Below are 56,263 nucleotides of genomic sequence, written 5' to 3'. Positions count from 1 at the left end.
GTGAGCCAGATGACCAGTGCCGATTTCCTCTACGACGACCACGCGGCCCTGTTCGATGTGATCCGTGAATGCTTGGATCGCGGCTTGCCGGTCGACGCGGTAACGGTCGGGGACGTGCAGCGAACTTTGCCGAGCGGGCAGGGCACCCTTGCATTCGCCGTGGACCTCTGCCGCAACGTGCCCTCGGTGGCCAACGCGATGGCCTACGCAAAGCAGGTCAAGCAGTGGGCGGTGATCCGTCAGGTGGTCGACCTTGGTCATTCTGCGAAGGCTGCTGTTGCAAGCGGCCTGGTGCCGGACGAGATCATCGCCCAGGCCCAGCAATCCATCGCTGACTTGCGTGACCTGCAGGGCTCCCAGAAGGCCGGGTACAGGCGCATGGCCGAGGTGCTGCCCAAGGTCTTCGACGGCATGCAGGAGGTGCTGGACGATCGAGCGCCGCCGAAGCTGTCCACCGGCCTGGCTGACCTGGACAAGCTGATCGGCTTCCTGCGCCCCAAGAGCATGGTGGTGATCGCCGGCCGCCCTGGCAGTGGCAAAACCATGCTCGGCCTGCAGATCGTCAACCACATCGCTATCCGTGGAGCTGGGGTTGGCCTGATCTTCAGTTTGGAGATGGACGAGAAGGAGCTGACCGTCCGCACCATCGCCTCTCAGGGTGGTATCGACCTGCGTCGCATGGAGGAGGTCAAGAGCCTGGACGAGGACGAGTGGCAGCGAATCGGGACGGCGGGTAGCAAGATCGAGGCCGCCCAGCTGTACCTGAACGACACCCCAGGTATGACCATGAGCGCCATCCGCTCGGAAGCCCGCAAGCTCCAGCGCGAGCAGGGCCTCGACATCCTGATGATCGACTACCTGGGGCTGGTGGGCACCGAAGGCAGGAGTCAGAACCGCGCCGATGCTGTGGCAAAAGTCTCCATCGCCCTGAAGAACCTGGCCAAGGAGCTGAGTGTTCCGGTGCTGGTGCTGGCGCAGCTCAACCGAAACCCGGCGAGCCGCCCCGGCAAGAAACCCCAGGCCAGCGACCTGCGCGACTCCGGCCAGATCGAGCAGGACGCCGACGCGGTGATCCTTGTGCACCACGACCCGGAGTCGGAGGCGGGTGAGCAGGGCGTCACTGAGCTGATCCTCGACAAGGGGCGCCAGGCCCCGCAGGGCTCGTGCCTAGTCCAGCGCCAAGGGCAGTACGCCCGCTTCGTCAACTTCGCCGGCAACCGCCTCCCGCCTGACGACGAGGTCGAGATGGGCCGCGTCGTGAATTTCTCCAAACACCGTAAGGGGAGCAAGCACCATGAAACTTTCTGATCTGTGGCCAGGCCACAAGCCGCCAGCCCGCAATCCTGCAAACCCGGTTGTCTCGGTGACTGTGACCAAGCGAGCCGGCGCCGACCAGCCTGTTGCCACTGGCAATGCCCCGAAACTCGCAGAAGCGCATCCACGGCTTGTGGGGCCCCGCGAGCTGCCGGAAACCCTTGAGGCCTGCGAAGCCCTGCACGAGCAGCTGGTGAGTGACGCAATTCGGCTGGAGCTGGCGCTGAGCCAGGCGCAAGAGGGCGCTGTTCAGGGGCGTCCATACGACCGCAGCTGGTACAACCGAGCAAAGGCTGCGCTCAAGCACATCAACCATGACCGCACCCGCCTGCTGTACCGATGCGGCCAGTTGCGCAAGGAGGCCAAGGCGCACGCCCAGCAGAACATGGACCGGGTCATCCTCGATGTGATCAAGGAGTCGCTGCCCGCCGACCAGTTCTTGGGCTATGTGCGAATTGCCGAGGCCCGTGTGGCCCAAGGAGTCGCTCGATGAGCAACGTAACTGCGGCGCTGCCGCGCAAAAGCCTGACCGCCGTTGAGCGCAAGTTCCTCTCAGTCGGAAACCGCATGCTGCTGGACCTACCCAACGGCCGCCTGGCCTCGGCAGCCTTGATGGATATCGTGACTGACTGGCACGCTGCCCGAGCCAACAAGGGGTTCGAAGAGTTCGCGAAGGACTGGATCATCGAGGGCAACGCCAAGAACAAACACGCCCACAAGCTCCTGTGCGAGCTGTTCGGCCTGGATACCGACCCAACGCCCCGGAGGGCTGCATGAAGAAACGAACCTACGCGGACAAGGCGCTGGGCGATACCGAGTACATGCTCGAGCAGTGGGGCTGGTGGCGAATGTGTGAGATGGGAGTGCCACGTTACGTGTCGCCTCTCTACGCACTCATGCGCGACAACGTTCCCAGTGAAGGTGGCATTCGCCAGCATGTGATCACTGACGACCTTGCGCTGATCATCGACGGCGCTGTGGCCAGGCTGACGAAGCGCAATCAGCAGATGGGGGATTTCGTGTGGGCTTACTACGGATCGAAGCACCCAGCCATGCGTGTTGGGAGGGAAGCGGGCATGTCTGAGCGCAAGGCGCGGGAGATCATCAAGGCCGGCGTTGCATGGATCGACTGCGCCCTCGAAGAAATTCGAGAGGCTGCATAAATAGCTCTATGCGGGCGGATAAACACCTGTTTTCATAGCAGCGTGTCCAGCTTGCAACGTTACGCGACACAGACAAACCCCGGCCATCGTGTCGGGGTTTTGTGTTTTTGAGGGGCTTCGATTCAGGTAGCCCTCCAGAAAAAGCATTTTTCTTGTATGAGGGAACGATTTGATAGCGCTATGATTCTGATAGGTTGCTACTCAATAATATGGAAGACCGTGAGTATGAAAAACGTTCTCGCCGTTGTGGCGCTTTCCCTTTTCGCTGCGTCCGCCGGAGCGGCTGAGCTATCCGGAGCGCTTGGCGCGACAGGCCAAGGTGGTCTTACAGCGCGCGTCGGCATTGGCTTTAACTGGGACAAAAGCTGGTTTGAATCCAGTACTGGCCGTCTCACCGGTTATTGGGATGCTGGCTACACCTACTGGGAAGCAGGCGATGCTTCAGGTGGGGCTCACTCGCTGTCCTTTGCGCCAGTTTTCGTTTACGAGTTCGGTAGCGGTAACGTGAAGCCATTCGTTGAGGCTGGCATCGGCCTGGCGGTCTTCTCTGGTACCTCCGCAGGTGACCAGGACTTTGGTTCGGCCTTCAACTTCGAAGACCGCATCGGTGCGGGCTTGAAGATCGGCGAGACGCAGAAGGTTGGCATCCGAGCGATTCACTACTCCAACGCTGGCATTAAGCAGCCCAACGACGGTATCGAGTCGTACTCGCTGTTCTACAGCCACCAGATTTAAAAAAGCACGATCCCTCTTTGCCCGCCCTGTGCGGGCTTTTTTGTGCGGATGACACGCTCAGGCAGCTGGACTAAGTCGGTAGTGGCGTCGATCAAAGCCGTGCGCTCCCTGATCGGCTACGCGATGAGAGTCTGGGGTACGTGACCCAGCGAGCCAGACCAACAAGCCGGGTAAGCACCGGCCCTCCGCACCCATTCCAAGCCTCGCACCAGCTGGGGCTTTTTCGTATCTGGAGGATGCATGGAAAAGCTACAGCTCGACGTTGAGGTTGAGGGCGCCGCTGACTTCCTGCGCCCTCTGGCTGAAACGCTCAGGTCACTTGAACATTTTCCCGAGCTGCCGCTGCAGGTCTTTCGTGACCTTGTCGCCCACAGCCTTCATGAGCTTCCCGTAAGTCTCGACAGCACCGCATTTGCCGCAGGTGACCTTCGAGTTGTCGTTCGGCCTAGCCGGAACCTCGAACTTGTCACTGCCGCACTTGGCGCACTTGAGGGTTACCTTCATCGTTTTTCGCTCCGTGGAACGTCTTGTGTGGAAGCTCGACGATAGCACGGGGCCACCTTGTCACGTATCCAAGGGCTCGCCATAACGGCGGGCCTTTTCTTTTTCTGCTTCCCGCAAGGGAGGAACCCGGATGTCCAACATGCCAGACAAACCAGACACCTGGGCGGTTGCCCTCGCATGGTTGAGCCAGCATTCGCCCCTGCTGTACGCGGCCGGTCTGTCCTGCGCCATGGCTGTACTGCGCATCACCTATGGTGGTGGCACTCGCCGGCAGATGCTGGTGGAGGGCGCCATCTGTGGCGGCCTGACCCTGACAATCATCAGCGGCTTCGAGTTCTTCGGCCTGCCACAGAGCATGGCTGCCTTTGTTGGTGGGTGGGTTGGCCTCCTTGGGGTGGAGAAGGTTCGTGCGATTGCTGATCGCGTTACCGACTTCAAGCTGCCCAGTCGCAAGCCAGAGTAATCCGCGCCACAAAATAAGAGTGCGCCGTTTCGTGGCGCGAGGAACCAGCATGGAAAAGAAACCCCTGATCCTTGGCCAAGAGCTTGGCCAGACCGTCTGCCAAGTGCTTGGGCTGGACCCATCGAAAGTCACATCCATCACCATTCGCATGGAACCCAACACCGCCGCTTGCGTGGAGGTGGTCAACACCATCAGTCAAGCCGAAGGCGAGAATATCGCAGGCGCCTTGGAGGTCTACGGGCTGACGCGGCGTGGCATGTGATGGCCTGTAGTGGATGCGCCGCCCGGCGCGAATGGATCAACAAATGGACAAAGGTAGCGTATGAGCGAGCAAGAAACCTTTTCACACCAGATCGAGCAGCTGAGCCCGAAGAAGGGCGACCTGCTGGTGGTCAGCGTTCCATTCCCGATCAAGACGGAGGTGCGCGAGCGACTGACTCGGCACCTGGCAGGGACAGCTGATCGACTCCAGTGTGAGCTGATCGTGCTTGAGGCGGGCATCACAGCCCAGCTGCAACCAAGCGTCAGCGACCTACTGGCCGAACAGCGGAAGCAGACCGCGCTTCTGGAGCAGATCGCAACCCAGAACCTGGCGCTGATCGAGGCGCTGGCGGACGGCGACGATGTTGATCCTGACGCTGAGCCAGGCACCTACCTGGATGGCACACCATGCCGCTGAGGCCACAGCGCCCATGCAGAGCCCAGGGTTGTCGGTCCCTGCACCGCAATGCCAATGGCTACTGCGACGGCCATGCAGAGGTGGCGGCAGAGCAGGCTAAGGCCTGGGCTACACGCAAGGGCTCAGGTCGTGGCGGCCGGCCATGGCGTCGGCTGCGTGACCGCATCCTCAAGCGTGATCAGTACCTGTGCCGGTGCGACGACTGCACCAGGCTGGGAAGGATTCGCGAGGCAGATGAAGTTGACCACATCGTCGCGCTGGCCCACGGCGGCACGGATGATGATCACAACCTGCGGGCGATCAATCGCGACTGCCACAAGGCCAAGACGCAGAAAGAATCCCGACAACATCGATAGATAGACCATGCGACCTATACCCAACCTCAGCGGCTACTACGCGACTGAGGATGGGGAAGTTGCGTCCGTCCGCTCTGGATTGGTCAGGGTTCTTAAGAGCCAGGTCAACCGTGGATATCACCGCGTCACATTGACCGTGCGAGTCAACGGCAAGAGGGAGCGTCACCGCTTCGAAGTGCATCGGCTTGTTCTTATGGCGTATGGCGGCTTGCCACAAGATGACGACCAGCAGGCCAGGCACCTCAATGGCATCAGCACTGATAACCGCCCTGGGAACCTGGTCTGGGGTACGCGAGAGGACAATGCCCAAGACGCTATTCGCCATGGAACTCTAGGGCCTGGCATGCGAGCCCGACATCGAAGACTGACAGAGGCGCAGGTCATCGAGATCAGGCGCCGCCGGGCGCGTGGTGAGTCACCCAAGGCCCTGGCAGAGGAGTTTGGTGTCTGTCGGGAGTACATCCCCGTGCTGGTGAATGGCAAGGCCTGGAGCTGCATCCCGATTTGATCGGAAAATGATCAAATCACAGCTCAAATGATAACGAATCTCGTCAGAGGGGAGGGGCATAGTGAAAGTTCAGGCCTTTTCGCTCGGACACCGCGCCCTCAGCCTTTTTTCCATTTCCGCAAAATTCAGGTTTTCAAAATGGCCCGACCGCGCAAGCCGACGAACGTGCTTGAGCTGACCGGTGCGTTCAAGAAAGACCCCCAGCGTCGCCGTGAGGATGCCGAACCGGTGGGTGAGCTGACCGCGCCGCCGGCTCACATCAATGGAGCAGTGCTCCACGCCTGGAAGGAGATCGCGAAGTACGCCCCGCGGGATGTGCTGACCAACTCCGACCGGCTCAGCCTGGAATTGGCCGCCAACCTGCTGGCCCAGTTTCGCAACGACCCCATCGATTTCCCTGCCGCCAAGCTGGTGCGCCTGGAAGCCATGCTCGGCAAGTTCGGCATGACGCCGGCTGATCGGTCCAAGGTGGGCGGGGGTAAAAAAGACGCGCCGAAGGGCAATGCATTCGCGGAGCTGTAATGGCCAAGGTGAAATTTCCGCTGATGAAGGCGGCCGAAAAGTACGCCAAGGATGTCCTCGCCGGTAAGATCCTCGTCTGCAAATGGATTCAGCTGCTGGCCCAGCGTCATCTCGACGACCTGGCTGCCTCCAAGCGCAAGGACTTTCCGTACAAATTCGATCCCGCCAAGGCGGAGAAAGTCGCCAAGTTCCTGCAGCTTCTGCCGCACACCAAGGGTAAATGGGGCGGAAAGAAGCAGCTGATCAAGCTGGAGCCCTGGCAACTTTTCTCGGTTTGCGTGCCGTTCGGCTGGGTCCGCAAGAAGGATGGTACCCGGCGTTACCGGACGATTCTGGTGTTCGTACCCAGAAAGAACGGCAAATCGATCATTGGCGGCGGCGTGGGTCTGTACATGTTCGTCGCCGACGGAGAGTTCGGCGCCGAGGTCTACTCTGGCGCGACTACGGAGAAGCAGGCCTGGGAGGTGTTCAGGCCGGCCAAGCTAATGGTCGAGCGTACCGACGACTTGCGAGAGCACTACGGCGTCGACGTGAACGCTTCCAACATGGTCGTTTTGGCCGATGGGTCGCGATTCGAGCCGGTCATCGGTAAGCCTGGCGACGGCTCTTCACCGTCCTGCTCGGTGGTCGACGAGTACCACGAACATCAGGATTCGACGCTCTACGACACCATGGAAACCGGCATGGGCGCTCGCGAGCAGCCCATTATGCTGGTTATCACCACTGCGGGCTCCAGCATCGGCGGGCCTTGCCACCAGCTGATCCGAGACTCCGAGCGGATGCTGGAAGGAGTCATTGAGCGTCCGGATCTCTGGCCAGCGCTCTACACCATTGACCATGGTGATGACTGGACCAGCGAGGTCGCGCTGCGCAAAGCGAATCCGAACTTCGGCATTTCGGTCGGCGAGGACTTCCTGCTGGCCCGCCAGCGTGACGCGATGCAGTCCGCAACCAAGCAGGCTACCTTCCGCACCAAGCACCTGAACGAGTGGGTGGGCGCCAAGAATGCCTGGCTCAACATGCTGCGCTGGAAAGAGGCCCCGGCCAGAAAGAGCCTTGCAGAACTGGAGGGCCGTCCCTGCTACGGCAGTCTCGACTTGGCGAGCAAGATCGACATTGCTGCGAACCTGCTGATCTTCCCGCCCAATGGCGACGATCCGTTCTGGCATATCCACGCCAGGTACTACCTGCCAGAAGCGCGGGTGCTGGAGGAGCTGGACAGCAACACCGCGCGGTACCGCGAGTTCGATGCTCTCGGCCTGCTGACCCTGACCGACGGAGAGGTCACCGACTTCGAAGTCATCAAAGAGGACATGCGCGAGTTTGCCGGTCGCTTCGACATCCGGGCCTACGCCTACGACCCGTGGCAGGCCACCCAGCTTGCTCAGGAGATGGACGCCGAAGGATTGCCGATGGTTGAGCTGCGTCAGACGGTGCAGAACCTGAGTGAGCCCATGAAAGAGGTTGAAGCCCTGGTGTTGCAGCGAAAGCTGGCCCACGGTGACTGCCCGGTGCTGACTTGGATGGCCTCGAACGTGGTGGCGAAGCTGGACGTGAAGGACAACATCTACCCCAACAAGGAGCGCCCGGAGAACAAGATCGACGGCATGGTGAGCCTGATCACCGGCTGCGCCGTGGCCATCAAGCTCGGTATCGATGACTCCGGCCACTTCGATGACTTTCTTGCCAGCCCGATCGTGGTTGGCTAACTGGACTACCTATGAAAACTGGCCTGATCATCTTTCTGGTGCTTGCCGCCGGCGGCTTGCTGCTGGGCGTCGCTGGTGTATACGTGCTGGCCGGCTTGGGTTACGCGCTGCTGGCCGCTGCCGGTTCGCTACTGATCGCCGCGGGCTTCATTCGCAAGGGGTTGATCGGTGGCTAAATCATTCACGCAGATCCTCGGCCAGGCCCTGGTGAAGTCGGCCGAGCCGGGAGTGGCATCGAGCCTGGCGGGATGGGCGGGCCGCAAGATCGGCCTAACCGACTCCGCCTTCTGGAACACCTTCTACGGTACCGACTCGGCCTCAGGGAAGGTGGTCAGCCAGCAGACGGCGCTCCAGCTCTCGACTGTTTGGGCATGCGTGCGCTTGATCGCTGAAACCATCGCCACGCTGCCGATCGCCTTGTACGAGGACAGAAACGGTGCGCCGGTGGTGGCCAGCTCTCACCCGGTCAACTTCGTCATCAGCCAGCAGCCCAACGCCGACCAAACCCCTGTGGAGTTCTGGGAGAACGTCATGGCCAGCCTGCTGCTGCAGGGGAATGCATTCTGTGAGCCCCACGAGAGCGGCCGCACCTTGACGAGTCTGGAGTTCCTTCTGCCGCAGAACATGTCGCCCCCGCGGCGCCTGGCGGACGGCTCCATTGAGTACCGCTACACCGACAACTTCGGCAAGCCTCACACGTTGACCGAGGATCAGATGGTTCACGTCCGAGCCTTCGGCGTTGATCCGCTTTGCGGCCTTTCGCCTCTGGCATACGGGCGACAGGTGCTGGGCTCGGCCATGGCGGCTGATGAGTCGGCGGCCAAGATGTTCGCCAACGGCATGAAGCTGGGCGGCGTCCTGTCCACGGACCAGATCCTCAAGCCGGAACAGCGGAAGGACATCCGCGAGGACATGATCAAGCAGTTCTCAGGCGCGACGAACCACGGCAAGACGATGGTTCTCGAGGCGGGCATGAAGTACCAGCAGGTATCCATGACGCCTGAGGATGCCCAGATGCTGCAGACCAGGGCGTTCAACGTCGAGGAGATTTGCCGCTGGTTCCGCGTGCCGCCCTGGATGGTCGGGCACACACAGAACTCCACCAGCTGGGGCACCGGCATGGAGCAGCAGATGATCGGCTTCCTGTCTTTCACGCTGCTGCCCTGGATCAAGCGCATCGAAATGTGCGCCAACCGCCGCCTGCTGCGTCCTGACGAACGTCGCCGCTTCTACGTGAAGTTCAACCCGGAAGGGCTGTTGCGCATGGACAGCGCGGCGCGGGCGGCCTTCTACAGCTCGATGACCCAGAACGGGATCTACACCCGGGACGACTGCCGGCGCAAAGAGAACTTGCCGCCGGAGGGCGGCAACGCGGCAAAGCTCACCGTGCAATCCAACATGCTGCCGATCGACAAGCTGGGCGAAGACCCCGGCGGCGCCAACCAGGCCAAGGCAGCGTTGCTCGACTGGCTCAACGACCAGCCAAGAGGTAAATCTGAATGAAAACCGCACCCACCAGCTGGTGGTCTGGGCCCGGCGTCAAGGCGGGACACAAGGATCGAGCAGCGGCAGTCAAGTACCGCTCTTTCGACTATGACGTGAAGGCTGTCGGCGACGACGGCCTTTTTTCTGGCTACGGCTCAGTGTTCGGCGTGGTCGACAGCTACAACGAGGTGGTCGCGCCTGGCGCCTTCCTGGAGTCGATCGAGGACGCCAAGGCCAAGTCGAGAACCTTCCCGGTGCTCTGGCAGCACCGCACCGGCGAGCCTATTGGCAGCTGGGACATCAGCAGCATGAAGGAAGACGACCGGGGTTTGTTCGGCGCCGGTGAGCTCTGGCTGCAGGACGCCCCGTATGCGCGCATCGCTTACCGCGGCATGCAGACGCGTTCGATCACCGGCCTGTCGATCGGCTACTACGTGCGCGAGTCTAGCTTCGATGAGAAGACCCGCATTCGCACGCTGACCAAGCTCGACCTGATCGAGATTTCCATCGTGACCGTGCCGGCCAATGACGAGGCCCGCACCGACACGATCAAGTCGAAGTTGGCCCACGGCGGCCTGCCTTCGATGCCCGAATTTGAGTTGCTCCTGCGCGAGGCAGGCTTCTCGAAGACTCAGTCTGCGGTGATTGCCAACCGTGGCCTGCAGCACCTGCTCCGGAGCGAGTCCGAGGGCGACCTGGCAGCAATTGAAATCGCTGAGGCGCTCAAGTCGCGCCCCGCTCTTTCCCTCCCTTCGTTTTGAGGAATCACCATGCATAACGCCATGAGCAACCAGGCTCGCTCCGAACATCGCCAGTTCCAGCGCAAGGAGCACGCCGACGACAAGATCCAGCTGAAAGCGGTCAACGACCTGCTCGATGAGCGCGATCAGGAAATCAAGGCCTTCGCCAGTAAGGCGGCGGCTGAAATCAAAGAGCACGGCACCATCCTCGAGGAAACCAAGACCGTTCTCGACGGCCTGGTGAAGGATGGCCTGGGCCTGCAGGATCGCCTGCAGGAGATCGAGCAGAAGATGGCCCGCCGCTTCGCGGCAAACGATCCGGTTGACGTGAAATCGGTTGGTGAAGAGCTTTCTGAAACCGAAGAATTCAAGGCCCTGCAAACCCGTGGTCGTGGTATCGCGCGCATCGGTCGCAAGGCTGTCACCAACATCACCAGTGCCACCACCGGGACCGGCGGCGTGGGCGTTGCCATCCAGCCGACCCGCCTGCCAGGCATCATCACTGAGCCTGAGCGACAGTTCACTATTCGTGACCTGATCATGCCGGGCCGCACCTCGTCCAACGCCATCGAGTATGTGCGCGAGAGCGGCTTCCAGAACATGGCCGCCGCTCAGGCTGGCGAGGGCGCATTGAAGGCCCAGTCGGACCTGTCCTTCGAGCTGAAGACCACCCCGGTGCGTACCATCGCTCACTGGTTCAAGGCCTCCAAGCAGGTACTGTCGGATATTCCGCTGCTGCAGAGCTACATCAACGGGCGCGCCATCTACGGCCTGAAGTACAAGGAAGAAGAGCAGATCCTGGCAGGCGACGGTACCGGTCAGAACCTGCTGGGCCTGATCCCGCAGGCGACCGCTTTCAACAACGCCCTGCGCAAAACCGGCGACACCAAGATCGACACCCTGCGCCGCGCCATTCTGCAGGTTCGCGTCGCGGAATACCGCGCCTCGGCCATCGCCCTGAATCCGGTCGATTGGGCCGACATCGAACTCACCAAGGACGCCAACGGCTCCTACATCTGGGTCAACGTGCAGGAAGGTGGCGTGCAGCGCTTGTGGAAACTGCCGGTGGTGGACAGCAACGCCGTACCGGAAGGCGAGTTCCTGGTCGGCGCGATGAACATCGCAGCCCAGGTGTTCGACCGCGAGGAAGCGGCTGTCGAGGTCTCCACTGAAGACGGCGACAACTTCCGCACCAACATGGTCACCATCCGCGCAGAAGAGCGCCTGGCGCTGGCGGTGTACCGCGAAGAGTCGTTCGTTCACGGCGAATTCGACGCCCCGTAACCATCACCGGAGCGCGCCTCGGCAACGGGGCGCGGCAGACCATGCCAGAAGTCAGCGTAAAAACCATCAAGGGTTTCAACAACGACGGCGTCTACGCAAAGCGCGGTTCGACCATTACGGTGGACGAGCAGCGCGCTCGTGACCTGTTGCGCAACGGCCTCATCGAGGAATACGACGTGAAGAAAGCCGAAGACCCAGACAACAAGAAGGCGCCGGAGCCGGCCAACAAGGGCGGCAAGGGAGCGGCCACCAAGCCCAAGGAGTGATCCATGTCCGTGATCGCCATCGACCTGGCCATGCACCATCTGCTGGCTGAACCTGAAGACCAGGTGCTGGTCCAGGCGCAGCTTGATGCGGCGGAGGAGGCGGCCATGCAGTTCCTCAACCGACGCTTCTACCTCGACCAGGTGACGCTCGACGAAGCCCGCGCCGGCGTGTCGGCCGCCCTGCAGCAAGCGAAGGACGTTAACGCAGCGGCGGTCACCGCAGCTGAGACCGAGCAGGACTACGCGCTGCGCTGCCGACTGCTCGACCATGCCCGCCAGGCTCTGGCCGATGCGTATGACCATGCAGACGCCATTGCCTACGGCATGGTGCTCAATTCTTCTATTCAGGCGGCTTGCCTGCTGAAGCTGGGCCATTTGTTTGCCAACCGCGAGGATGTCGTGACCGGGACCATCGCTACCGAGCTTCCGGTGGCATCGCAGCACCTGCTGATGCCATATCGCATCCGGATGGGAGTGTGATGCAGGCCGGCAAGCTCCGGCACCGCATTGACATTCAGGAGCTGAAAGCGGTGCGTGACCCGGTGACCCTCGAGTTCGGGGAGCCAGAATGGGTCACTCGCTGGGAGAAGTGCCCAGCCAGGGTCGAAGATCTGTCGGCCAGAGACTTCATTGCCGCCCAGGCCGGCCAGGCGCAGGCCACGAGTCGGATGGTTATCCGATACCGGCCTGGCGTCCTAGCCACCATGCGCATCCTGTACCGGGGGGAGGTGTATAGCATCGTTGGCCCGCCGCTGGCCGACGCTAAGTCTGGCCTCGACTACCTGACGATCTTGGTCGAGAAGGGGGTTAAGGATGGCTGATGGGGTCGAGTTCAGCATCACCGGCCTGGATACCCTGCTGGGGAAGCTGGAGTCGGTCAGCTATGACGTTCGGCGCAAGGGTGGCCGTGCCGCGCTACGCAAGGCGGCCCAGGTGGTGGTGCAAAAGGCCAAAGAGGGAGCCGAGCGGATTGACGACAAGGCGACCGGCCGGTCGATATCGGACAACATCGCGTTGCGCTGGAATGGCCGCCTCTTTAAGCAGACCGGTGACCTCGGCTTCCGGATAGGTGTGCTACACGGCGCCGTGCTCAAGGATGGCGGTGATCTCAGCCAGAACGCCCCGACGCCGCACTGGCGCCTGTTCGAGTTCGGTACCGAGAAGATGGCCGCTGCCCCGTTTATGCGCCCGGCCCTGGCCGACAGCATCAGCGAGGTGACCAATACCTTCGTCACTGAGTACGAGAAGGCAATCGACCGCGCCATCCGGCGAGCAGCGAAAAAGGCAGCACGCTCATGACACCACCAATTGTGCAGGCCTGCCTGCGGAGCCCTGACGTTACAGCGCTGCTCGGCGCAGGCACCGGCATGCGCCTCTACTCTTTTGGGGAGGCTGAGCAGGGCGTGGCCAAGCCATATGCGGTCTGGCAGGTCGTCAGCGGCAGTCCCGAGAACTACCTGGCGGGCCGTCCTGATGTCGACAACGTGACCTTGCAGGTCGATGTGTACGCCACCACTGGCGACTCGGCTCGGCAGGTCCGTGACGCCATCCGTGACGCGATCGAGCTGGACGCCTACGTCACCCGCTGGGGTGCTGAAGGCCGCGACCCCGAGACTAAGAATTATCGAGCCAGCTTCGACGTGGACTGGATGGTCCACCGGTAGAGCTGCAACAAACCCCAATAGCCCGCCCAGTGCGGGTTTTCTTTTGCCCGCAATTGGAGAAACCCATGGCGATTCTCGCTCAGGGTACCCAGGTCTATGCCCTGGTGCCCACAGCTGCAAACCGTACCGTATTCGAAGTCATGGAGGTTGAATGCGCCACCGCCTTCAGCCCAGGCGGCAACCCTGCTGACCAGGTTGAAGTGACCTGTCTCAGCGACACCGTGCGCAAGTACCTGCGTGGCCTGCGCACCCCTGGCCAGGCTTCGCTGACCCTCAACGTCGACCCACGCAACGCCTCGCACGTGCGCCTTCATCAGATCTCGGAAGACGACACGATCGAGAGCATTCGCTGGGTAGTCGGTTGGTCTGACGGCAAGGGCATTAAACCCACGGTCGGCGTCGCCGGCGCGCTGGCCGCCATCGAGCTGACCGATGGCGGTACCGGCTACACCTCGGCACCGACCGTTGCGTTCTCTGGTGGTGGCGGTACCGGCGCAGCTGCAACCGCGATCATTGAGGATGGCAAGGTGGTTGGCTTCAACATCACCAACGCCGGCTCCGGCTACACCAGTAAGCCGACCATCAGCTTCACCGGTGGGGCTGGCACTGGCGCCGCTGCTACTGCGGTCCTGGGTGATGCGGATGATTTCGTGCTCCCGCCCACCCGCACCTGGTTCCTGTTCGACGGCTATGTGGCTGACTTCCCGTTCGACCATGCCGCTAACGCAGCGGTAACCACTGCCGCCACCATCCAGCGCTCTGGCGGCTCCGCCTGGATCCCCAAGACCACCAACGCCTGAGGTAACCCATGAAGTTGACACTCGACGCGCTCAAGGGCGCTGGCTCGTTCACCGGGCGTCCGGTAGAAAAGGAAATCAAGTGGCGCCAGAACGGCACCGACTTCACCGCCATCGTCTACGTCCGCCCCTTGGGCTACCAGACGGCGGTGAGCGACGTTATGTCGGTGGCCAGCAAGCAAGACAGCATCGCCGGCCGGATTGCAGCGTCGATCTGCGACGAACACGGCAACCCGGTGTTCAGCAGCCCGCTGGACATTACCCATGGCCCGCTCGATCCGGCTGAGCTGGAGAAAGACCCCGAGAGCACCAAGCGTCTTGGCTCCCTCGATGGCGCCCTGTCCGTCGCGCTGCTGTTTGCCATTCAGGAGGTAAACGACCTGGGAAAGACGAAGAACTCACCGAGCTCGACGAACTCTGGCACGAGCTCGTCCTCTCCGGAATCGGCGGCTCGACGATCGCGCAAGCCAAGGAAAACCTGAGCCTTCGTGAGTTCAGGTCCTGGGAGAAGTACAGGCAGCGCCGCGGCTCGCTCCACATCGGAATGCGGGTGGAGCGCGCCACTGGCCTGCTGGCCATGATCCTGGCCAACCAGGCGCGAGACCCGAAGAAGCGGCCGGCACCCTACACCATTGCAGACTTCACACCGCACGATCAGGACGACAGGCCGATCTCCCTAGAGGATGCCAAGGCTACATGGGCGTAGTGGTGCAACCCTGCTGGCAATGATGGTAAATTGCCGTCCTCCAATGAAAGGGATTGCAGGGAGCCCAAGCCATGGCAGTAAACCCAGAACCATTTGATGCCGCGCCAATGCTGATAGGGATGACGGCTTTGTACCTTCTGCCATTCCTGATCTCAGTGGTACGAGGGCATCACAACAAGGCTTCGATTTTTTTCCTGAATCTGTTGCTTGGCTGGACATTTATAGGCTGGGTTGCATCGCTTATATGGTCGGTGTCTGCGATAAAGAGCAATTCTACGGTTAAGCACAAAGAGATACTGGTCACGCGGCCAGACAAGGAAGATCCTTACTTGAAGCTTGAGAAGTTGGCCGAACTGAGAGATCGCGGACATCTTACCGCTGAAGAATTTGAAGCAGAGAAGTCCAAGGTTCTTGGTCGATAGTTATAATCATGACAATTAGCCCGCCGAGTGCGGGTTTTTTTATGCTCGGAGAAAAAGATGGCCTCAAGATCGCTGGGCACTTTGACTCTGGACGTTATTGCACAGGTTGGCGGGTTTGTAGCCGGCATGGACAAGGCGGAGCGCAGTTCCGCCAAGTGGCGTAAAGAGGTTGAAAAGAGCGCCAAAGCGGTAGGTACTGCTGTGGGCGCAGGCGTTGCGACTGCTGTTACTGCGTTTACGACGATGATGGTCTCAGCTGTCAATTCAGCATCTGAGATATCCAACCTTGCCGCAGTAGCAAACGTCAGCGTAACTGATTTCCAAAAGATGGCCGTAGGGGCCAAAACAGTAGGGGTCGAGCAGGACAAGCTTTCCGACATTCTCAAGGACGTGAATGACAAAGTCGGTGATTTTCTGAACACCGGAGGCGGCGGGATGGCCGACTTCTTTGAGCAGATCGCGCCGAAGGTTGGCGTTACCGCTGAGCAGTTTCGCAACCTGAGTGGCAGCCAGGCTCTTGGCCTGTATGTGTCCAGCCTTGAAAAGGCGAAGGTTAGTCAGTCGGAAATGACTTTCTACCTTGAAGCGATTGCCAGTGACGCAACGGCTCTATTGCCGCTGTTGCGGAACAATTCCCAGGGTTTCAAGGAATATGGTGATGCAGCTGAAGCTGCTGGCGCCGTAATGGATGAAACAACCATTCTGGCTGCCAAGCAGTTCAGTAATGAGCTCACCGTACTTGGCACATATTTGGGGGCAGTGAAGACCACACTAGCCGCCGAATTCATGCCTGTGCTGGCGCAGCTTTCGAAGGACTTGGCAAGCAGTACCAAAGAAGCTGGGGGATTGAAGTCACAGATCAGCGCTCTAGCCGACTCAATGATTGAGACCGTAGCGGTTACAGCCAGCATCGGTGACGGCATTGCTCGGGCGTTCAATATCACTGCGCAGACCCTGGTCGGTAGCTTTGATACGGCCATGTATTACCTGAATTCTATAGGTGCTGCGGGTAACGACATTCTCGGGAAAATCACGTTCGGAGAGACTTCGCGCAATTTCAAAACTGCCGCTGAAAATATGCGTCAGGACGCGCTGGTGAATTTTGGCAATGCACGTGTGGCTATCGAGGAAATCAATAAGGAGCTTGCTAAGCCGCTGGCGGGCGACAAGATTCGTCAGTATGTAATTGATGCTAAAAAAGCTGCCGCAGAACTTGGTGGCGGTACGCCACAGCCAGGCACATTCACGCCGACTACCCCAGCCCAGCAAGAGGCCGCCAAAGCGGCCGAAGCCGCTGCCAAAAAACTCCAGGGTCAGTTCGACACCGCCGAGGAAGGCTACAAACGCCAGATTGCCCTTATCAACACCGAGACGGACAAGCGCAAAGAAGCCACGGAGGTGGCCAAGCTCCAGTTCGAGCTGGAGTCGGGGAATCTCACCGGCCTGAGCGCCAAGCAGCAAGAGCGTCTGAAGGGCCTGGCCGCTGAATTGGACCAGCTGAAGCAACTGAAGCAGGCCAAGGAGGACGACAAGGCGGTCGCCGGTTTTGATGCAAGCGTGAAGCGGCAGTTGAGCATCGATCAGCGCACGCTGGATGCGCCGCTGAAGAATGCCTACAGCAGTGATGAGATGAAGCAGCGGGCCTTGGACCTGCTGGCCATCGAGCAAAACTACCAGGACCAGCTTGAGGATTTGCGGCAGCGTCACGATGCAGGGGATGTGTCCGACTCGGTGTACGAGCGGGAGACGGAAATCCTCAACAAAGCGCTGAATGACCGCAAGGCCATGCAGGAGAAGTACTACCAGGATGTTGACGCGATGCAGCAGAACGGCACCGCTGGCTTCATCAGCGGTTTCGCGACCCAGGCACAAGCTGCCATGGATCTGTACAGCAACATGCAGAGCGTGGGTTCGGCGGCCTTCAGCTCGTTGACCGACATGCTGACTGAATGGGCCGAGACCGGGAAGCTCAACGCCAAGGACTTCGCTGCAACCTTCATCCAATCCATCGGGCACTCGCTGCTGGCATATGCGGCGGCGCAGGTGGCCATGGCCGGCCTGAACGCATTCACCGCGATGATCGGGGTTCCCTTTGTAGGCCCGGCAATCGCCCCGGGTGCGGCTATCGCCGCCGCCGCAGCTGCAGGGGTGCTGATGACCGGAGTAGGCTCGGCGCTGTCCGGCCAGGCCCACGCCGGTATCGACAATATTCCCAGCGAGGGCACCTGGTTGCTGGATGGTGGCGAGCGCGTCCTGAGCCCGGCGCAGAACCGGGACCTGACCGGCTACCTGCAGCGTGTCAACAGCGTGGACGCCACGTCCAAGCCCGGCGGCGGCGCCATGAACGTAGAGGTCCATAACTACGCCCCGGCGCAGGTCGATGTGCAGCAGGATGGCGACCGCATGAAGGTGTTCATCCGTGAGGCGAAGAAGCAGATCGCGGGCGACCTAGCCCGGGGTAACGGCGACGTTTCCAAGGCGCTGTCGCAGGGATGGGGCGTCAAGAGGGCTGCGCGATGAGCATTCTCAAAAGGCTGTACGCCAGCTCTGGGCCGGAGATCATTCATGAAGTGCTCGAGATCACCGATGGGATCACCACCTACTGGATGACCAAGGGGTGGGACGAGCTGACCATTACGCTGGAAACAGGTCAGGTGGTGGTGTGCACGCCATGCGGCATGGACCTGGCCCTGCCGGCGCGCAATGACGACGGCACCCAGGACCTGACCTTCGCGCTGAGCAATATCGACGGCATTGCCTCTGGCTTCATCCGCGCAGCGCTCAGGGATGGGCGCAGCATGTCGCTGGTCTACCGCGCGTACACCTCCGACGACCTCGGTGCACCAGCCCACGCCCCGCACCGCTTCAAGATAAAGGGCGGTTCAGTCACGGCGACCCAGGTCTCGGTGACCGCCGGCTACTTCGACCTGCTGGATACCCGCTGGCCTCGCAATACCTACAACCTCAACGCATTCCCAGGGCTGCGCTACCTATGAACATCGATAAATACACCCTCGGCGCCTACGTCGAGGGCGGCCGACTGTGGCCGCATGTCGACTGCTATGGGCTGGTGCTGGAGGTTCGGCGCGACCTGGGCTTGCCGGACTGGCCGGAGTGGGCAGAGATGCGCAAGGCGGATGGCGGCTTTGCGCGGGCCTGTGAAGAGATGATCCAGACCGCAGTGACCTGCTGCACGGCTGGGCACGGCGCGGTTGCCGCGGCCTACCGGGGGCAGGTGCAGGACCACGTTGCCATTGTCCTGGAAGTGGCCGGCGCCCTTGAGGTTCTGGAGATCAACCCCAAGCGAAACGTCAGCCTGACGCCCCTGCGCCGCTTTGAGCGCCGTTTTTCCCGAGTGGAGTACTACCGATGATCAGGCTTTACCCGAGTGGCCTTGAGGGCGAGCCGCTTGAAACGCACGTCATCGAAGCCCCGATTCTGCTGGTTGAATGGCTGAAGCAACAGGCGCCTGACTTCTCACTGGACCGCGAACACCCGATCTGCATCAAGGTCGGTGGCGCGGTGTTGCCGGTCGCGGCCTGGGCCGAGTTTGTCGTGCGGCCGGATGCGGATGTACGGATTTACCCCGAGCCGCGGGCCAGCGCCCTGGTGGTGGCGGCCTGGGCTGCTGTGGCCGTGGCCGCTGTCGCCTTGGTGATGGTCCTGTCGATGAAGACGCCCGGGGTGTCGCAGCCTGGCCAGGGCGACTCCATGGACCTCAACCCGGCGAAGGCCAACCGCGCCAAGGTCAACGAGCCGGTGCGGGAGATCCTTGGGCGGTACAAGGTTTACCCGGATTACGTGGTGCAGCCGGTTTCCCGCTTCGTCAACCAGCGCGAACTTCATACCAGCTTGTGCTTGTGCGTGGGAGCGGGCTCGCACTCGATCTTGCCCAGCAGCATCAAGATCGGGGATACCCCGCTGGCTGCCTTCGGCGCCGATGTGTCGTATGCGTTCTACGGACCGGGGGAGAGCCTTGCCGGCGATCTCCGGTCGGAAAACTGGTATTCGGTAGGGGAGGTGGGCGGCACCGATGCCGGCACCTCTGGCCTAGACACCGCTTCCACGGCCACTGGCGGCACCTCGGTAATTGCCGACGCGCTGGTATTGGGCGGGTTGAGCGTGAGCTTGGCAGGCGAGAACCCCGAGTTCCCCGAAGAGTGGGCGGCCGGCCTGACCATCACCATGCGTACCCCGAACAGCTACACGGTGAGCAGCGTTGGTGAGTACGACCGCATCTCTGGCCCGCTGGCGGATTTGGGGCCATTCCTCGGCATGAAGGTGACGCTATCGACCGACGTGGACTATGACCTGGTGGTCGCCAACTATTCGCCCTACGTGCCGCCGGTACCCGGGTCGGGCGGCAGCCCGTCAGCCGTGCAGGCGAGTGCGTCGCCGACCACCTACGACTTCTCGGCATCTCCAGCGGTTTGGACGATCACCTACCGCGGGAACACGCGGACGATTTCGCTGGCCTCCAACTTCTTGAACATGAGCGGCCTGGTCTCCGCCATCACCTCCCAGCTTGATGGGATGGGGCTGACGGCGCAGGACAACTATGGCCGGCTGTTGATCGCTGAGCCATCAAGCCCCTATCGGGGCGGCACGCTCTCGCAGTCCAACGCGCCCGTGGCCGTGTTTGGCGTGGCCCCGGTCTACACCGTGGGCTCGGCATCGGCCGGCGGTGTGCCCGAGCAGCCAGCATACATCGAGCTCAACTACGACAACGGCACGCCGTTCGCCGGGCTTGAAGACGGCTCCCAGCGCCTGTCCCTGGGATATCGCAGCCATCGCTTCACGATTACCGGTATCGACGGCTTGACGATGACCGTGCAGCGCCTCACCGACGCCGGCCTGGTTGACACCGGATGGGCCGGGTTCACCGTGCGCACGCTGCTGGACTTCTCGCTTGGTGCCGACGGGGCTTCCACCCTGGACTGGCTTGGGCCGTTCATGGCAGTGCCGGAGCAGGAGCTGACCGACACCATCGAGTACGATTTCTATCTGCCCGGTGGCTTGGCCTGGTACAAGAGCAACGGCCACCGCCGGGCAGGCTCGCTGAACGTGTTCGTCGAGTGGCGCGATGCGGCAATTGGCGGGGCCTGGACCCGAGAGGTGCACAATCTGCAGAGCAACACCGAAGACGCCATCGGCTTCACCTTCCGCAAGATTCTGCCGTACAAGATGCGCCCGCAGTACCGGGTCAGGCGAGAAAAGCCCGAGAGCGGCGGGAACACTCGCGACACCATCTATTGGTATGGGCTGCGTTCGAAGCTGGATGTACCCAATGTTTACCCAGGAGTGACCATCTTCACCGCCTCCATTAGGACCGGCGACCGCCTTGGCGCTCAGTCCGACCGGCGCGTCAGCCTGGTTGCTGAGCGGCTGTACGAGGGTTTTGCTGGCCGGTCCATTAGCGGTGCTGCGCTGCACGTGCTGGGCAGCCTGGGTATTCCGGCCGATGAGGTTGATACGCCGAAACTGCTCGGGCTGGAGTCGTCACACTGGACGCCCCGCGGCGAGACCTTTGACCTTGAGTACACCGAGGCCTCATCGGTCCGCGAGGTGCTGCAAACGATCTTCGCGGCCGGCATGAGCCACCTCACACTGACCGAGGGTCTGATCAGTGCGATTCGGGAAGGTGTGCAGCCCGTACGAGGCACCATCACCAATCATGAGCTGACCGACGAGCTGACTGCCTCGTTCACTGCTCCGGGCCAGGATGACTTCGACGGGGTGGACGTGAAGTACGTCGACCCCCGCACCTGGTCGGAAGAAACCGTGCCGTGCCGCTTGGGAGAAAGCCTTGGCCTGAAGGTCGATGCGATCACCCTAGATGGTGTCCTTGATCGCGACCGCGCTTGGCGGATCGGCATGCGCGTGCTGCGCAAGCACCAGTCACAGCGCTGGTCGTACTCGGGCACCACCGATCTGGAGGTGCTGTGCTATGAGCGGTTTGATCGCATGGCCCTTTCTGACGATATCCCTGGCACCAGCCAGTCGGCACTCATCGTCGGCGCCCAGGTGATCGGCGACCGTGTGTTGCTTGAGGTCACCGAGCCGCTGGACTGGAACGTGGACAACCCGCGCATCCTGATCCGCCGGCACGATGGGTCGGCCACCCCCCTGATCGTGCCAGCCAGGGTGGGTGAGTACGAGATGAGCATCGCTGCAACGGACTTGGACTTCGACCTGGTGACCGATCTTTCAATAGAGCCGGCCCGGCTGCTGTTCGCCGCATCCGCCCAGGTGGGGTACAGCGCAATGATGAGCGAGATCAACCCCGGCACCGACGGCAGCTGTGACTTCACCGCTCTGGAGTACCGAGACGACTACTACGCCGATGACGACGGCTTCGCCCCGACATAAGGACCGATCATGGTTGTATACCCGCAATCGCTGCCCATGCCGCTGCGCGAGGGTTACGGCTTCACGCCAGTCAGCCCGATACGCCGGTCCAACAAGGTCAGTGGCCGCTCAGTGCAGCGGCGGCTTTACAAAAGCGTACCGACTGTTGCCGCCGTACGATGGATCTTCAGCGACGCCCAGGCGCTTGCCTTCGAAGCTTGGTTTGAGGAGCAGCTGGTGTCCGGTAGCCAGTGGTTCGAGTGCCCGCTGAAGGTGCCCGGTGGGATCCGGGCCTACAAATCCCGGTTCATGGATATCTACGAAGGTCCGACGCTGGTTGGGAAAAGCAGCTGGTCCTTCTCGGCCAACCTTGAGCTGTGGGAGCGGCCGATCATTAAAGGCCCGTGGGGCAACTACCCGGACTTTATTGCTGGTTCCCCAATTATTGACCTGGCTATCAACCAGCAGTGGCCAGAAGCCGAGTAGTACCTACACGTTCAATCTTCCGGCGCCGCCGGACCCCGACGAGCATGCCCGCCCCGCGCGGGCTTTTTTGTGCCCGGAGCAAATATGGCCAACAACACGCTCAACCCGATGCCGTCCAGCAACCCGTTGGACTTCTTCGATAACTCCGAAAACCTCGACCTGGGTATGAACAGCACCGCCGAAACGTTTCTGGACCGTTTTGGCAGGCCGCGTAATACCTACCAGGCTTTCCACAACCTGGTTATTAACGCCAAGAACGAAGTAGGCCCGACCGTCAACGCTGCAAAGGCTGCGGTCAATGCCGCGCGCGACGAAGGCGTTCAGGATATTGGTCAGTCGGTTGCCGCTGTCGACGCTGCTGAGACCTCTGCCATCGCCCACATGGAAGAAACCGCCGCCAACCTTGGCGACGACCTCAATAACAAGCGGTATGACACGTACGCCGAGATGTTGGCGGACCCACAAACCCGCGATGCGGTCATGGCGGTGGTTGATGGAGACGAAGACCCGAACCTGGACGGTTGGTATTCGTGGAGTGCTAGCTCTGGCGCTTGGCGTCGGTTTGCCGGCCAGCCTGCCATCAAATCTCTGGTGGATGATCAATTCTATCGCGAGGCAGACAAGCTTTCAGGAGATGGTGACTTGGTAATGGATGCGCAGAGCGGGCAGATGTTGGTTTCACTGCCGTTGAAGCTGGCCGATGCTGCAGTCTTCATCGCGGGTGACAAAGAGCCATTCAGGGTTGATACCGAGCAGGACCACCTGGTGGTGAATTCGGCCCTGCGTCGATCGGTAGACATCATGGACGGTAGCGAAGGCCACAGCGATCGCCGCGAATATCCAGAGATCTATACGCTTCCACTCAGCGACAGCGCGCTAGTGTTTGGCCTGCAGGATGGCTCGATTGCTCTGCAGATCGACACGAAGAACCGGAAGATTAAAACTGACTTCTCTTTCGATTGGAACATCGAGCAGCGACCGCCAAGCGTTTACGTAGACGCGCCTCCACGCCTTGAACGGAACATCAACGACCCTGACTATCGGTTGTCTGGGAGGCTGTACCAGGCGACAGCAACCATTGAGCGCACCGGCAGCGAGCGCTACTGGCTGGCATGGCGGGCCGACAACCAATTGGCAGGAGAGGGGGCTGGCAACTTCGCGGTTCTTGCTTACTCCGATGACGGCGGTCAGACCGTCGAAGAGTACGGCTACTTTACCTTTACCGCAGCAGATGACCCGTTGAACCCTTTGCCAATCGCTCAGCGCGCCGGCCGAGACAAACACATCGTTGACCCCATGCTGTGGAAAGACCCTGATGGTCGCCTGTGGCTGTTCTTCGGGGTCTTCGGAAACAACAAACTCATGGATGGCGTGGGTGGGTGCTGGGCTGTTATCTGTCACAACCCTAACGCGGAATTCCCTGTATGGGGTGTGCCCTTCCGTTTATCGTATTTCGGCGACCCTCGCCATCCGGTACAGGTCAATGGTGATTGGTATCTGGCAGTAGATGGCTGGAGATCCAATGCACTCTATCCGCCCCGAGAGATGGAGTATGTTGGGCCGCATATCTACAAGTTCGACTGGCGAAATAAAAAGCTCGAGCATATTTCCCAACTTCCGCCCAACAACGGAAATCAGCACAGCGGTTTCTTCGAAACTGAGTTTGTTCAGCGGGCCGATGGTTCTGTGCTGGCGACGTGCCGCTGGAACCCAGGAGATTCGGGGGTTCTGATGTCGGTCAGTACCGACATGATGAGAACCTGGACGCCCTGGGTGAACTACCTGGCGCTGGCTCCTTCCTCGTCCTCTCGGATCTGGCTGGGCCGCTCTCCGAGCGGTCGGTTGTTGATCTGCTGGAACAACGATATCGAGAGGAAAACCCTCACGCTTGCTCTGTCGGATGATGAGGGGGTCACCTGGCCTCACAAAGTGGTGCTGGAGCCCAATTCCGTTGGCCAAGTCACGTACCCGATTGTCACCTTCGGGGGCGACGGGGTGATCCTCATTGCGTACGACAACGAACGGACCGCGAAGCGGCAGATTCGCATTGCCAGGGTCATTGAGCAGGAGGTCGTGGCCGGCACCAGTGTGCCGGTAATCAAAACCGTCAGCGACCCTTTTAATCCATAAGGAACTCAAGCATGCGTGTATCGAGCTACAGCCATAAGGTGGCGCCGTTTTTCCCCCATCAGTACAAGCTGAAGAAGGCTATTGAGGCTTTTTCCGGAACGAAGACGAACACCTATGTAGCCGGGCCGTCCGTTGCAGTGGCGAACGACAAGTTCGCCGGCTGCATCGTATTGCCCAATGGGCTGATTATGTTCGTGCCCTACAGCCGGAACCTGATCGGGCTCTATGATCCGGTGACCAACACCTTCAAGGACGGCCCCGCAGTTCCTACTGGAAGCGCCCGCTATCGCGGCGGATGCCTTCATGCCGAAACCGGCATCGTAGTGATGTCTCCGCTGCTTTCGCCCACGATCGGCCTCTATGACACCATTCGGAACGAATTCCGCACCGGTCCGGATCTCGGTTCGTCACCCGGGTACCACGGGGCTATCGTCTCCAGCGTGACTGGCAAGGTCATTCTGGTGCCTGGTACCAGTCCGTACATCGGCATCTATGACGTGGTGAAGAACACCTTCACCCAGGGGCCTGCCCATGGAGGGACGGTCACCACATACTTCAGCGGTGCCGAGGAACTGCCAGACGGCAGGATCTTGCTGATTCCGTATGGGGCGCAGGCGTTCGTTATTTACGATCCAATCTTGAACACCTGTACCAAGGTAGTGACGGGGATTACATCGGCTGCTTATTACGGTTCTGCAAAGCTACCCAATGGTGACGTAGTGTGTGCCCCGTATACCGCCGCAACAATTACGATCTTCCGCTGGCGCTCGAACACCATGTACACCGTGCCCTGCCCTGTTGGGGGCGCCAAGTTCCGAAATGCCGTACTTGCCCCGGATGGCAGGGTGTTCTTCGGCCCTTCGACCTACGACCGTCTGGGCTGGTACGACCCCGCGACGGATTCCTATGGTGAGGGTGATCCTCTTGGCCTGGGGAGCGCGGTGAAGTTCGCGGGGATTGCTCAGGCCGCCAATGGTGAACTGATCCTGGCCCCGCATGTGAATGAGACGGTTGGCCGCATCAAGGCAGTCTCCGCAGGAGCGCTACCTTCTGCGGCAATGACCAGCATCCAGTGGAACAAAAACTGACCAACGTCTACATCCACCAAGCCCGCCAAGCGCGGGCTTTTTTTCGCCTGGAGAAACCATGGCCAGACTCACCGAATCCCAGGCCGGAGGCGCGAACGTGCTCCGGTTTCTGGACCTGATCGCCTTCGCCGAGGGCACCCAAGCCGTGAAGGGTAGCGACGACGGCTACAACGTCCTGTTCGGGCGCGGCCTGTTCACCGGCTACCTCGATCACCCCCGCCAGAAGCTGACCTTCCCCATCAATGGAAACCCCATCACCAGTACGGCGGCAGGCCGGTACCAGCTGCTCGCACGCTACTGGGATGCCTACCGGGTGAGCCTGCGCCTGACTGGCGGGTTCACCCCGGAGAACCAGGATCGGGTCGCCATTCAGCAAATCCGCGAGCGCCGCGCCCTGGACGATATCCGCGCCGGCCGCATCGAGTCCGCCATCGCGCGCTGCTCGAACATCTGGGCCAGCTTCCCGGGCAACAACTATGGGCAGAACCCGCACAAGCTCGACAAGCTAATAGCTCAGTACCAGCGCCTCGGTGGTGGCCCGGCATGATCTGGCCATTGCGACTTGGCCTGCTGGCGCTGGTGCTGATGTCCTACTGGGGCACCTACCAGCACGGCCGATCGGTGGAGCGGGGCCAGGCCTTGGCTGCATCTGCCCAGCGCGACAGCGGCGAACGACTGGCCGAAGCGCTGGGCCAGCGCGATGCACGGCAGGAGGAACAACGACGCGCCCAGGCGCAGGAGGAGGCGAGAGCCCATGCATACGAACAACACCAGGTGGCTGACGCTGGCGCTGCTGGCGCCGATGCTGCTGGCCAGCGGCTGCAGCACGACGCCGCCCAGCTCGCCGCCACTGTCAGTTGCCCCGGCACGGATACCGCCGCTGTCGCCCGAGGCCAGGCAGCCACCCGCGCCGCCATGGTGCTCTCCGACCTGCTCAGCCGGTCTGTCGCAACGAATCGAGAGCTGGCGCAGGCTTATGACCGCGCCCGAATAGCTGGGAAGCAGTGCGAGCAAGAGTACGAGGCCTTGCTCAGCAGCAAATAGAGGAGGAGTGGTGCGGATTGCTCGTACCACTTTTTGTACCAAAAGAGGTTTTTTATGGGGGAATCAGGGGGATTTATAGCCCCTGAAAGCCTTTAAAACCCCCTTTTCCAATACTCCTGCTAATCCGCACATAAGTCCTTACCGGTTTTTCCGTTGGGGAGGTGATGCCCCGGATTAGGGCACCTTAAGGAACTGACCTATGTGCTTTTCGAGAGTTTTAGAATGTTTGGTTATATGTGGCCAGGCAGGCAACCCGATGCAATCATTTCCCCCGGATCAACCGGCGCAATCCAAACCGGTTTGGATGGCAAGCCTGCGCCACTGCCCGCGGCAATGGCAGCGGTTCCCCACATACCCAGGCCGCCACCAGCTCGCCACTCAACGGTGCCGTGATCAACCCGCGTGAGCCATGCCCGCTGTTCACATACAACCCGCCCAGCCAAGGGCAGGGCACATCCGGTACTTGCCGCGCATCCCGGCCCAGTACTGCATAGGCTTCGGCAAACGCCTGCGCGTCGGCGATAGGGCCGACGATCGGCAGGTAATCCGGGCTGGTGCAACGGAACGCAGCACGTCCCTGCAATTGCTCGGGGTCCAGTTCAGCCACAGCCAGCCGTTGCGCCAGATCGACGGAAATTTCGTCCAGCAGCGCCAGGTTGCCCTGGTGCTCGGCCACTGTCGGCGCAAGGTCTTCGCTATGGAAGTCAAAACTGGCGCCCAGTGTATGTTCACCCTCGCGCGGCGGTGCCACATAGCCTTCCGCGCACACCACGGTGCGCAGTGCCTGGCTGCTGACGGTGGCCGGCAAGCGGGTGATCTGCCCGCGGATGCGCTTGAGTGGTAACTGCGCGCAAGGTTCGAAGCGCAGCACATCCGCCGCGCCGGCCAGGACCACCACTGGAGCGCGGGCTAACAGCTGGTCGCCAGCCCAGGCTTGCCACTGTTCATCCACTTTGCGCAGTTCGAGCACTTCCTGGTGCGTCACCAAATGAATACCAGGGTGCTGCAACTGCTGCTGGCACAGCGCTGGCGGGTGCACCCAGCCACCTTCGGGGTAGAACAACCCGCCGCCAGGCAACGCCACGCCGGCGATAGCTTCGGCCTCGGCGCGCGCCAGGCAGTGCAGCAAGCCGGGGTCGAAGGCGGCAGCCAGCTTGCCCTGGCGCTCGGCCTCCTTGCTGTCGAAAGCCAGTTGCAGCACCCCGCAGGCATCCCAGTCACGGCCACGCTGCAAGCGCTGCAGCTGGCGCCGTGTGTAGCCGAACCCGGACAGGATCATCTGCGACAGCGCGGTGCCATGGGCAGACAGCTTGAGGTACAGCACCCCTTGTGGGTTGCCCGAAGCCTCCTGGGCGGGGGCTTCGTGGCGCTCCAGCACGGTTACCTGCCAGCCGCGCCGGGCCAGGCTGGCGGCGCTGCTGCTGCCGGCAAGTCCGGCACCGATCACCAGCGCCTCGCGCGGCCCCTGTGTCACCGCGGGGCGCGCGTACCAAGGCGCGCATGGGCCGGGCAGGGGGCCGACGTAGGCGCCGCTCATCACCTCCCACTTCTTGCCGATGCCTGGCACCTTCTTCATGGCGAAGCCGGCTTCGACCAGGCTGCGACGTACCCAGCCGGTGGTGGTGAAGGTACCCAGCACCGTGCCCGGATGCGATAGCCGCGCCAGTTGTGCAAACAGCTCCGGAGTCCACATGTCGGGGTTCTTGGCGGGGGCGAAGCCGTCGAGGAACCACACATCGATCTGCGCATCGAGTTGCGGCAACTGTTCCAGCACATCGCCTATCAACAGGGTCAGGGTGACCCTGCCACCGGTGAAGGTGAACTGCTGAAAGCCCGGGTGCACCGCCACGTATTGCTCCAGCAGCGGCTCGGTATAGGCGGCCAGTTCAGGCCACAAGCGCACTGCGCGGGCCATGTCGGCGTGGTCGAGGGGGTACTTCTCGACGCTGACGAAGTGCAGGCGCGCGTCGCTGTGTGCGTGCTGGTCGAACAGCTGCCAGGCGCAGAAAAAATTCATGCCGGTGCCAAAACCGGTTTCGCCGATCACCGTGCAGGCGTGCGGCGCCAGGTTGGCAAAACGCTCGGCCAGGCGGGTCTGGCCGAGGAACACGTGCTTGGTTTCTTCGATGCCTTCGTTGACTGCGAAATAGACGTCGTCATAGTGCCGCGAATGGGGGCGGCCCTGGTCGTCCCAGTCGATCTGGGCGTGCTGGAGGAGGGTGGGCATGGTGGGCTCGGTTGCAGCGGATGGCGGGATTTTATGCCATCCGGCTGAGCTGTGGGAGCGCGTTCATTGGTGAAGAGGTCAATACAGGCCGAAATGAAATCCGCTAGTCTTGCTTATCCATTGAAGGAGCCAGTGCATGTTCGAATCTGCCGAAATCGGCCACAGCATCGACAAGGAGGCTTACGACGCCGAGGTACCCGCTTTACGCGAGGCCCTGCTCGAAGCCCAGTACGAACTCAAGCAGCAGGCGCGTTTTCCGGTGATCGTGCTGATCAACGGCATTGAAGGCGCCGGCAAGGGTGAGACGGTAAAACTGCTCAACGAGTGGATGGACCCGCGCATGATCGATGTGCTCACCTTCGACCAGCAGACCGACGAAGAGCTGGCCCGCCCGCCCGCCTGGCGCTATTGGCGGGCCTTGCCGCCCAAGGGGCGAATGGGCGTTTTCTTTGGCAACTGGTACAGCCAGATGCTGCAGGGGCGGGTGCACGGGGTGTTCAAGGATGCCGTGCTCGATCAGGCCATTACCGGTGCCGAACGCCTGGAGGAGATGCTGTGCGATGAAGGTGCGCTGATCATCAAGTTCTGGTTCCACCTGTCCAAGAAGCAGATGAAGGCACGGCTGAAATCGCTCAAGGACGACCCGCTGCACAGCTGGAAGATCAGCCCGCTGGATTGGCAGCAGTCGCAAACCTACGACCGTTTCGTGCGCTTTGGCGAGCGCGTGCTGCGCCGCACCAGCCGTGACTATGCGCCATGGCACATCATCGAAGGGGTAGACCCGAATTACCGCAGCCTGGCGGTGGGGCGCATTCTGCTGGAAAGCCTGCAAGCCGCGCTGGCCCACAATCCCAAGGGCAAGCACCAGGGCAACGTGGCTCCATTGGGCCGCAGCATCGACGACCGCAGCCTGCTTGGCGCCCTGGACATGACCTTGCGCCTGGACAAGGCCGACTATCAGGAACAGTTGATCACCGAACAGGCGCGTCTGGCCGGCCTGCTGCGTGACAAGCGCATGCGCCGGCACGCCCTGGTGGCGGTGTTCGAAGGCAACGACGCCGCCGGCAAGGGGGGCGCCATCCGCCGCGTGGCGGCGGCGCTGGACCCGCGTCAGTACCGTATCGTACCGATTGCCGCGCCGACCGAAGAAGAGCGCGCCCAGCCGTACCTGTGGCGGTTCTGGCGGCACATCCCGGCACGCGGCAAGTTCACCATCTTCGACCGTTCCTGGTATGGCCGGGTGCTGGTGGAGCGGGTGGAAGGCTTCTGCAGCCCCGCTGACTGGATGCGTGCCTATAGCGAGATCAACGACTTTGAAGAGCAGTTGGTGGATGCCGGCGTGGTGGTGGTCAAGTTCTGGCTGGCGATCGACCAGCAGACCCAACTGGAGCGCTTCGAAGAGCGTGAGCAGATTCCGTTCAAACGCTACAAGATCACCGAGGATGACTGGCGCAACCGCGACAAGTGGGACGAATACTCCCAGGCGGTGGGCGACATGGTCGACCGCACCAGCAGCGAGATTGCCCCTTGGACGCTGGTGGAGGCCAATGACAAGCGCTGGGCGCGGGTGAAGGTGGTGCGCACAATCAACCAGGCGCTTGAGGCGGCGTTTGCCAAGCACAAGAAATAGCCGAAGGTGAGGTTGCCTGTTCTGGCCGCTTCGCGGGTTTACCCGCGAAAGGGTCAGCACAGGCAACACCTCCACCCAGCCATGCCCCAAAAGAATGACCTGATGAATTCTTTTCTCGGCACTCTCCACCGTCTCTGTCCTCCAACCCCGTAGAATTCAACAACCCCCACCACGGGCTTGATCGAGGATTTTATGCACACCACTTCTGGCCGCTGGGGCTATGGGCTGTTCCTGGCACTTCTGACAGCGCTGCTCTGGGGCATCCTGCCGATCAAGCTCAAGCAGGTACTGCAAGTGGTCGACCCGATCACTGTCACCTGGTACCGCCTGCTGGTCTCCGGCGGCCTGCTGTTCGCCTGGCTGGCGGCTCAGCGGCGTTTGCCGTCCATGCGCAAGCTGGCGCCCAGGGGCAAGGGCCTGGTGCTGGTTGCGGTGCTCGGCCTGATGGGCAACTACGTGCTCTACCTGATCGGTCTCAAACTGCTTAGCCCGGGCACTGCACAACTGGTGGTACAGATCGGCCCGGTGCTGTTGCTGGTGGCCAGCGTGTTCGTGTTCCGCGAGCGCTTCAGTGTGGGGCAGGGCATGGGCCTGTTGGTGCTGCTGGCAGGGTTTGGCCTGTTCTTCAACCAGCGCCTGGAAGAGCTGCTGACTTCATTGGGTACCTACACCACCGGCGTGTTGACCATCTTGCTGGCGACCAGCATCTGGGTGTTCTACGCCCTGAGCCAGAAGCAGTTGCTGACCGTGTGGCACTCGCAGCAGGTAATGATGGTGATCTACCTCAGCTGCGCTGCGCTGCTGACACCTTGGGTGCACCCGCTGGAGGCCTTGCAACTGACCCCGGTGCAAGGCTGGCTGCTGCTGGCCTGTTGTCTGAACACCCTGGTGGCTTACGGCGCGTTCGCCGAAGCGCTGGCGCACTGGGAGGCGTCGCGGGTAAGTGCCACGCTGGCGCTGACCCCGCTGGTGACCTTTGTTGCGGTAGCGCTGGCAGCATGGGTGTGGCCTGAGTATGTGCATGCCGAGGACATCAACGCCCTGGGCTATGTGGGGGCGGTCACGGTGGTGTTCGGTTCGGCGCTGGTAGCGCTGGGGCCCTCGCTGGTGACCAGCTGGCGGGCGCGTCGAGAACGAGGTCAGCGCGCATACTCATCAGAGGGATGACCTAGCATTTTTGCTAGTTGCGAGTTTTTTGCTATTTGAATCAAATGGGCATAAAAGTTCGCGGAGTAAGGGTGATGAAGGCTCATGCGTTTGTGCATCCGGGTATAAAGGTAAATGTGAATTACCTTGAGAGGTTCGTGCGTCATAATTTGCATCGTGAACCTTGGAAGAGTGCCAGTGAAAAAGTACTGAATGACTATTTGAAAAGAGCAGATAAAGACTGGGTTCCGAAGCCGCGCGCTGTAGTGGATTGCGGAGCTTATAGCCAGCCGGATTGTGGGTGTACTGATCAAACCCGAGATGGCCAGGCTGCCTATGCGCAGGCATTGCTCTGGGTGATCACGGGTGACGAGGAATATGCAGCTACTGCCATCAAAATCCTAGACGCATGGTCCCGAGAATTTACCGGAGGACATATCGGCGAAAATGCACGCCTTCAGGCATCGTGGGCAGCGTGCTTATTCATCAGTGCTGCGGAAATCCTTGCTCATACTGCGTCTGGCTGGACGACTGAAGGTAAGGCGCGATTCAGAGGGATGTTGGAAACGCAGTTTCAACCGATCATAGAGGACCTCTTCTATGGAGACGGGTGGAAGTGGGATACTGTGCCTGGCAATTGGCGCTCCACAGGTATCGAGGCACTTTTATATATAGCGATTTTTACCGACAATCACGAAATCTTCGCCAGGAGTATCCAGTTATGGAAAGACCATATCGTGGCGTCCATTTATCTGGAAAGTGATGGGGCGCGTCCCAGACTACTGCCCAATTGGACCCGGGTGCCGACCGACGAAGAGGTCAATCAACAGTGGGGTAGTCCATACCGATACATCGAGGGGATGAACGTTGAGAGCTGTCGGGACTTCGCCCACACCGCTTATGGTCTGGCGGCTACTATCAATGTGGCTGAAACGGCGTTATTGCAGGGGATCGATCTGTACAGGGATGAAGAAACGCAAGCCATGGCGCGAATGATGCAGACGATGGAGTTTCATTCTCGGTATGAAAACATTGCATTGATGCCAGACATCTGTAAGCGATACCACGGCATCCAGTTGAGTGCTCAATGGACATTTGAAATTGGTTATACCCACTATGCGGTCCGTTTGGGGCACTCTTTGCCGGAAACTCGCGCATTTGTGCAAAGACATCGGCCGACGCAAGGCGATTTTCATTACATGTGGGAAAGTCTGACCCATGCTTATCCTCGTACCGGGGATGACCCGATTTCTTGAGTGCCAGAGCGATAGGCACCTCTACCCGATAAACTGTGAGCCGCCCGTGGTGCGGTGCCGAGGTGATGAGGCAACCTGGGCGGCTCATGGGGGAATCTAGCCTTTGCCCCCAGGCGCCAGCATGTTCTCCGGCCGCACCCACTGGTCGAACTGTTCATTGGTCAGGTACTTCAACGCCAATGCCGCCTCGCGCAAGGTCGTGCCCTCGCTGTAAGCCTTCTTGGCAATTTCTGCCGCCTTGTCATAGCCAATATGCGGGTTCAGCGCCGTCACCAGCATCAACCCACGCTCCAGGTGCGCGGCCATCTGCTCGGCATCCGGCTCGATACCCGCCACGCAATGCTGCTGGAAGTTGCGGCAACCATCGGCCAGCAACTCGATGGATTGCAGCAGGTTATGAATGATCACCGGCTTGAACACATTCAACTGCAAATGCCCCTGGCTGGCGGCAAAGCCGATGGCCGCGTCGTTGCCCAGTACCTGGCAGGCCAGCATCGACAGCGCCTCGCACTGGGTGGGGTTGACCTTGCCCGGCATGATCGAGCTGCCCGGCTCGTTGGCTGGCAGGCGCACCTCGGCAAGCCCGGCGCGAGGGCCGGACCCCAGCAGGCGCAGGTCGTTGGCGATTTTCATCAGGGCCACGGCCAGGGTCTTCAGGGCTCCCGCCAGGCTGGTCAGCGGTTCGTGGCCGGCGAGGGCGGCGAACTTGTTGGGTGCAGTGATGAACGGCAGGCCGGACAGCGCCGCCAGCTCGGCCGCGATGGCCTCGGCAAAACCCTGCGGAGCGTTCAGCCCGGTACCCACGGCAGTGCCGCCCTGGGCCAGTTCGCACACCGCCGGCAGGGTGGCGCGGATAGCGCGCTGGGCGTAATCGAGCTGGGCGACGAAAGCCGACACTTCCTGGCCGAAGGTAATCGGCGTGGCGTCCATCATGTGCGTGCGGCCGGTTTTTACCAGCTTGTGGTGGCGCATCGACAGCTCGGCCAGCCCCGAAGACAGTTCAGTGACGGCCGGCAGCAGCTTTTCATGCACCGCCTGGGCTGCGGCAATGTGCATGGCGGTGGGGAAGCAGTCGTTGGAGCTCTGCGAGCGGTTGACGTGGTCATTGGGGTGTACTGGCGCCTTGCCGCCACGGCCTTTGCCGGCCAGTTCGTTGGCGCGTCCGGCGATCACCTCGTTGACGTTCATGTTGCTTTGGGTGCCACTGCCCGTCTGCCAGACGACGAGCGGGAACTGATCGTCGTGCTGGCCATCCAGCACTTCATCGGCGGCCTGTTCGATCAACCGGGCGATGTCGGCCGGCAGGTCGCCATTGCGGTCGTTGACGCGCGCCGCGGCCTTCTTGATCAGTGCCAGGGCGTGCAATACCGCGAGGGGCATGCGTTCCTTGCCAATGGCGAAGTTGATCAGCGAACGCTGGGTCTGCGCACCCCAGTAGGCGTCCTCCGGAACTTCGACCGGGCCCAGGCTGTCTGTCTCGATACGGCTCATTCTGTACTCACTCCTGTGTAGTTCGAAATCGCAGTTTAGGCCCTGATTCGACCGAGCGGTTCCGTCGCTCGTCGTGCCACTTGAGCACATCGCCACCACGGCGCAGAATGCTCTACTCTGAGGTGCCCGCCTCCCCCTCTTTGAAGGAAATGCAATGACCCGTCTCCGTGTCCTTTGTGCCGCCGTTGCCCTGGTTTGCGCCAGCGGCCAGGTACTCGCTGCCACCGCCAGCCACAACGCTGCTGCCGAGAAATTCCTGACCCTGGCCAACGCCGACAAGCTGGGCACCCCGGTGTACATGCAAGTGCAGCAGATGTTCGCCCAGCGTTTCGCCCAGACCAAGGCCCCGGCCGCCAAGCAGCCCGTGCTGGAAAGCTACCAGGCCAAGGCCAATGCCGCGCTGGACAACGCCATCGGCTGGAACAAGCTCAAGCCGAAGATGGTCGACCTGTACACCCGGACCTTCACCGAGCAGGAGCTGAAGGACCTGGTCAAGTTCTACGAATCGCCGCTGGGCAAGAAAGTGCTGCGTGAAATGCCCAAGGTCACCCAGCAGTCGGCACAGCTGACCCAGCAGAGCCTGGAGCCAGCAGTGCCGGTGGTGAACAAGCTGCTGGAAGACATGACCAAAGAGCTGGACCCGAACGCAGGCAAGGCCGCCGCCCCAGCGAAGAAGTGAGTACGCCGCAATGACCATGCAACAACGTATCGAACAGCAACTGGCCGCGCTGGCGCCGCAACACCTGGAAGTGCTCAACGAAAGTCACATGCACAGTCGTGGTCAGGAGACCCACTACAAGGCGGTGATCGTCAGCGAGCAGTTCGCCGGGTTGAACAGCGTCAAGCGCCACCAGAAGGTGTACGCCACCATGGGTGAGCTGATGGGCGAGATCCATGCCCTGGCCATCCACACCTACACCGCCGAAGAGTGGGCCAAGGTCGGCGTTGCACCGGCCTCGCCCGTGTGTGCGGGCGGCGGGCACTGAAACCGTTCTTTTGTTCTGGTAGAATCCGCATCACCCAAAGGGGGCCGCTTAGCGGCCCCTTGCTTTTTATGCAAACGTCAAACCCGGTCCGCCCCTTACGAGGGCAACCACCTGGAGATTCCGTTACATGTCTCAAGCCATCGTCGTCGCGGCGCTGTACAAGTTCGTCACCCTGGAAGACTACGTCGAGCTGCGCGAGCCGCTGCTCAAGACCATGCTCGACAACAACGTCAAAGGCACCCTGCTGCTGGCCCAGGAGGGCATCAACGGCACCGTGTCGGGCACCCGTGAAGGCATTGATGGCCTGCTGGCCTGGTTGCGCAGCGACCCGCGTCTGGTCGATATCGACCACAAAGAATCGTACTGCGACGAACAGCCGTTCTACCGCACCAAGGTCAAGCTCAAGAAAGAGATCGTCACCCTCGGCGTGCCGGGCGTGGACCCCAACAAGGCCGTTGGCACCTATGTCGAGCCCAAGGACTGGAACGCCCTGATCAGCGACCCGGAAGTGCTGTTGATCGACACCCGCAACGACTACGAAGTGGCCATCGGTACGTTCAAGGGCGCCATCGACCCGAAGACCGAAACCTTCCGTGAGTTCCCGGAGTACATCAAGGCCAACTTCGACCCGAGCAAGCACAAGAAGGTCGCCATGTTCTGCACCGGCGGCATCCGTTGCGAAAAAGCCTCCAGCTACATGCTCGGTGAAGGCTTCGAGTCGGTCTATCATCTTAAGGGCGGCATCCTGAAATACTTCGAGGAAGTGCCTCAGGAAGAAAGCCTGTGGGACGGCGACTGCTTCGTCTTCGACAACCGGGTCACGGTGCGTCATGACCTGAGCGAAGGCGAGTACGACCAGTGCCACGCCTGCCGCCATCCGATCAATGCACAGGAGCGCGCGTCCGAGCACTATTCGCCAGGTGTCAGCTGCCCGCATTGCTGGGACAGCCTGAGCGAGAAGACCCGGCGCAGTGCCATCGACCGGCAGAAGCAGATCGAGCTGGCCAAGGCCCGCAACCTGCCGCACCCGATCGGTTACTACTACAAAGCCGAGGCTTGAAGCATGTCTGCACGCCTGATCTATGTGATGGACCCGATGTGCTCCTGGTGCTGGGGTTTTGCGCCAGTGGCTGCGGCCCTGATCGCCCAGGCGCGTGAGGCAGGCGTGCCTGCCCGCTTGGTAACGGGCGGGCTGCGTACCGGCGGCAGCGCCCTGGACAGCTCCACTCGCAAGTACATCCTGGAACACTGGCAGGCGGTGGCTGATGCTACCGGCCAGCCGTTCCGCTTCGAGGGGGCCATGCCGGACGGCTTCGTCTACGACACCGAGCCGGCCTGCCGCGCGCTGGTCACGGCCCGCGAGCTGGATGCCGAGCGCGTCTGGCCGCTGCTGGCGTTGATCCAGCGTTCGTTCTACGAACAGGGCATCGATGTGACCACCGCGCCGCAGCTGGTCGAGCTGGCCTCGCAGTGTGGCTTCGACCGTGCCGCGTTCGCCGAAGCCTTCGCCCGTGCCGATACCCGCGCCGCCACCGCGGCCGACTTCGCCTGGGCCCAGGACCTGGGTATTGCCGGGTTCCCGACCCTGCTGGCCGAGCGCAATGGCCAACTGGCCTTGCTGACCAACGGCTACCAGCCGCTGGAGCGCCTGCAACCCTTGCTCGGCCGCTGGCTGCAGCAGGCCGCCTGTGCTTGATGTACCAGGGTCACCCGACCCGGTACCGGGCAAGCCATACACTGCGGGCGATCGACTGAGCTGGGCGGAAATCCGCCGCCTGGCCTTGCATCACAAGAAAAACCTCTGGTCCGCCAACCTCATTGCGTTACTGGCGGCGTGTTGCAGTGTGCCCATTCCGCTGCTGCTGCCGCTGTTGGTGGACGAAGTTCTGCTCGGCCATGGCGATGCTGCGCTGAAGTGGATGAACCATCTGCTGCCGTCCAGCTGGCAGGTGGCAGCCGGCTACATCGGCCTGATGCTGGCGCTCACCCTGTGCCTGCGCCTGGCTGCACTGGCGTTCAACGTTATCCAGTCCAAGCTGTTCGCCGGGCTGGCCAAGGACATCGTCTACCGCCTGCGCATCCGCCTGATCGAGCGCCTCAAGCGTATTTCGCTGAAAGAGTACGAAAGCCTGGGCAGCGGCACGGTGACCACCCACCTGGTCACCGACCTGGACACCCTCGACAAGTTCGTTGGCGAAACCCTCAGCCGCTTCCTGGTGGCCATGCTGACACTGACCGGCACGGCGGCCATCCTGATCTGGATGCACTGGCAGCTGGCCTTGCTGATCTTGCTGTTCAACCCGCTGGTGATCTACTTCACCGTGCAGTTGGGCAAGCGCGTCAAGCACCTGAAAAAGCTCGAAAACGACAGCACCGCGCGCTTTACCCAGGCGCTAGCGGAAACCCTCGATGCCATCCAGGAAATCCGCGCCGGCAACCGCCAGGGCTACTTCCTTGGCCGCCTGGGCTTGCGTGCCCGCGAGGTGCGCGATTACGCCGTGGACTCGCAATGGAAAAGCGATGCCAGTGGCCGTGCCAGTGGCCTGCTGTTCCAGTTCGGCATCGACATCTTCCGCGCGGCGGCCATGCTGACCGTGCTGTTTTCCGACCTGTCGATCGGCCAGATGCTGGCGGTGTTCAGCTACCTGTGGTTCATGATCGGTCCGGTGGAGCAACTGCTTAATCTGCAATATGCCTACTACGCCGCAGGCGGTGCGCTGAGCCGCCTCAACGAGCTGCTGGCGCGTGCCGACGAGCCGCAATACCCGGCCGCCAGCGACCCGTTCGCCGGGCGCGAAACGGTGGGCATTGAAGTGCGCGACCTGCGCTTTGCCTATGCCGACGAGCCGGTGCTCGAGCACCTCGACCTGTCCATCGCTGCGGGTGAGAAGGTGGCGATTGTCGGTGCCAGCGGCGGCGGCAAGAGCACGCTGGTGCAGCTACTGCTGGGCCTTTACAGCGCCCAGGCCGGGACCATCCGCTTTGGCGGGGCCAGCCTGCAGGAAATCGGCCTGGAAACCCTGCGCGAGAACGTCGCGGTGGTGTTGCAGCACCCGTCGCTGTTCAACGACAGCGTGCGGGCCAACCTGACCATGGGCCGCGACTGCAGCGATGATGCGTGCTGGCAGGCGCTGCGCATCGCCCAGCTGGATGCCACCATCGCCGCCTTGCCGCAGGGCCTGGACAGCGTGGTAGGGCGTTCAGGCGTGCGCTTGTCCGGTGGCCAGCGCCAGCGCCTGGCCATTGCCCGCATGGTACTGGCTGAGCCCAAGGTGGTGATCCTCGACGAGGCCACCTCAGCCCTGGATGCCGCCACCGAGTACAACCTGCATCAGGCCTTGGCGTGCTTCCTCAGCGGCCGCACCACGCTGATCATCGCCCACCGCTTGTCGGCGGTGAAACAGGCCGACCGGGTGCTGGTGTTCGATGGCGGGCACGTGGCCGAAGACGGCGACCATCAGCAGCTGATTGCCGAGGGTGGGTTATACGCCAAGCTGTATGGGCATCTGCAGCAGAGCTGATTATCTGGCTGCCTTCACCGGGCTTTTGGGAGCAACTGTCTTGCTCAATTTCTAAAAGCTGGTGCGACCCTGTGGGAGCGGGCTTGCCCGCGAACACGGGCGAAGCCCGTGCCATCCACCGCGGTGTCTTCTTCGCGGGTAAACCCGCTCCTACAATAGCCAGCGCATACGCTGTACAAATTCCCCGATTCCTTGTCATAAAAATCCCCTCCACAGCGATGGCAAATGGCCTACGCTGTGCTTGTCTGGGTCGATTTACGCCTTATCTGCTCTGTGACAGGGACTCCATGAAGGGACATCGCACACTCGAAGCGCCAAAGTTGCTCGGCATCACCTGGCCTTTCATCGCCGTCGTGGTCCTTCAGGTGGCGCTGGGCAGCCTCAGCCTTTATACGCTCTCGGCCGTGCGTGCCTATGTCGCGGGCGAAAGCCTGTGGTCCAAGGCGCAGAAAGATGCCATCTACTACCTCAGTCTGTACGGCGAGACGCAGGACGACAGCACCTACCAGCGCTATCGCCAGGCCATTACCGTGCCCCAGGGTGACCATCGTCTGCGCGAGGTGCTCGACCACCCCAGCCCTGATCTGAACGCCGCGCGACAGGCGGTTCTGCAAGGTGGCAACCACCCTGACGATGTCGATCGGATCATCTGGTTCTACCGCAACTTTCGCCATGTCAGCTACATGCAGACAGCCATCGATTACTGGGACATCGGTGACGACTATCTGGCCAAGCTGGATGTACTGGCCGGTGAAATGCGCCAGCGTTTTGCCAATGGCCCGGCGGATCCAGACACTGTCAGCGATTGGAAGGCCCGCATTGTCGCCATCAACGAAGGCGTGACCCCGGCGGCCAAGGCCTTCAGTGATGCCTTGGGTGAAGGCTCGCGCATGTTGCTGCGGGTGCTGCTGATCACCAACCTGCTGACCGCAATGTTCCTGATCGCCATTGCCTGGCGCCGCTCCAGCAAGCTGTTGGCCCAGCGCCAGGCCTTTGCCAGCGCCCTGCAGGAAGAAAAAGAGCGTGCGCAGATTACCCTGCAGGCCATCGGGGATGCGGTGATTACAACCGATGTCGAGGGCAATATCGGCTACATGAACCCGGCCGCCGAGCAGTTGACCCACTGGCAATCCGGCCAGGCCCAGGGCCTGCCGCTGTCGGCACTGTTCAGCCTGGTGGATGAGCACGCCGAGGAGGATGGTCGCAGCTTGGTCGAGCAGGTGCTCAGCGGCAGCCTCAAGGGCGGCTCCGAGCATGCCCGGCTGATCCAGCGCCTGGACGGCAGTACCGTGTCGATCAACCTGGTAGGCTCGCCGATCCTCAATGATGGCCAGGTCAGTGGCATCGTACTGGTGCTGCACGACATGACCCAGGAACGCCAGTACATCGCCAACCTGTCCTGGCAAGCAACCCACGATGCGCTGACCGGGCTGGCCAACCGCCGCGAGTTCGAATACCGCCTGGAGCAGGCGCTCAACGACCTGGCGCGCCAGGCCGGGCGGCATTCGCTGATGTTCCTCGACCTCGACCAGTTCAAGCTGGTCAACGACACCTGTGGCCACGCTGCCGGCGATGAGTTGCTGCGGCACATCTGCGCGGTGCTGCAATCCGGCCTGCGTGAGGGCGATACGCTGGCGCGGCTGGGCGGCGATGAATTTGGCGTGCTGCTGGAAAACTGCCCGCCCGACCAGGCCGAGCGCATTGGCGAACAATTGCGCCAGATGGTGCAGAGCCTGCACTTTGTATGGAAAGGGCGGCCTTTCGTGACCACGGTCAGCATTGGCCTAGTGCACATGGCCCAGGCCCCCGGTACCCTGGAGGCTTCGCTGCGCGCCGCCGACATGGCCTGCTACATGGCCAAGGAAAAGGGCCGAAACCGTGTGCAGGTGTACCACGCCGACGACAGCGAGCTGTCCATGCGTTTTGGCGAAATGGCCTGGATCCAGCGCTTGCATGTGGCCCTGGAAGAAAACCGCTTTTGCCTCTACGCCCAGGAAATCGCCCCGCTCAAAACCTTCGAGGGCCCGGGCCATATCGAAATTCTGTTGCGCCTGCACGACGAAAGCGGTCGCACCATCCTGCCCAGCAGCTTCATCCCGGCGGCCGAGCGCTACGGCCTGATGACCGCGCTGGACCGCTGGGTGGTGCGCAATGTGTTCATGGTCATACGCAAGTGCCTGGAAGAAGGGCGTGAAGGGCCGTTGTCGACCTGTGCCATCAACCTGTCGGGGTCCAGCATTGGCGACGACAAGTTCCTTGAATACCTCCAGCGGTTGTTCGTCGAATACGCCATTCCGCCGCGAATGATCTGCTTTGAAATTACCGAAACCAGCGCCATTGCCAACCTGGGCAGCGCCATTCGCTTCATCAACGAGCTGAAAGGGCTGGGTTGCCGTTTCTCGCTCGATGATTTTTGCGCCGGCATGTCCTCGTTCGCCTATCTCAAGCATTTGCCCGTGGACTACCTGAAGATTGACGGCAGTTTCGTCAAGGACATGCTCGACGACCCGGTCAACCGGGCCATGGTCGAGGTCATCAACCATATCGGCCATGTGATGGGTAAGCGCACGATTGCCGAGTTCGTCGAAACACCCTTGATCGAGCAGGCCTTGCAGGAAATAGGCGTGGATTACGCCCAGGGCTACCTGATCGAACGCCCCCAGGTGTTCACCTGTGACAGTCTGCAGCGCCAACGGATCGCCGCCCGGCCTCTGTTGCAGCGAGCACCTGGCACATTTCGCTAGTTGGAAATCACAAGGATCAAGGAGCTGAAAGTGATTGACGCATTTGTTCGTATCGGGCCTTTGATGGACCCCGCCAGTTACCCCCAATGGGCCCAGCAACTGATTGAAGACTGCCGCGAGAGCAAGCGCCGGGTGGTTGAGCATGAGTTTTATGCACGACTACGCGATGGCCAGCTGAAGCAATCGACCATCCGTCAGTACCTGATCGGGGGCTGGCCGGTGGTGGAGCAGTTTTCATTGTACATGGCGCATAACCTGACCAAGACCCGCTATGGCCGGCACCAGGGCGAGGACATGGCGCGGCGCTGGCTGATGCGCAACATCCGCGTCGAGCTCAACCATGCCGACTACTGGGTGAACTGGTGCCAGGCGCACGGTGTGCACCTGCACGAGTTGCAGGCGCAAGAAGTGCCGCCCGAGCTGAACGGCCTGAACGACTGGTGCTGGCGGGTGTGCGCTACCGAGAACCTGGCCATTTCCATGGCGGCGACCAACTACGCCATCGAAGGCGCGACCGGTGAATGGTCAGCGGTGGTGTGCTCGACCGACACCTATGCGCAGGGGTTCCCTGAAGAAGGGCGCAAGCGGGCGATGAAGTGGCTGAAGATGCATGCCCAGTATGACGATGCGCACCCGTGGGAGGCGCTGGAAATCATCTGTACCCTGGCCGGCGAGAACCCCACCCTGGGGTTGCGGACCGAGTTGCGCAGGGCGATCTGCAAGAGTTACGACTGCATGTTCCTGTTCCTGGAGCGCTGCATGCAGCTGGAAGGGCGCCAGCAAGGCCGTATGCGGCCGGCGTTGGCTGCGGGCTGATCGCTTTCCTGTACCGGCCTCTTCGCGGGCTTGCCCGCTCCCACAGGATCACCGCAACCCTCAAGGATTGCGCCCTGCCTGTGGGAGCGGGCAAGCCCGCGAAGAGGCCGATGCAGGTTTATTGGGCGTTGAACGCCTGCCCGTTCACCCCTGTGCTGTCCGGCCCCATCAGGTACAGGTACACCGGCATGATCTCTTCGGGCAGCGGGTTGTTCTGCGGGTTCTCGCCGGGGTAGGCCTGGGCCCGCATCGCCGTGCGCGTGGCGCCTGGGTTGATGCTGTTGGCGCGCACCGGCGCCACGCCTTCCAGTTCATCAGCCAGGGTCTGCATCAGGCCTTCGGTGGCGAACTTCGACACGCCATAGGCGCCCCAGTAAGCCCGGCCCTTGCGCCCCACGCTGCTGCTGGTGAACACCACCGAAGCGTCTTCCGACAGCTTCAGCAGCGGCAGCAGGGTGCTGGTGAGCATGAAGGTGGCATTGACGTTGATGTGCATCACGCGCATGAAGTTGTCGCCCGACAACTGCTCCAGCGGCGTGCGCGGGCCGATGATCGACGCATTGTTGAGCAGGCCATCTAGGCGGCCGAACTGGCCTTCGATCATGGCCGCCAGCTCGTCGTACTGGTGTGGCAGGGCGGTTTCCAGGTTGAACGGGATGACCACCGGCTGCGGGTGGCCGGCGGCTTCGATCTGGTCGTAGACCTCGTTCAGGTTGGCCTCGGTCTTGCCCAGCAGCAGCACGGTGGCACCCAGCGCGGCATAGGCCTTGGCAGCCGCGGCACCAATGCCACGGCCGGCACCGGTAACCAGGATGACCCGGCCTTGCAGCAGGTCGGGGCGGGCGGTGTAGTCGAACATGGTTCTGTCCTTCGAGTTCGTGTGGGCGGCCTGGGCCTATCGTAGGAGCGGGTTTACCCGCGAATGCGTCCGATCAGGCGCCAGGGTTGTCCGGGCTGGCGCATTCGCGGGTGAACCCGCTCCTACAAAAGGGCGGTGCCCGGTCATCGGTCTGGGTTCAGCACCCGCACAGCGCGCTGTCGATCACTTTGCGCAGTTCCAGCGGGTGGTCCACCACCACGTCGGCACCCCAGTTGTTGGGGTTGTCCTCTGGATGAATATAGCCGTAGCGCACTGCTGCCGTGCGGGTACCCGCGTCGCGACCAGACTCGATGTCGCGCAGGTCGTCGCCAACGAACAGCACACTGGCCGGGTCCAGGTTCAGGGTCTTGCAGGCCAGGATCAGCGGCTCGGGGTCGGGTTTGCTGTTTTTCACGTGGTCCGGGCAGATCAGCAACGCCGAACGCTCGGCCAGGCCCAGTTGCTGCATGATCGGCTCGGCGAAGCGCACCGGCTTGTTGGTGACGACGCCCCACAGCAGGTTGCCTTTCTCGATGTCGGCCAGCAGCTCGGCCATGCCCTCGAACAGCTTGCTGTGCACCGCGCAGTCGCGCTGGTAACGCTCGAGGAACTCCAGGCGCAGGGCCTCGAAGCCGTCAGCCTCCGGGTCCATGGCGAACGCAGTGGCAACCATGGCGCGGGCGCCACCCGAGATCACGCCACGGATCAGGTTGTCGTCAACGGCCGGCAGCCCGCGTTCGGCGAGCATGGCCTGGCAAATGGCGATGAAGTCCGGCGCCGTGTCCAGCAAGGTGCCGTCCATGTCGAAGAGTACTGCTCGCAAACGCATGCTTATTCCTCGCGCAGGGTCTGGATCATGTAGTTGACGTCGACGTCACTGTTGAGCTTGTAGTGCTTGGTCAGCGGGTTGTAGGTGAGGCCGATGATGTCTTTCACCTGCAGGCCGGCATCGCGGCTCCAGGCGCCCAGCTCGGACGGGCGGATGAACTTCTTGAAGTCATGGGTGCCGCGCGGCAGCATCTTCAGGATGTACTCGGCGCCGACGATGGCCAGCAGGTAGGCCTTGGGGTTGCGGTTGATGGTGGAGAAGAACACCTGGCCGCCCGGCTTGACCATGCGGTAGCAGGCGCGAATCACCGAAGACGGGTCGGGCACGTGCTCGAGCATTTCCAGGCAGGTGACCACGTCGAACTGTTCAGGCATTTCCTCGGCCAGGGCTTCGGCGGTGATCTGCCGGTATTCCACCTGCACGCCGGACTCCAGCTGGTGCAACTGAGCCACCGCCAGTGGCGCCTCGCCCATGTCGATACCGGTGACCGTGGCGCCGCGCAGGGCCATGGCTTCGCTGAGGATGCCGCCACCGCAACCCACGTCCAGCACTTTCTTGCCGGCCAGGCTGACGCGCTCGTCGATCCAGTTGACGCGCAGCGGGTTGATTTCGTGCAGCGGCTTGAACTCGCTTTCGCGGTCCCACCAGCGGTGGGCCAGCGCTTCGAACTTGGCGATTTCGGCGCGGTCGACGTTGCTCATTGAACAGTCCTCTGAAACTTCGCAAAATTGCGCCGGAGTATACCCGAGCGCTTGGCCGCGAGGGTCGCTATAATCGCCGGTTTTTGATATCCGAATGACGGGGAGAGGCGATGCGCGAGCGACTTTTGGCGGCGGAGAAGGTGACCGCGATCCGCTGGCAGGGGGGCGCCTTGCACCTGCTCGACCAGCGCCTGCTGCCGTCGGAGGAGCGTTGGCTGGCCTGCGACAATGTTGCGCAGGTGGCCGCAGCCATCCGTGACATGGCAGTGCGCGGTGCCTCGGCGATCGGTATTGCCGCAGCTTACGGCCTGGTTCTGGCCCTTGAAGAGCGGCTGGCCGAAGGCGGCGATTGGGAAATGGACCTTGAAGACGACTTTCTCACCCTCGCCGAGGCGCGCCCTACCGCCGCCAACTTGTTCTGGGCGCTGAACCGCATGCGCGAGCGTCTGCTGCGCCTGCGTCCGGAAGAAGACGTTCTGGCGGCGCTGGAGGCTGAAGCGGTGGCCATTCACGACAGCGACCGAGAGGCCAACCTGACCATGGCCCAGCAGGGTATCGAGCTGATCCGTCGCCATCAGGGCAATGCCCAGGCCCTGCTCACCTTCGGCAACGCCGGCGCCCTTGCCAGTGGTGGCTTTGGCACCGCACTGGGGGTGATCCGTGCCGGCTACCTGGAAGGCATGGTCGAGCGGGTTTATGCCGGTGAGACTCGCCCTTGGCTGCAGGGCTCGCGCCTGACCGGCTGGGAGCTGGCCAACGAGGGCATCCCGGTGACCCTTTGTGCCGACTCGGCGCTGGCCCACCTCATGAAGACCAAGGGCATCACCTGGGTGGTGGTGGGGGCGGACTGCATCGCTGCCAATGGCGACATGGCCGGCAAGATCGGCACCTATCAGCTGGCCGTCAGTGCCATGCACCATGGCGTGCGCTTCATGGTCGTGGCGCCGAGCACCAGCATCGACCTGAACCTGGCCACGGGTGAGGATATCCCGCTGGAGGAGCGTGACGCCGACGAGTGGCTGGACTTCGGCGGTACCCCGGTGTCGCCGGGTGTCGAGGTGTTCAACCCGGTGTTCGATGTAACGCCGGCCGACCTGATCGATGTGATCGTGACCGAACGCGGCATCGTCGAGCGCCCGGATGCTGCCAAGCTGGCTCAGCTGGTTTGCCGCAAGCGCCTGCACTGATTTTGTATCGCCTCACCGGCCTCTTCGCGGGCTTGCCCGCTCCCACTGGGATATCGCATGGCCTTAGGGCCGTGGTGAACCTGTGGGGGCGGGCGAGCCCGCGAAGAGGCCGGTGCAGGCAATACAAAAACCAGGTTTCAAGCGCGGCTGAGACCAACTGCCACCTCTCCCCACCGCCCCCGCGTTTGTGATAACATCCGGCAGTTTCCAAGACCGCCCATCACGGCGGCCTTCATTGCGCAGATCCATGGCACAACTCATTGATTTGTCGTAAGTCGTCGCACCCTTATGCGCTGCGGCGGCGAGCTTCGTTCGGCCCTTGATGGAGCTGCGAAGTTTCACCAGAAAAAGGAATCAGGCTTCTCATGGGCGAACTGGCCAAAGAAATCCTCCCGGTCAATATCGAAGACGAACTGAGACAGTCTTACCTCGACTACGCGATGAGCGTGATTGTCGGGCGAGCGCTGCCCGATGCGCGTGACGGCTTGAAGCCTGTGCATCGCCGCGTTCTCTATGCGATGAGCGAACTGGGCAACGACTGGAACAAGCCGTACAAGAAATCCGCCCGTGTGGTCGGTGACGTGATCGGTAAGTACCACCCGCACGGCGACATTGCGGTCTACGACACCATCGTGCGTATGGCCCAGCCGTTCTCGTTGCGCTACCTGCTGGTCGACGGCCAGGGCAACTTCGGTTCGGTGGACGGCGACAACGCTGCTGCCATGCGATACACCGAAGTGCGCATGACCAAACTGGCCCACGAACTGCTGGCCGACCTGCACAAGGAAACCGTCGACTGGGTGCCCAACTACGACGGCACCGAGCAGATCCCGGCGGTCATGCCGACGCGTATTCCCAACCTGCTGGTCAACGGTTCCAGCGGTATTGCCGTGGGCATGGCGACCAACATTCCGCCGCATAACCTAGGCGAGGTCATCGATGGCTGCCTGGCGCTCATCGACAACCCGGAAGTCACCATCGATGAGCTGATGCAGCACATCCCTGGCCCGGACTTCCCGACTGCCGGCATCATCAACGGTCGCCAGGGCATCATCGAGGCCTATCGCACCGGCCGTGGCCGCATCTACATGCGCGCCCGCTCCGAGATCGAGGACATCGACAAGGTTGGCGGCCGCCAGCAGATCGTGATCACCGAGCTGCCGTACCAGCTGAACAAGGCGCGCCTGATCGAAAAGATCGCCGAGCTGGTCAAAGAGAAGAAGATCGAAGGCATCACCGAGCTGCGCGACGAGTCCGACAAGGACGGCATGCGCATCGTCATCGAGCTGCGTCGCGGCGAGGTGCCGGAGGTGGTGCTGAACAACCTCTACCAGCAAACCCAGCTGCAGAGCGTATTCGGCATCAACGTGGTGGCCCTGGTCGACGGCCGTCCGCGCCTGCTCAACCTCAAGGACCTGCTCGAAGCGTTCGTCCGCCACCGCCGTGAAGTGGTGACCCGTCGTACCGTATTCGAGCTGCGCAAGGCCCGTGAACGTGGCCATATCCTTGAAGGCCAGGCGGTTGCGCTGTCCAACATCGACCCGGTCATTGCCCTGATCAAGGCCTCGCCGACGCCGTCCGAAGCCAAGGAAGCCCTGGTCTCCACGCCGTGGGAATCCAGTGCCGTGCAGGTCATGGTCGAGCGCGCCGGCGCCGATTCCTGCCGCCCTGAGGACCTGCCGGAGCAGTACGGCCTGCACGACGGCAAGTACTTCCTGTCGCCGGAACAGGCCCAGGCCATTCTCGACCTGCGCCTGCACCGCCTGACCGGCCTGGAGCACGAGAAGCTGCTGGCCGAGTACCAGGAAATCCTCGAGCAGATTGGCGAGTTGATCCGCATCCTCAGCAGCGCCGAGCGCCTGATGGAAGTGATTCGCGAGGAGCTGGAGGCCATTCGTGCCGAGTACGGCGATGTGCGCCGCACCGAAATCCTCAATGCCAGCCACGACCTCAACTACGGCGACATGATCCCGGAAGAAGAGCGTGTGGTCACCATCTCCCATGGTGGTTATGCCAAGACCCAGCCATTGTCCGCCTACCAGGCCCAGCGCCGCGGCGGCAAAGGCAAGTCGGCGACCGGCGTGAAGGACGAGGACTACATCGAGCACCTGCTGGTCGCCAACAGCCATGCCACCCTGTTGCTGTTCTCCAGCAAGGGCAAGGTTTACTGGAAGAAGACCTACGAAATCCCCGAAGCGTCCCGCGCTGCCCGCGGTCGTCCGCTGGTCAACCTGCTGCCGCTGGAGGAGGGTGAGCGCATCACCGCCATGCTGCAGATCGACCTCGAAGCGCTGCAGCAGAACGCCGACCTCGACGAAGAACTGGACGAGGCTGAAGACACCGTGCTCGAGGGTGAGCTGGTAGAGGCCGAGGAAGTCGACGAAGAAGACGGCGACACCCCGGAGTGGGTTGCAGAGCCGACCGGCGCGTACATCTTCATGGCGACCGCTTCCGGTACCGTCAAGAAGACCCCGCTGGTGCAGTTCGCCCGTCCGCGCTCCAACGGCCTGATTGCCCTGAAGCTGAAGGAAGGCGACACCCTGATTGCCGCGGCCATCACCGATGGCGCCAAGGAAGTCATGATGTTCTCCGACGCTGGCAAGGTCATTCGCTTTGCCGAGAGCGTCGTGCGTGAAATGGGCCGCAACGCCCGTGGTGTGCGCGGCATGAAGCTGGGCAAAGGCCAGCGGATCATTTCGATGCTGATCCCGGAGTCCGGCTCGCAGATCCTCACCGCCTCCGAGCGTGGCTTTGGCAAGCGCACCCCGCTGTCCAAGTTCCCGCGTCGCGGCCGCGGTGGCCAGGGTGTGATCGCCATGGGTACCAAAGGGCGCAACGGCCTGCTGATCGGGGCTATCCAGGTGCAGGAAGGCGAGGAGATCATGCTGATTTCCGACCAGGGCACGCTGGTTCGCACCCGGGTTGGCGAGGTGTCCAGCCTGAGCCGCAACACCCAGGGTGTTACGCTGATCAAGCTGGCGGCCGATGAGACACTGGTGGGCCTGGAGCGTATCCAGGAGCCGTCCGAGGACGAACTCGATGAAGTGATCGAGACGGACGAGGAGGGTGTCGAGGCTGTAGCGCCAGACAATGAAAATGAAGAAGCTGCAGGTGCCGACGAGGCCCCGCAAGAGTAAGTAAGCGTAAACCCGAGCGGGGCGACCAAGGTCGCCCCGTTTGACTGTGTAGGAGCGGGCTTGCCCGCGATGCAGGCGCCACCGATCCTGCATGGAATGTGGCCACCGAATTACGATTTTGTTCTATTTGGCAGAGCGAGAGTGGATGTGAGCAAACGAGCCTTTAACTTCTGCGCAGGCCCTGCCGCGCTTCCTGACGCTGTCCTGCAGCGCGCACAGGCCGAGATGCTGGACTGGCGTGGCAAGGGGTTGTCGGTGATGGAAATGAGCCATCGCAGCGACGATTACGTGGCCATCGCCGAAAAGGCCGAGCAGGACCTGCGTGACCTGCTGTCCGTCCCCTCCAACTACAAGGTGCTGTTCCTGCAAGGCGGCGCCAGCCAGCAGTTCGCTGAAATCCCGCTGAACCTGCTGCCGGAAAACGGCACGGCCGACTACATCGAAACCGGCATCTGGTCGAAAAAGGCCATCGAGGAAGCGCGCCGTTTCGGCAACGTCAACGTCGCCGCCACTGCCAAGCCTTACGACTACCTGGCCATCCCCGGCCAGAACGAGTGGAACCTGACCAAAAACGCAGCCTACGTGCACTATGCGTCCAACGAGACCATCGGTGGCCTGCAGTTTGACTGGGTGCCGCAAACCGGTGACGTGCCGCTGGTGGTCGATATGTCGTCCGACATCCTCTCGCGCCCGATCGATGTGTCGCAGTTCGGCCTGATCTACGCCGGCGCGCAGAAGAATATCGGCCCAAGCGGCCTGGTGGTGGTGATCGTGCGCGAAGACCTGTTGGGCCATGCCCGCAGCAGCTGCCCGACCATGCTCGACTACAAGGTTTCGGCTGACAACGGCTCGATGTACAACACCCCGGCCACCTACTCCTGGTACCTCTCTGGCCTGGTCTTCGAGTGGCTGAAAGAGCAGGGCGGTGTCGAGGCCATGGAGCAGCGCAACCGTGCCAAGAAAGACCGCCTTTACGGCTTCATCGACCGCAGCGAGTTCTACACCAACCCGATCAGCGTCAACGCCCGTTCGTGGATGAACGTGCCGTTCCGCCTGGCTGACGAGCGCCTGGACAAGGCCTTCCTCGCTGGCGCCGACGCGCGTGGCCTGCTCAACCTCAAGGGCCACCGTTCGGTTGGCGGCATGCGCGCCTCCATCTACAACGCCCTGGGCCTGGAAGCGGTAGAAGCGCTGGTAGGCTACATGGCTGAATTCGAGAAGGAGCATGGCTGACATGTCCGAACAGGAGCTCAAGGCGCTGCGCGTACGCATCGACAGCCTCGACGAGAAAATTCTCGAGCTGATCAGCGACCGCGCCCGCTGCGCCGAAGAAGTGGCCCGGGTCAAGACTGCCTCGCTGAAAGAAGGCGAGAAGCCGGTGTTCTACCGTCCCGAGCGTGAAGCTGCGGTGCTCAAGCGCGTGATGGAACGCAACAAGGGCCCGCTGGGCAACGAAGAGATGGCGCGGCTGTTCCGCGAAATCATGTCGTCGTGCCTGGCCCTGGAAGAGCCGCTGAAAATCGCCTACCTCGGCCCTGAAGGTACCTTCACCCAGGCGGCGGCCATGAAGCACTTCGGCCACGCGGTGATCAGTCGGCCGATGGCGGCCATCGACGAAGTGTTCCGTGAAGTGGCGGCCGGTGCCGTCAACTTCGGTGTGGTGCCGGTGGAAAACTCCACTGAAGGTGCGGTCAGCCACACCCTGGACAGCTTCCTCGAGCATGACATGGTGATTTGCGGTGAGGTCGAGCTGCGTATCCACCACCACCTGCTGGTGGGCGAGAACACCAAGACCGACAGCATCACCCGCATCTACTCCCACGCCCAGTCGCTGGCCCAGTGCCGAAAGTGGCTGGACGCTCACTACCCGAACGTGGAGCGCGTGGCCGTTTCGAGCAATGCCGAAGCGGCCAAGCGGGTCAAGGGTGAGTGGAACTCGGCGGCGATCGCCGGCGATATGGCGGCCAACCTGTACGGCCTGACCCGTCTGGCCGAGAAGATCGAAGACCGCCCGGACAACTCCACGCGCTTCCTGATGATCGGTAACCAGGAAGTACCGCCGACCGGCGACGACAAGACCTCGATCATCGTTTCGATGAGCAACAAGCCAGGTGCGTTGCATGAGTTGCTGGTGCCGTTCTATCAGAACGGCATCGACCTGACCCGCATCGAGACCCGCCCGTCGCGCAGCGGCAAGTGGACCTACGTGTTCTTCATCGACTTCGTCGGCCACCACCGCGACCCGCTGATCAAGGCGGTGCTCGAGCAGATCAGCCAGGAGGCTGTGGCGCTGAAGGTGCTGGGCTCTTATCCGAAGGCGGTGCTTTGATTCAGGGGCCTTGGGGCTGCCTTGCAGCCCTTCGCGGGCATGCCCGCTCCCACAGTGAGCATGTGATGCCGATCTCTGTGGGAGCGGGCTAGCCCGCGAAGGGCCGCGCCGCGGCCCCAATGGCCCTCACAGGCTACCTAGATTTCTGAACAGGGTTCGCACCAGTGGTAAATGCAGCAAAAACCAAACCCGCGCCCATCATCGACCGCCTGGTCGTGGTCGGTCTAGGCCTGATCGGCGGCTCGTTCGCCAAGGGCCTGCGTGAAAGCGGCCTGTGCCGCGAAGTGGTCGGTGTCGACCTGGACGCCCCCTCGCGCAAGCAGGCCGTGGCCCTGGGCGTGGTCGACCGCTGCGAAGAAGACCTTGCCGCCGCTTGTGTGGGCGCCGATGTCATCCAGCTGGCCGTACCGATCCTGGCCATGGAAAAAGTCCTCGCGCGCCTGGCCCTGCTCGACCTGGGTGATGCAATCATCACCGACGTCGGCAGCGCCAAGGGCAACGTCGTGCGTGAGGCGCGTGCCGTCTTCGGTGCCCGCCTGCCGCGCTTCGTCCCGGGCCACCCCATCGCCGGTTCCGAGCAGAGCGGGGTAGAGGCGTCCAATGCCACCTTGTTCCGCCGGCACAAGGTCATCCTCACGCCGCTGGCCGAAACCGACCCCGCCGCGCTGGTCCTGGTTGACCGCCTGTGGCGTGCGCTGGACGCCGATGTGGAGCACATGTCGGTCGAGCGCCATGACGAAGTACTGGCCGCCACCAGCCATCTGCCACACCTGCTGGCCTTTGGCCTGGTCGACTCACTGGCCAAACGCAATGAAAACCTCGAGATCTTCCGGTACGCTGCGGGTGGGTTCCGCGATTTCACAAGAATCGCCGGCAGCGATCCGACCATGTGGCATGACATCTTCCTCGCCAACCGCGACGCTGTCCTGCGCACGCTTGATACATTTCGCAGTGATCTCGACGCCCTGCGCGACGCGATCGCTGAAGGGGATGGGCACCAGCTGCTGGGTGTATTCACCCGCGCACGGGTTGCCCGCGAGCATTTCAGTAAAATCCTGGCCCGCCGGGCCTATGTGGACGCTATGAACGCCAACGATCTGATTTTCCAGGCCCAACCGGGTGGCCGCCTGAACGGGCGGATCCGTGTACCGGGCGACAAGTCGATTTCCCATCGCTCGATCATGCTCGGCTCGCTGGCCGAAGGTACTACCGAGGTCGAAGGCTTCCTCGAAGGCGAAGATGCGCTGGCGACCCTGCAGGCATTCCGTGACATGGGGGTGGTCATCGAAGGCCCCAACCACGGTCGTGTGACCATTCACGGCGTGGGCCTGCATGGCCTCAAGCCGCCACCTGGGCCGCTGTACGTAGGTAACTCCGGTACTTCGATGCGCCTACTGTCGGGCCTGTTGGCCGGTCAGCCGTTCGATGTCACCATGACCGGCGACGCCTCGCTGTCCAAGCGCCCGATGAACCGTGTGGCCAACCCGCTGCGCGAAATGGGTGCTGTGGTCGAGACCGGCCCGGACGGCCGTCCGCCGCTGACCATCCGCGGTGGCCACAAGCTCAAAGGGCTGACCTACACGCTGCCGATGGCTAGCGCCCAGGTCAAATCCTGCCTGCTGCTGGCCGGCCTGTACGCCGAAGGCAAGACCACTGTCACTGAGCCTGCGCCTACCCGTGACCACACCGAGCGCATGCTGCGCGGTTTTGGCTACTCGGTCGACAGCCATGGCCCGGTGGCCTCGCTGCAGTCCGGTGGCAAGCTGACCGCTACCCGGATCGAAGTGCCGGCTGACATTTCATCGGCAGCGTTCTTCCTGGTCGCAGCCTCTATCGCTGAAGGCTCCGAGCTGGTGCTGGAGCATGTCGGCATCAACCCGACCCGTACCGGCGTGATCGACATCCTGCGCCTGATGGGCGGCGACATCACCCTGGAAAACCAGCGTGAAGTGGGTGGCGAACCCGTGGCCGACCTGCGTGTGCGCGGTGCCAAGCTGAAGGGTATCGACATTCCTGAAGCGTTGGTGCCGCTGGCCATCGACGAATTCCCGGTCTTGTTCGTGGCCGCTGCCTGCGCTGAAGGGCGTACCGTGCTGCGTGGCGCCGAAGAGCTGCGGGTGAAGGAGTCCGACCGCATCCAGGTGATGGCCGATGGCCTCACCACCTTGGGCATCAAGTGCGAGCCGACCCCGGACGGCATCATCATCGACGGTGGCCAGATGGGCGGCGGCGAAGTGCATGGGCATGGTGACCACCGCATCGCCATGGCCTTTAGCGTGGCTTCGCTGCGCGCCAGTGCGCCGATTCGCATTCATGACTGCGCCAACGTCGCCACCTCGTTCCCCAACTTCCTGGCGCTGTGCGCCGAAGTGGGGATTCGCGTGGCAGAAGAGGGCAAGTCGTGAATTCAATGGCACCGGTTATCACCATCGACGGACCAAGCGGCTCGGGCAAGGGCACGGTCGCCGGGCTGATTGCCCGCGAGCTGGGCTGGAAGCTGCTGGACTCCGGCGCGCTGTATCGCTTGCTGGCATTCAATGCCAGCAACCACGGCGTCGACCTGACCAACGAAGAGCTGCTGACCAAGCTTGCCGCCCATCTGGATGTGCAGTTCATCGCTGCCGAGCCCGGTAAGCTACAACAGATCATCCTTGAGGGTGAGGACGTCAGCAACGTCATCCGTACCGAAACCGTCGGTGCCGGTGCATCGATGGTGGCCTCGCTGCCGGCAGTGCGTGATGCGCTGCTGGTTCGTCAGCGTGAGTTCCGCGAAGTGCCGGGGCTGATTGCTGATGGTCGCGACATGGGTACCGTGGTGTTCCCGGATGCGCCATTGAAGGTCTTCCTCACCGCCAGCGCGGAGGAGCGCGCACGTCGCCGCTACCTGCAGTTGAAGGGCAAGGGTGAAGATGTTAGTCTGTCGAGTCTGCTGGATGAGATTCGTGCGCGTGATGAGCGCGACACCCAACGTGCAGTGGCCCCGCTGAAACCAGCGGCCGATGCCATTCAGTTGGACTCTACCGAGTTATCCATCGAGCAGGTGTTGCAACGTATCAGAAGCGAGATCGCCCAGCGCGACCTTATCTGATAGCCAGGAAAGCAGGCAGGGGCACCAGTCAACGTCCTGCCGGCTTTCCTTTACTTAAAACGAACCCACATTGTCTGGAATGTGGTTATGGGCGTCTGTTTCGCCCGAATCTACAGGAATTAAAATGAGCGAAAGCTTTGCAGAACTCTTTGAAGAAAGCCTGAAAACCCTCAATCTTCAGCCGGGTGCGATCATCACCGGTATCGTTGTCGACATCGACGGCGACTGGGTTACCGTACACGCTGGCCTGAAGTCCGAGGGCGTCATCCCGCTCGAGCAGTTCTACAACGAAGCTGGCGAGCTGACCATCAAGGTCGGTGACGAAGTTCACGTTGCGCTGGACGCGGTCGAAGACGGCTTTGGCGAAACCAAGCTGTCCCGTGAAAAAGCCAAGCGCGCCGAGTGCTGGATTGTTCTGGAAGCAGCTTTCGCCGCCGAAGAAGTGGTCAAGGGCGTTATCAACGGTAAGGTTAAGGGCGGCTTCACTGTCGACGTTAACGGCATCCGTGCGTTCCTGCCGGGCTCCCTGGTTGATGTCCGCCCAGTGCGCGACACCACCCACCTGGAAGGCAAAGAGCTGGAATTCAAGGTCATCAAGCTGGACCAGAAGCGCAACAACGTTGTCGTTTCCCGTCGCAGCGTGCTGGAAGCCGAGAACAGCGCCGAGCGCGAAGCCCTGCTGGAAACCCTGCAGGAAGGCCAGCAAGTCAAAGGTATCGTCAAGAACCTCACCGACTACGGCGCATTCGTGGACCTGGGCGGTATCGACGGCCTGCTGCACATCACCGACATGGCCTGGAAGCGCATCAAGCACCCATCGGAAATCGTTAACGTTGGCGACGAAGTCGACGTACGCGTTCTGAAGTTCGACCGTGAGCGCAATCGCGTTTCGCTGGGTCTGAAGCAGATGGGCGAAGATCCGTGGGTAGCTATCACTGCCCGTTACCCAGAAGGTACTCGCGTACAGGCTCGCGTTACCAACCTGACCGACTACGGCTGCTTCGCTGAGCTGGAAGAAGGCGTTGAAGGTCTGGTACACGTTTCCGAAATGGACTGGACCAACAAGAACATCCACCCGTCGAAAGTCGTTCAGGTTGGCGACGAAGTGGAAGTCATGGTTCTGGACATCGACGAAGAGCGTCGTCGTATCTCCCTGGGCATCAAGCAGTGCAAGTCCAACCCATGGGAAGACTTCTCCGGCCAGTTCAACAAGGGTGACAAGATCACCGGTACCATCAAGTCGATCACCGACTTCGGTATCTTCATTGGTCTGGACGGCGGCATCGACGGTCTGGTTCACCTGTCCGACATCTCCTGGAACGAAACCGGCGAAGAAGCCGTGCGTCGTTTCAAGAAGGGCGATGAGCTGGAAACCGTCATCCTGTCGGTTGACCCAGAGCGCGAGCGCATCTCCCTGGGCATCAAGCAGCTGGAAGACGATCCGTTCTCCAACTTCGTTGCTGTCAATGACAAGGGCGCTATCGTCAAGGGCATCGTGAAAGAAGTTGACGCCAAAGGCGCCATCGTCACCCTGGCCGACGACATCGAAGCCACTCTGAAAGCTTCCGAAATCAGCCGTGACCGCGTTGAAGACGCGCGTAACGTTCTGAAGGAAGGCGAAGAGATCGAAGCCAAGATCATCAGCGTTGACCGCAAGTCCCGCGTTATCAGCCTGTCGATCAAATCGAAAGACGACGCTGAAGAGCGCGAAGCTATCCAGAGCCTGAAAAACGCTCCGGAAGCTGCTGCCGACACCACCATGGCTGCGCTGCTGCGCGAAGCAATGGCCAAGCAGAACTGAGTTCTGTTTGATCGGTAAAAAGGGCGACCCTCGGGTCGCCCTTTTTTTTGCTCCGCGACCAGGTGGTGCGGCGGATGGCACTGCTGGAACACGCCAGCTTCA

The 56,263-nt window shown here is 61.8% G+C and carries 57 protein-coding genes (1 of these 57 only partly in view); 51 read left to right on the top strand and 6 right to left on the bottom strand.

From position 1 onward, the window contains the following. From LU682_RS22305 to LU682_RS22285, 5 genes are all read left to right on the top strand, one after another. On the top strand, nucleotides 1-1,308 hold the 3' portion of the coding sequence (locus LU682_RS22305; protein WP_232867301.1) for a replicative DNA helicase. 102 nt of this gene lie to the left of the window's left edge; only the last 1,308 of its 1,410 coding nucleotides appear in the window; its start codon lies off the left edge, out of view; its stop codon occupies nucleotides 1,306-1,308. Then, nucleotides 1,295-1,807 (top strand): hypothetical protein, encoded by a 513-nt coding sequence (locus tag LU682_RS22300; RefSeq protein WP_182408840.1) that lies wholly within the window; start codon nucleotides 1,295-1,297, stop codon nucleotides 1,805-1,807. The genes LU682_RS22305 and LU682_RS22300 overlap by 14 nt, the downstream gene beginning before the upstream one ends. Further along, entirely contained in the window at nucleotides 1,804-2,091 is a 288-nt protein-coding gene (locus LU682_RS22295) for a hypothetical protein (RefSeq protein WP_110678119.1), read from the top strand. Before LU682_RS22300 ends, LU682_RS22295 begins: the two co-directional genes overlap by 4 nt. Then, a complete protein-coding gene (locus LU682_RS22290; RefSeq protein ID WP_064314520.1) occupies nucleotides 2,088-2,477 on the top strand; it encodes an antiterminator Q family protein in 390 nt (129 codons plus the stop codon). The genes LU682_RS22295 and LU682_RS22290 overlap by 4 nt, the downstream gene beginning before the upstream one ends. 225 nt (nucleotides 2,478-2,702) lie before the next feature. Further along, entirely contained in the window at nucleotides 2,703-3,212 is a 510-nt protein-coding gene (locus tag LU682_RS22285) for an acyloxyacyl hydrolase (RefSeq protein WP_016489223.1), read from the top strand. A 315-nt stretch (nucleotides 3,213-3,527) separates the two neighbouring features. On the opposite strand, the gene LU682_RS22280 is transcribed toward LU682_RS22285, so the two are convergent. Next, a complete protein-coding gene (locus LU682_RS22280) occupies nucleotides 3,528-3,716 on the bottom strand; it encodes an ECs_2282 family putative zinc-binding protein (RefSeq protein WP_012313239.1) in 189 nt (62 codons plus the stop codon). A gap of 130 nt (nucleotides 3,717-3,846) precedes the next feature. Between LU682_RS22280 and LU682_RS22275 the strand changes: the two genes are divergently transcribed. The 29 genes from LU682_RS22275 (at nucleotide 3,847) to LU682_RS22135 (ending at nucleotide 26,413) form a co-directional block, all read left to right on the top strand. Further along, on the top strand, nucleotides 3,847-4,179 hold the full coding sequence (locus tag LU682_RS22275; RefSeq protein WP_016489221.1) for a phage holin, lambda family: 333 nt from the start codon (nucleotides 3,847-3,849) through the stop codon (nucleotides 4,177-4,179). 49 nt (nucleotides 4,180-4,228) lie between these two features. Continuing rightward, nucleotides 4,229-4,441, top strand: coding sequence for a hypothetical protein (locus LU682_RS22270; protein WP_232867302.1), 213 nt, complete (start codon nucleotides 4,229-4,231; stop codon nucleotides 4,439-4,441). 60 nt (nucleotides 4,442-4,501) lie between these two features. Continuing rightward, a complete protein-coding gene (locus LU682_RS29875; protein ID WP_269805810.1) occupies nucleotides 4,502-4,858 on the top strand; it encodes a hypothetical protein in 357 nt (118 codons plus the stop codon). Then, nucleotides 4,849-5,214, top strand: a complete 366-nt coding sequence (locus tag LU682_RS22260) for an HNH endonuclease (RefSeq protein WP_232867303.1) — start codon at nucleotides 4,849-4,851, stop codon at nucleotides 5,212-5,214. Before LU682_RS29875 ends, LU682_RS22260 begins: the two co-directional genes overlap by 10 nt. A 7-nt stretch (nucleotides 5,215-5,221) precedes the next feature. Further along, nucleotides 5,222-5,722 (top strand): HNH endonuclease, encoded by a 501-nt coding sequence (locus LU682_RS29870; RefSeq protein ID WP_016489216.1) that lies wholly within the window; start codon nucleotides 5,222-5,224, stop codon nucleotides 5,720-5,722. A 138-nt stretch (nucleotides 5,723-5,860) separates the two neighbouring features. Beyond that, the gene (locus LU682_RS22255) at nucleotides 5,861-6,244 is read left to right on the top strand and encodes a terminase (protein ID WP_054890260.1); all 384 of its coding nucleotides are present in this window, start codon (nucleotides 5,861-5,863) and stop codon (nucleotides 6,242-6,244) included. Next, nucleotides 6,244-7,953, top strand: coding sequence for a terminase large subunit (locus LU682_RS22250; protein WP_232885774.1), 1,710 nt, complete (start codon nucleotides 6,244-6,246; stop codon nucleotides 7,951-7,953). Before LU682_RS22255 ends, LU682_RS22250 begins: the two co-directional genes overlap by 1 nt. Before the next feature lie 11 nt (nucleotides 7,954-7,964). Next, on the top strand, nucleotides 7,965-8,129 hold the full coding sequence (locus LU682_RS22245) for a hypothetical protein (RefSeq protein WP_019752321.1): 165 nt from the start codon (nucleotides 7,965-7,967) through the stop codon (nucleotides 8,127-8,129). Then, nucleotides 8,122-9,456 carry a phage portal protein gene (locus LU682_RS22240; protein WP_232867345.1) on the top strand — a complete coding sequence of 445 codons (1,335 nt, stop codon included), beginning with the start codon at nucleotides 8,122-8,124 and terminating at the stop codon, nucleotides 9,454-9,456. The genes LU682_RS22245 and LU682_RS22240 overlap by 8 nt, the downstream gene beginning before the upstream one ends. Beyond that, nucleotides 9,453-10,199, top strand: a complete 747-nt coding sequence (locus LU682_RS22235; RefSeq protein WP_060489856.1) for an HK97 family phage prohead protease — start codon at nucleotides 9,453-9,455, stop codon at nucleotides 10,197-10,199. The genes LU682_RS22240 and LU682_RS22235 overlap by 4 nt, the downstream gene beginning before the upstream one ends. Before the next feature lie 9 nt (nucleotides 10,200-10,208). Then, the gene (locus LU682_RS22230) at nucleotides 10,209-11,462 is read left to right on the top strand and encodes a phage major capsid protein (protein ID WP_060489857.1); all 1,254 of its coding nucleotides are present in this window, start codon (nucleotides 10,209-10,211) and stop codon (nucleotides 11,460-11,462) included. 41 nt (nucleotides 11,463-11,503) lie between these two features. Next, complete coding sequence (locus tag LU682_RS22225) at nucleotides 11,504-11,728, top strand: hypothetical protein (RefSeq protein WP_060489858.1); 225 nt, start codon at nucleotides 11,504-11,506, stop codon at nucleotides 11,726-11,728. A 3-nt stretch (nucleotides 11,729-11,731) separates the two neighbouring features. Continuing rightward, nucleotides 11,732-12,208, top strand: a complete 477-nt coding sequence (locus tag LU682_RS22220) for a head-tail connector protein (protein ID WP_060489859.1) — start codon at nucleotides 11,732-11,734, stop codon at nucleotides 12,206-12,208. Further along, complete coding sequence (locus tag LU682_RS22215) at nucleotides 12,208-12,549, top strand: phage head closure protein (protein WP_029885675.1); 342 nt, start codon at nucleotides 12,208-12,210, stop codon at nucleotides 12,547-12,549. The genes LU682_RS22220 and LU682_RS22215 overlap by 1 nt, the downstream gene beginning before the upstream one ends. After that, complete coding sequence (locus LU682_RS22210) at nucleotides 12,542-13,027, top strand: HK97-gp10 family putative phage morphogenesis protein (RefSeq protein WP_232894295.1); 486 nt, start codon at nucleotides 12,542-12,544, stop codon at nucleotides 13,025-13,027. Before LU682_RS22215 ends, LU682_RS22210 begins: the two co-directional genes overlap by 8 nt. Then, entirely contained in the window at nucleotides 13,024-13,392 is a 369-nt protein-coding gene (locus tag LU682_RS22205) for a DUF3168 domain-containing protein (protein ID WP_016489205.1), read from the top strand. Before LU682_RS22210 ends, LU682_RS22205 begins: the two co-directional genes overlap by 4 nt. Before the next feature lie 65 nt (nucleotides 13,393-13,457). Continuing rightward, nucleotides 13,458-14,192: a phage tail tube protein gene (locus tag LU682_RS30085; RefSeq protein ID WP_060495401.1), complete on the top strand. Its 735-nt coding sequence runs from the start codon at nucleotides 13,458-13,460 to the stop codon at nucleotides 14,190-14,192. A gap of 8 nt (nucleotides 14,193-14,200) precedes the next feature. Then, the gene (locus LU682_RS22190; RefSeq protein ID WP_232867308.1) at nucleotides 14,201-14,671 is read left to right on the top strand and encodes a phage tail assembly chaperone family protein, TAC; all 471 of its coding nucleotides are present in this window, start codon (nucleotides 14,201-14,203) and stop codon (nucleotides 14,669-14,671) included. Further along, nucleotides 14,632-14,895, top strand: coding sequence for a phage tail assembly protein T (locus LU682_RS30080; RefSeq protein WP_434785030.1), 264 nt, complete (start codon nucleotides 14,632-14,634; stop codon nucleotides 14,893-14,895). Before LU682_RS22190 ends, LU682_RS30080 begins: the two co-directional genes overlap by 40 nt. 71 nt (nucleotides 14,896-14,966) lie before the next feature. Next, complete coding sequence (locus LU682_RS22180; RefSeq protein WP_054881554.1) at nucleotides 14,967-15,317, top strand: superinfection immunity protein; 351 nt, start codon at nucleotides 14,967-14,969, stop codon at nucleotides 15,315-15,317. A 57-nt stretch (nucleotides 15,318-15,374) separates the two neighbouring features. Continuing rightward, the gene (locus LU682_RS22175) at nucleotides 15,375-17,837 is read left to right on the top strand and encodes a phage tail tape measure protein (RefSeq protein WP_060495191.1); all 2,463 of its coding nucleotides are present in this window, start codon (nucleotides 15,375-15,377) and stop codon (nucleotides 17,835-17,837) included. Beyond that, entirely contained in the window at nucleotides 17,834-18,313 is a 480-nt protein-coding gene (locus LU682_RS22170; protein WP_060495190.1) for a DUF1833 domain-containing protein, read from the top strand. Before LU682_RS22175 ends, LU682_RS22170 begins: the two co-directional genes overlap by 4 nt. Next, complete coding sequence (locus LU682_RS22165; RefSeq protein WP_060495189.1) at nucleotides 18,310-18,690, top strand: hypothetical protein; 381 nt, start codon at nucleotides 18,310-18,312, stop codon at nucleotides 18,688-18,690. The genes LU682_RS22170 and LU682_RS22165 overlap by 4 nt, the downstream gene beginning before the upstream one ends. Beyond that, on the top strand, nucleotides 18,687-21,686 hold the full coding sequence (locus LU682_RS22160) for a host specificity factor TipJ family phage tail protein (protein WP_232867309.1): 3,000 nt from the start codon (nucleotides 18,687-18,689) through the stop codon (nucleotides 21,684-21,686). Before LU682_RS22165 ends, LU682_RS22160 begins: the two co-directional genes overlap by 4 nt. 9 nt (nucleotides 21,687-21,695) lie before the next feature. Beyond that, nucleotides 21,696-22,151 carry a hypothetical protein gene (locus tag LU682_RS22155; protein ID WP_060495187.1) on the top strand — a complete coding sequence of 152 codons (456 nt, stop codon included), beginning with the start codon at nucleotides 21,696-21,698 and terminating at the stop codon, nucleotides 22,149-22,151. 84 nt (nucleotides 22,152-22,235) lie between these two features. Then, the gene (locus LU682_RS22150) at nucleotides 22,236-24,281 is read left to right on the top strand and encodes a sialidase family protein (protein WP_232867310.1); all 2,046 of its coding nucleotides are present in this window, start codon (nucleotides 22,236-22,238) and stop codon (nucleotides 24,279-24,281) included. 11 nt (nucleotides 24,282-24,292) lie between these two features. Further along, nucleotides 24,293-25,369, top strand: a complete 1,077-nt coding sequence (locus tag LU682_RS22145; RefSeq protein ID WP_232867311.1) for an NHL repeat-containing protein — start codon at nucleotides 24,293-24,295, stop codon at nucleotides 25,367-25,369. A gap of 58 nt (nucleotides 25,370-25,427) precedes the next feature. Beyond that, nucleotides 25,428-25,916 (top strand): glycoside hydrolase family 24 protein, encoded by a 489-nt coding sequence (locus LU682_RS22140; protein WP_232867312.1) that lies wholly within the window; start codon nucleotides 25,428-25,430, stop codon nucleotides 25,914-25,916. After that, nucleotides 25,913-26,413, top strand: a complete 501-nt coding sequence (locus LU682_RS22135) for a DUF2514 domain-containing protein (protein WP_232867313.1) — start codon at nucleotides 25,913-25,915, stop codon at nucleotides 26,411-26,413. The genes LU682_RS22140 and LU682_RS22135 overlap by 4 nt, the downstream gene beginning before the upstream one ends. Before the next feature lie 262 nt (nucleotides 26,414-26,675). Here the strand turns inward: LU682_RS22135 and mnmC are convergent, their stop codons facing one another. Beyond that, the gene (mnmC, locus tag LU682_RS22130; protein ID WP_010952791.1) at nucleotides 26,676-28,640 is read right to left on the bottom strand and encodes a bifunctional tRNA (5-methylaminomethyl-2-thiouridine)(34)-methyltransferase MnmC2/FAD-dependent 5-carboxymethylaminomethyl-2-thiouridine(34) oxidoreductase MnmC1; all 1,965 of its coding nucleotides are present in this window, start codon (nucleotides 28,638-28,640) and stop codon (nucleotides 26,676-26,678) included. Between the two features lie 136 nt (nucleotides 28,641-28,776). Here mnmC and pap point away from each other — a divergent pair, with 136 nt between their 5' ends. The 3 genes from pap (at nucleotide 28,777) to LU682_RS22115 (ending at nucleotide 32,672) form a co-directional block, all read left to right on the top strand. Then, entirely contained in the window at nucleotides 28,777-30,270 is a 1,494-nt protein-coding gene (gene pap, locus LU682_RS22125) for a polyphosphate:AMP phosphotransferase (RefSeq protein ID WP_010952792.1), read from the top strand. A 192-nt stretch (nucleotides 30,271-30,462) separates the two neighbouring features. Further along, nucleotides 30,463-31,437, top strand: coding sequence for a DMT family transporter (locus LU682_RS22120; protein ID WP_010952793.1), 975 nt, complete (start codon nucleotides 30,463-30,465; stop codon nucleotides 31,435-31,437). A 74-nt stretch (nucleotides 31,438-31,511) separates the two neighbouring features. Next, nucleotides 31,512-32,672: an alginate lyase family protein gene (locus LU682_RS22115; RefSeq protein ID WP_010952794.1), complete on the top strand. Its 1,161-nt coding sequence runs from the start codon at nucleotides 31,512-31,514 to the stop codon at nucleotides 32,670-32,672. Between the two features lie 96 nt (nucleotides 32,673-32,768). Here LU682_RS22115 and LU682_RS22110 read toward each other — a convergent pair whose 3' ends face one another. Further along, complete coding sequence (locus LU682_RS22110; RefSeq protein WP_010952795.1) at nucleotides 32,769-34,163, bottom strand: class II fumarate hydratase; 1,395 nt, start codon at nucleotides 34,161-34,163, stop codon at nucleotides 32,769-32,771. Nucleotides 34,164-34,317: 154 nt separating this feature from the next. Between LU682_RS22110 and LU682_RS22105 the strand changes: the two genes are divergently transcribed. From LU682_RS22105 to LU682_RS22075, 7 genes are all read left to right on the top strand, one after another. Further along, on the top strand, nucleotides 34,318-34,842 hold the full coding sequence (locus LU682_RS22105; RefSeq protein WP_010952796.1) for a DUF2059 domain-containing protein: 525 nt from the start codon (nucleotides 34,318-34,320) through the stop codon (nucleotides 34,840-34,842). Nucleotides 34,843-34,852: 10 nt separating this feature from the next. Beyond that, nucleotides 34,853-35,149 (top strand): BolA family protein, encoded by a 297-nt coding sequence (locus tag LU682_RS22100; RefSeq protein WP_010952797.1) that lies wholly within the window; start codon nucleotides 34,853-34,855, stop codon nucleotides 35,147-35,149. A gap of 127 nt (nucleotides 35,150-35,276) precedes the next feature. Next, entirely contained in the window at nucleotides 35,277-36,209 is a 933-nt protein-coding gene (trhO, locus tag LU682_RS22095) for an oxygen-dependent tRNA uridine(34) hydroxylase TrhO (RefSeq protein ID WP_010952798.1), read from the top strand. 3 nt (nucleotides 36,210-36,212) lie between these two features. Further along, the gene (locus tag LU682_RS22090; RefSeq protein ID WP_049587258.1) at nucleotides 36,213-36,845 is read left to right on the top strand and encodes a DsbA family protein; all 633 of its coding nucleotides are present in this window, start codon (nucleotides 36,213-36,215) and stop codon (nucleotides 36,843-36,845) included. Then, complete coding sequence (locus LU682_RS22085) at nucleotides 36,838-38,670, top strand: ABC transporter ATP-binding protein (RefSeq protein WP_010952800.1); 1,833 nt, start codon at nucleotides 36,838-36,840, stop codon at nucleotides 38,668-38,670. Before LU682_RS22090 ends, LU682_RS22085 begins: the two co-directional genes overlap by 8 nt. A 287-nt stretch (nucleotides 38,671-38,957) precedes the next feature. Then, nucleotides 38,958-41,414 (top strand): EAL domain-containing protein, encoded by a 2,457-nt coding sequence (locus LU682_RS22080; RefSeq protein WP_049587260.1) that lies wholly within the window; start codon nucleotides 38,958-38,960, stop codon nucleotides 41,412-41,414. A gap of 30 nt (nucleotides 41,415-41,444) precedes the next feature. Further along, entirely contained in the window at nucleotides 41,445-42,230 is a 786-nt protein-coding gene (locus LU682_RS22075) for an iron-containing redox enzyme family protein (RefSeq protein ID WP_010952802.1), read from the top strand. Nucleotides 42,231-42,348: 118 nt separating this feature from the next. On the opposite strand, the gene LU682_RS22070 is transcribed toward LU682_RS22075, so the two are convergent. The 3 genes from LU682_RS22070 to ubiG all read right to left on the bottom strand — a co-directional run bounded on the left by LU682_RS22070 (nucleotide 42,349) and on the right by ubiG (nucleotide 44,619). Next, nucleotides 42,349-43,089 carry a YciK family oxidoreductase gene (locus LU682_RS22070; RefSeq protein WP_003252656.1) on the bottom strand — a complete coding sequence of 247 codons (741 nt, stop codon included), beginning with the start codon at nucleotides 43,087-43,089 and terminating at the stop codon, nucleotides 42,349-42,351. Between the two features lie 157 nt (nucleotides 43,090-43,246). Beyond that, nucleotides 43,247-43,918, bottom strand: coding sequence for an N-acetylmuramic acid 6-phosphate phosphatase MupP (gene mupP / locus LU682_RS22065; RefSeq protein ID WP_010952803.1), 672 nt, complete (start codon nucleotides 43,916-43,918; stop codon nucleotides 43,247-43,249). 2 nt (nucleotides 43,919-43,920) lie between these two features. Then, nucleotides 43,921-44,619 (bottom strand): bifunctional 2-polyprenyl-6-hydroxyphenol methylase/3-demethylubiquinol 3-O-methyltransferase UbiG, encoded by a 699-nt coding sequence (ubiG, locus tag LU682_RS22060; RefSeq protein WP_003252662.1) that lies wholly within the window; start codon nucleotides 44,617-44,619, stop codon nucleotides 43,921-43,923. 110 nt (nucleotides 44,620-44,729) lie between these two features. Here ubiG and mtnA point away from each other — a divergent pair, with 110 nt between their 5' ends. The 7 genes from mtnA (at nucleotide 44,730) to rpsA (ending at nucleotide 56,161) form a co-directional block, all read left to right on the top strand. Further along, nucleotides 44,730-45,806 (top strand): S-methyl-5-thioribose-1-phosphate isomerase, encoded by a 1,077-nt coding sequence (gene mtnA, locus LU682_RS22055; RefSeq protein ID WP_060488981.1) that lies wholly within the window; start codon nucleotides 44,730-44,732, stop codon nucleotides 45,804-45,806. A gap of 365 nt (nucleotides 45,807-46,171) precedes the next feature. After that, a complete protein-coding gene (gyrA, locus tag LU682_RS22050) occupies nucleotides 46,172-48,943 on the top strand; it encodes a DNA gyrase subunit A (protein ID WP_070094765.1) in 2,772 nt (923 codons plus the stop codon). A 147-nt stretch (nucleotides 48,944-49,090) separates the two neighbouring features. Beyond that, entirely contained in the window at nucleotides 49,091-50,176 is a 1,086-nt protein-coding gene (serC, locus tag LU682_RS22045; RefSeq protein WP_010952806.1) for a 3-phosphoserine/phosphohydroxythreonine transaminase, read from the top strand. Nucleotide 50,177: 1 nt separating this feature from the next. Continuing rightward, a complete protein-coding gene (pheA, locus tag LU682_RS22040; protein ID WP_003252669.1) occupies nucleotides 50,178-51,272 on the top strand; it encodes a prephenate dehydratase in 1,095 nt (364 codons plus the stop codon). 197 nt (nucleotides 51,273-51,469) lie between these two features. After that, nucleotides 51,470-53,677: a bifunctional prephenate dehydrogenase/3-phosphoshikimate 1-carboxyvinyltransferase gene (locus tag LU682_RS22035; protein ID WP_049587303.1), complete on the top strand. Its 2,208-nt coding sequence runs from the start codon at nucleotides 51,470-51,472 to the stop codon at nucleotides 53,675-53,677. A 5-nt stretch (nucleotides 53,678-53,682) separates the two neighbouring features. After that, entirely contained in the window at nucleotides 53,683-54,360 is a 678-nt protein-coding gene (gene cmk, locus LU682_RS22030) for a (d)CMP kinase (protein ID WP_003252672.1), read from the top strand. Between the two features lie 124 nt (nucleotides 54,361-54,484). Next, nucleotides 54,485-56,161, top strand: a complete 1,677-nt coding sequence (gene rpsA / locus LU682_RS22025; RefSeq protein WP_003252673.1) for a 30S ribosomal protein S1 — start codon at nucleotides 54,485-54,487, stop codon at nucleotides 56,159-56,161. Nucleotides 56,162-56,263: the final 102 nt, after the last annotated feature.

It is taken from the genome of Pseudomonas alloputida (genome assembly GCF_021283545.2).
GTDB classification, from domain to species: domain Bacteria; phylum Pseudomonadota; class Gammaproteobacteria; order Pseudomonadales; family Pseudomonadaceae; genus Aquipseudomonas; species Aquipseudomonas alloputida.
This window is presented reverse-complemented; position numbering and strand designations above follow the sequence as displayed.

Coding starts and splice junctions, on each gene's coding strand:
- LU682_RS22300 (WP_182408840.1), top strand. CDS start 1,295: ATGAAACTTTCTGATCTGTGGCCAGGCCACAAGCCGCCAGCCCGCAAT.
- LU682_RS22295 (WP_110678119.1), top strand. CDS start 1,804: ATGAGCAACGTAACTGCGGCGCTGCCGCGCAAAAGCCTGACCGCCGTT.
- LU682_RS22290 (WP_064314520.1), top strand. CDS start 2,088: ATGAAGAAACGAACCTACGCGGACAAGGCGCTGGGCGATACCGAGTAC.
- LU682_RS22285 (WP_016489223.1), top strand. CDS start 2,703: ATGAAAAACGTTCTCGCCGTTGTGGCGCTTTCCCTTTTCGCTGCGTCC.
- LU682_RS22280 (WP_012313239.1), bottom strand. CDS start 3,716: ATGAAGGTAACCCTCAAGTGCGCCAAGTGCGGCAGTGACAAGTTCGAG.
- LU682_RS22275 (WP_016489221.1), top strand. CDS start 3,847: ATGTCCAACATGCCAGACAAACCAGACACCTGGGCGGTTGCCCTCGCA.
- LU682_RS22270 (WP_232867302.1), top strand. CDS start 4,229: ATGGAAAAGAAACCCCTGATCCTTGGCCAAGAGCTTGGCCAGACCGTC.
- LU682_RS29875 (WP_269805810.1), top strand. CDS start 4,502: ATGAGCGAGCAAGAAACCTTTTCACACCAGATCGAGCAGCTGAGCCCG.
- LU682_RS22260 (WP_232867303.1), top strand. CDS start 4,849: ATGCCGCTGAGGCCACAGCGCCCATGCAGAGCCCAGGGTTGTCGGTCC.
- LU682_RS29870 (WP_016489216.1), top strand. CDS start 5,222: ATGCGACCTATACCCAACCTCAGCGGCTACTACGCGACTGAGGATGGG.
- LU682_RS22255 (WP_054890260.1), top strand. CDS start 5,861: ATGGCCCGACCGCGCAAGCCGACGAACGTGCTTGAGCTGACCGGTGCG.
- LU682_RS22250 (WP_232885774.1), top strand. CDS start 6,244: ATGGCCAAGGTGAAATTTCCGCTGATGAAGGCGGCCGAAAAGTACGCC.
- LU682_RS22245 (WP_019752321.1), top strand. CDS start 7,965: ATGAAAACTGGCCTGATCATCTTTCTGGTGCTTGCCGCCGGCGGCTTG.
- LU682_RS22235 (WP_060489856.1), top strand. CDS start 9,453: ATGAAAACCGCACCCACCAGCTGGTGGTCTGGGCCCGGCGTCAAGGCG.
- LU682_RS22230 (WP_060489857.1), top strand. CDS start 10,209: ATGCATAACGCCATGAGCAACCAGGCTCGCTCCGAACATCGCCAGTTC.
- LU682_RS22225 (WP_060489858.1), top strand. CDS start 11,504: ATGCCAGAAGTCAGCGTAAAAACCATCAAGGGTTTCAACAACGACGGC.
- LU682_RS22220 (WP_060489859.1), top strand. CDS start 11,732: ATGTCCGTGATCGCCATCGACCTGGCCATGCACCATCTGCTGGCTGAA.
- LU682_RS22215 (WP_029885675.1), top strand. CDS start 12,208: ATGCAGGCCGGCAAGCTCCGGCACCGCATTGACATTCAGGAGCTGAAA.
- LU682_RS22210 (WP_232894295.1), top strand. CDS start 12,542: ATGGCTGATGGGGTCGAGTTCAGCATCACCGGCCTGGATACCCTGCTG.
- LU682_RS22205 (WP_016489205.1), top strand. CDS start 13,024: ATGACACCACCAATTGTGCAGGCCTGCCTGCGGAGCCCTGACGTTACA.
- LU682_RS30085 (WP_060495401.1), top strand. CDS start 13,458: ATGGCGATTCTCGCTCAGGGTACCCAGGTCTATGCCCTGGTGCCCACA.
- LU682_RS22190 (WP_232867308.1), top strand. CDS start 14,201: ATGAAGTTGACACTCGACGCGCTCAAGGGCGCTGGCTCGTTCACCGGG.
- LU682_RS22180 (WP_054881554.1), top strand. CDS start 14,967: ATGGCAGTAAACCCAGAACCATTTGATGCCGCGCCAATGCTGATAGGG.
- LU682_RS22175 (WP_060495191.1), top strand. CDS start 15,375: ATGGCCTCAAGATCGCTGGGCACTTTGACTCTGGACGTTATTGCACAG.
- LU682_RS22170 (WP_060495190.1), top strand. CDS start 17,834: ATGAGCATTCTCAAAAGGCTGTACGCCAGCTCTGGGCCGGAGATCATT.
- LU682_RS22165 (WP_060495189.1), top strand. CDS start 18,310: ATGAACATCGATAAATACACCCTCGGCGCCTACGTCGAGGGCGGCCGA.
- LU682_RS22160 (WP_232867309.1), top strand. CDS start 18,687: ATGATCAGGCTTTACCCGAGTGGCCTTGAGGGCGAGCCGCTTGAAACG.
- LU682_RS22155 (WP_060495187.1), top strand. CDS start 21,696: ATGGTTGTATACCCGCAATCGCTGCCCATGCCGCTGCGCGAGGGTTAC.
- LU682_RS22150 (WP_232867310.1), top strand. CDS start 22,236: ATGGCCAACAACACGCTCAACCCGATGCCGTCCAGCAACCCGTTGGAC.
- LU682_RS22145 (WP_232867311.1), top strand. CDS start 24,293: ATGCGTGTATCGAGCTACAGCCATAAGGTGGCGCCGTTTTTCCCCCAT.
- LU682_RS22140 (WP_232867312.1), top strand. CDS start 25,428: ATGGCCAGACTCACCGAATCCCAGGCCGGAGGCGCGAACGTGCTCCGG.
- LU682_RS22135 (WP_232867313.1), top strand. CDS start 25,913: ATGATCTGGCCATTGCGACTTGGCCTGCTGGCGCTGGTGCTGATGTCC.
- mnmC (WP_010952791.1), bottom strand. CDS start 28,640: ATGCCCACCCTCCTCCAGCACGCCCAGATCGACTGGGACGACCAGGGC.
- pap (WP_010952792.1), top strand. CDS start 28,777: ATGTTCGAATCTGCCGAAATCGGCCACAGCATCGACAAGGAGGCTTAC.
- LU682_RS22120 (WP_010952793.1), top strand. CDS start 30,463: ATGCACACCACTTCTGGCCGCTGGGGCTATGGGCTGTTCCTGGCACTT.
- LU682_RS22115 (WP_010952794.1), top strand. CDS start 31,512: ATGAAGGCTCATGCGTTTGTGCATCCGGGTATAAAGGTAAATGTGAAT.
- LU682_RS22110 (WP_010952795.1), bottom strand. CDS start 34,163: ATGAGCCGTATCGAGACAGACAGCCTGGGCCCGGTCGAAGTTCCGGAG.
- LU682_RS22105 (WP_010952796.1), top strand. CDS start 34,318: ATGACCCGTCTCCGTGTCCTTTGTGCCGCCGTTGCCCTGGTTTGCGCC.
- LU682_RS22100 (WP_010952797.1), top strand. CDS start 34,853: ATGACCATGCAACAACGTATCGAACAGCAACTGGCCGCGCTGGCGCCG.
- trhO (WP_010952798.1), top strand. CDS start 35,277: ATGTCTCAAGCCATCGTCGTCGCGGCGCTGTACAAGTTCGTCACCCTG.
- LU682_RS22090 (WP_049587258.1), top strand. CDS start 36,213: ATGTCTGCACGCCTGATCTATGTGATGGACCCGATGTGCTCCTGGTGC.
- LU682_RS22080 (WP_049587260.1), top strand. CDS start 38,958: ATGAAGGGACATCGCACACTCGAAGCGCCAAAGTTGCTCGGCATCACC.
- LU682_RS22070 (WP_003252656.1), bottom strand. CDS start 43,089: ATGTTCGACTACACCGCCCGCCCCGACCTGCTGCAAGGCCGGGTCATC.
- mupP (WP_010952803.1), bottom strand. CDS start 43,918: ATGCGTTTGCGAGCAGTACTCTTCGACATGGACGGCACCTTGCTGGAC.
- ubiG (WP_003252662.1), bottom strand. CDS start 44,619: ATGAGCAACGTCGACCGCGCCGAAATCGCCAAGTTCGAAGCGCTGGCC.
- mtnA (WP_060488981.1), top strand. CDS start 44,730: ATGCGCGAGCGACTTTTGGCGGCGGAGAAGGTGACCGCGATCCGCTGG.
- gyrA (WP_070094765.1), top strand. CDS start 46,172: ATGGGCGAACTGGCCAAAGAAATCCTCCCGGTCAATATCGAAGACGAA.
- pheA (WP_003252669.1), top strand. CDS start 50,178: ATGTCCGAACAGGAGCTCAAGGCGCTGCGCGTACGCATCGACAGCCTC.
- cmk (WP_003252672.1), top strand. CDS start 53,683: ATGGCACCGGTTATCACCATCGACGGACCAAGCGGCTCGGGCAAGGGC.
- rpsA (WP_003252673.1), top strand. CDS start 54,485: ATGAGCGAAAGCTTTGCAGAACTCTTTGAAGAAAGCCTGAAAACCCTC.